Source organism: Hyphomonas beringensis (assembly GCF_000682755.1).
GTDB classification, from domain to species: domain Bacteria; phylum Pseudomonadota; class Alphaproteobacteria; order Caulobacterales; family Hyphomonadaceae; genus Hyphomonas; species Hyphomonas beringensis.
The window spans coordinates 1-42579 of the sequence record NZ_AWFF01000042.1 but is presented as its reverse complement, the minus strand read 5'-3'; the positions used below and the strand labels follow the sequence as shown (position 1 = coordinate 42579).

Annotated in this window: 48 protein-coding genes; 21 read left to right on the top strand and 27 right to left on the bottom strand. The window is 58.7% G+C overall.

Annotation, left to right across the window (positions count from 1 at the left end; translation table 11 throughout):
* Window positions 1-352 precede the first annotated feature (352 nt).
* Window positions 353-601 carry a hypothetical protein gene (locus tag HY29_RS19200; protein WP_155838284.1) on the top strand — a complete coding sequence of 83 codons (249 nt, stop codon included), beginning with the start codon at window positions 353-355 and terminating at the stop codon, window positions 599-601.
* 105 nt (window positions 602-706) lie between these two features.
* On the opposite strand, the gene HY29_RS18860 is transcribed toward HY29_RS19200, so the two are convergent.
* The gene (locus HY29_RS18860) at window positions 707-1279 is read right to left on the bottom strand and encodes an ImmA/IrrE family metallo-endopeptidase (protein ID WP_081811339.1); all 573 of its coding nucleotides are present in this window, start codon (window positions 1277-1279) and stop codon (window positions 707-709) included.
* A gap of 457 nt (window positions 1280-1736) precedes the next feature.
* Between HY29_RS18860 and HY29_RS18855 the strand changes: the two genes are divergently transcribed.
* Together HY29_RS18855 and HY29_RS19375 are read left to right on the top strand one after the other, a co-directional pair.
* Entirely contained in the window at window positions 1737-1961 is a 225-nt protein-coding gene (locus HY29_RS18855; RefSeq protein WP_081811340.1) for a DUF2188 domain-containing protein, read from the top strand.
* A 3-nt stretch (window positions 1962-1964) separates the two neighbouring features.
* Entirely contained in the window at window positions 1965-2171 is a 207-nt protein-coding gene (locus HY29_RS19375) for a hypothetical protein (RefSeq protein ID WP_081811338.1), read from the top strand.
* Window positions 2172-2175: 4 nt separating this feature from the next.
* Here HY29_RS19375 and hisA read toward each other — a convergent pair whose 3' ends face one another.
* Together hisA and hisH are read right to left on the bottom strand one after the other, a co-directional pair.
* Complete coding sequence (gene hisA / locus HY29_RS10550; protein ID WP_034796620.1) at window positions 2176-2901, bottom strand: 1-(5-phosphoribosyl)-5-[(5-phosphoribosylamino)methylideneamino]imidazole-4-carboxamide isomerase; 726 nt, start codon at window positions 2899-2901, stop codon at window positions 2176-2178.
* Window positions 2898-3551 (bottom strand): imidazole glycerol phosphate synthase subunit HisH, encoded by a 654-nt coding sequence (gene hisH / locus HY29_RS10545; protein WP_034796619.1) that lies wholly within the window; start codon window positions 3549-3551, stop codon window positions 2898-2900. The genes hisA and hisH overlap by 4 nt, the downstream gene beginning before the upstream one ends.
* A gap of 110 nt (window positions 3552-3661) precedes the next feature.
* Between hisH and HY29_RS10540 the strand changes: the two genes are divergently transcribed.
* Window positions 3662-5101 (top strand): amidohydrolase, encoded by a 1440-nt coding sequence (locus tag HY29_RS10540; protein WP_034796604.1) that lies wholly within the window; start codon window positions 3662-3664, stop codon window positions 5099-5101.
* A gap of 76 nt (window positions 5102-5177) precedes the next feature.
* On the top strand, window positions 5178-5771 hold the full coding sequence (locus HY29_RS10535) for a hypothetical protein (protein ID WP_034796602.1): 594 nt from the start codon (window positions 5178-5180) through the stop codon (window positions 5769-5771).
* 55 nt (window positions 5772-5826) lie between these two features.
* Here the strand turns inward: HY29_RS10535 and HY29_RS10530 are convergent, their stop codons facing one another.
* Window positions 5827-6282: a hypothetical protein gene (locus HY29_RS10530; RefSeq protein WP_034796600.1), complete on the bottom strand. Its 456-nt coding sequence runs from the start codon at window positions 6280-6282 to the stop codon at window positions 5827-5829.
* Window positions 6283-6354: 72 nt separating this feature from the next.
* On the opposite strand from HY29_RS10530, the gene HY29_RS10525 reads away from it, so the two are divergent.
* Complete coding sequence (locus tag HY29_RS10525; protein ID WP_034796597.1) at window positions 6355-6816, top strand: MarR family winged helix-turn-helix transcriptional regulator; 462 nt, start codon at window positions 6355-6357, stop codon at window positions 6814-6816.
* Window positions 6817-6819: 3 nt separating this feature from the next.
* Here HY29_RS10525 and hisB read toward each other — a convergent pair whose 3' ends face one another.
* Window positions 6820-7416 (bottom strand): imidazoleglycerol-phosphate dehydratase HisB, encoded by a 597-nt coding sequence (gene hisB, locus HY29_RS10520; RefSeq protein WP_034796618.1) that lies wholly within the window; start codon window positions 7414-7416, stop codon window positions 6820-6822.
* Window positions 7417-7541: 125 nt separating this feature from the next.
* Between hisB and HY29_RS10515 the strand changes: the two genes are divergently transcribed.
* Window positions 7542-9293 carry a putative bifunctional diguanylate cyclase/phosphodiesterase gene (locus tag HY29_RS10515; protein ID WP_162176712.1) on the top strand — a complete coding sequence of 584 codons (1752 nt, stop codon included), beginning with the start codon at window positions 7542-7544 and terminating at the stop codon, window positions 9291-9293.
* Here the strand turns inward: HY29_RS10515 and HY29_RS10510 are convergent.
* The 5 genes from HY29_RS10510 to HY29_RS10490 all read right to left on the bottom strand — a co-directional run bounded on the left by HY29_RS10510 (window position 9290) and on the right by HY29_RS10490 (window position 12454).
* Window positions 9290-9814: a GNAT family N-acetyltransferase gene (locus HY29_RS10510; protein ID WP_034796595.1), complete on the bottom strand. Its 525-nt coding sequence runs from the start codon at window positions 9812-9814 to the stop codon at window positions 9290-9292. The two genes, HY29_RS10515 and HY29_RS10510, sit on opposite strands and share 4 nt — an antisense overlap.
* A gap of 9 nt (window positions 9815-9823) precedes the next feature.
* Window positions 9824-10252 carry a nuclear transport factor 2 family protein gene (locus tag HY29_RS10505; RefSeq protein ID WP_241765185.1) on the bottom strand — a complete coding sequence of 143 codons (429 nt, stop codon included), beginning with the start codon at window positions 10250-10252 and terminating at the stop codon, window positions 9824-9826.
* A gap of 30 nt (window positions 10253-10282) precedes the next feature.
* Window positions 10283-10708 carry a hypothetical protein gene (locus tag HY29_RS10500; RefSeq protein WP_051601410.1) on the bottom strand — a complete coding sequence of 142 codons (426 nt, stop codon included), beginning with the start codon at window positions 10706-10708 and terminating at the stop codon, window positions 10283-10285.
* Between the two features lie 100 nt (window positions 10709-10808).
* Complete coding sequence (locus tag HY29_RS10495) at window positions 10809-11354, bottom strand: energy transducer TonB (protein ID WP_034796593.1); 546 nt, start codon at window positions 11352-11354, stop codon at window positions 10809-10811.
* A 41-nt stretch (window positions 11355-11395) separates the two neighbouring features.
* Window positions 11396-12454, bottom strand: coding sequence for an HpcH/HpaI aldolase/citrate lyase family protein (locus HY29_RS10490; RefSeq protein ID WP_034796591.1), 1059 nt, complete (start codon window positions 12452-12454; stop codon window positions 11396-11398).
* A 135-nt stretch (window positions 12455-12589) separates the two neighbouring features.
* Between HY29_RS10490 and HY29_RS18845 the strand changes: the two genes are divergently transcribed.
* Window positions 12590-12766, top strand: coding sequence for a YqaE/Pmp3 family membrane protein (locus HY29_RS18845; RefSeq protein ID WP_199285826.1), 177 nt, complete (start codon window positions 12590-12592; stop codon window positions 12764-12766).
* On the opposite strand, the gene HY29_RS10485 is transcribed toward HY29_RS18845, so the two are convergent.
* The 5 genes from HY29_RS10485 to HY29_RS19700 all read right to left on the bottom strand — a co-directional run bounded on the left by HY29_RS10485 (window position 12767) and on the right by HY29_RS19700 (window position 16348).
* Complete coding sequence (locus tag HY29_RS10485) at window positions 12767-12997, bottom strand: hypothetical protein (RefSeq protein WP_034796589.1); 231 nt, start codon at window positions 12995-12997, stop codon at window positions 12767-12769.
* Between the two features lie 92 nt (window positions 12998-13089).
* A complete protein-coding gene (locus HY29_RS10480; protein WP_034796586.1) occupies window positions 13090-14007 on the bottom strand; it encodes a tyrosine recombinase in 918 nt (305 codons plus the stop codon).
* 42 nt (window positions 14008-14049) lie between these two features.
* The gene (locus tag HY29_RS10475; RefSeq protein ID WP_034796584.1) at window positions 14050-14535 is read right to left on the bottom strand and encodes a DUF2721 domain-containing protein; all 486 of its coding nucleotides are present in this window, start codon (window positions 14533-14535) and stop codon (window positions 14050-14052) included.
* An 84-nt stretch (window positions 14536-14619) separates the two neighbouring features.
* A complete protein-coding gene (locus tag HY29_RS10470; RefSeq protein ID WP_034796582.1) occupies window positions 14620-16224 on the bottom strand; it encodes a hypothetical protein in 1605 nt (534 codons plus the stop codon).
* Window positions 16214-16348 (bottom strand): YdgA family protein, encoded by a 135-nt coding sequence (locus tag HY29_RS19700; RefSeq protein ID WP_162176711.1) that lies wholly within the window; start codon window positions 16346-16348, stop codon window positions 16214-16216. The genes HY29_RS10470 and HY29_RS19700 overlap by 11 nt, the downstream gene beginning before the upstream one ends.
* A gap of 95 nt (window positions 16349-16443) precedes the next feature.
* Here HY29_RS19700 and HY29_RS10465 point away from each other — a divergent pair, with 95 nt between their 5' ends.
* From HY29_RS10465 to HY29_RS10455, 3 genes are read left to right on the top strand one after another with little or no spacing between them, the layout of a single operon-like run.
* The gene (locus HY29_RS10465; RefSeq protein ID WP_034796580.1) at window positions 16444-17016 is read left to right on the top strand and encodes a shikimate kinase; all 573 of its coding nucleotides are present in this window, start codon (window positions 16444-16446) and stop codon (window positions 17014-17016) included.
* Window positions 17001-18143 (top strand): 3-dehydroquinate synthase, encoded by a 1143-nt coding sequence (aroB, locus tag HY29_RS10460; RefSeq protein ID WP_051601409.1) that lies wholly within the window; start codon window positions 17001-17003, stop codon window positions 18141-18143. Before HY29_RS10465 ends, aroB begins: the two co-directional genes overlap by 16 nt.
* A gap of 24 nt (window positions 18144-18167) precedes the next feature.
* Window positions 18168-19430, top strand: coding sequence for an HlyC/CorC family transporter (locus tag HY29_RS10455; protein ID WP_034796578.1), 1263 nt, complete (start codon window positions 18168-18170; stop codon window positions 19428-19430).
* Here HY29_RS10455 and HY29_RS10450 read toward each other — a convergent pair.
* Window positions 19410-19760: a hypothetical protein gene (locus HY29_RS10450; protein WP_034796577.1), complete on the bottom strand. Its 351-nt coding sequence runs from the start codon at window positions 19758-19760 to the stop codon at window positions 19410-19412. The genes HY29_RS10455 and HY29_RS10450 overlap by 21 nt on opposite strands.
* A gap of 76 nt (window positions 19761-19836) precedes the next feature.
* A complete protein-coding gene (locus HY29_RS10445) occupies window positions 19837-20109 on the bottom strand; it encodes a BolA family protein (protein WP_034796608.1) in 273 nt (90 codons plus the stop codon).
* Between the two features lie 31 nt (window positions 20110-20140).
* Between HY29_RS10445 and HY29_RS10440 the strand changes: the two genes are divergently transcribed.
* The 3 genes from HY29_RS10440 (at window position 20141) to HY29_RS10430 (ending at window position 23370) form a co-directional block, all read left to right on the top strand.
* Complete coding sequence (locus HY29_RS10440; protein ID WP_034796576.1) at window positions 20141-20764, top strand: J domain-containing protein; 624 nt, start codon at window positions 20141-20143, stop codon at window positions 20762-20764.
* 2 nt (window positions 20765-20766) lie between these two features.
* On the top strand, window positions 20767-22251 hold the full coding sequence (locus HY29_RS10435) for a glycerol-3-phosphate dehydrogenase (RefSeq protein ID WP_034796575.1): 1485 nt from the start codon (window positions 20767-20769) through the stop codon (window positions 22249-22251).
* A 114-nt stretch (window positions 22252-22365) separates the two neighbouring features.
* Complete coding sequence (locus HY29_RS10430; RefSeq protein ID WP_034796574.1) at window positions 22366-23370, top strand: complex I NDUFA9 subunit family protein; 1005 nt, start codon at window positions 22366-22368, stop codon at window positions 23368-23370.
* A 7-nt stretch (window positions 23371-23377) separates the two neighbouring features.
* On the opposite strand, the gene HY29_RS10425 is transcribed toward HY29_RS10430, so the two are convergent.
* Window positions 23378-24232 (bottom strand): undecaprenyl-diphosphate phosphatase, encoded by an 855-nt coding sequence (locus HY29_RS10425; RefSeq protein ID WP_034796573.1) that lies wholly within the window; start codon window positions 24230-24232, stop codon window positions 23378-23380.
* A 232-nt stretch (window positions 24233-24464) separates the two neighbouring features.
* Between HY29_RS10425 and HY29_RS10420 the strand changes: the two genes are divergently transcribed.
* Both HY29_RS10420 and gltB read left to right on the top strand, forming a co-directional pair.
* Window positions 24465-25910 carry an NAD(P)-dependent oxidoreductase gene (locus HY29_RS10420; RefSeq protein ID WP_034796572.1) on the top strand — a complete coding sequence of 482 codons (1446 nt, stop codon included), beginning with the start codon at window positions 24465-24467 and terminating at the stop codon, window positions 25908-25910.
* Window positions 25911-25914: 4 nt separating this feature from the next.
* Window positions 25915-30459, top strand: a complete 4545-nt coding sequence (gene gltB / locus HY29_RS10415) for a glutamate synthase large subunit (RefSeq protein WP_034796571.1) — start codon at window positions 25915-25917, stop codon at window positions 30457-30459.
* A gap of 42 nt (window positions 30460-30501) precedes the next feature.
* On the opposite strand, the gene HY29_RS10410 is transcribed toward gltB, so the two are convergent.
* From HY29_RS10410 to HY29_RS10400, 3 genes are all read right to left on the bottom strand, one after another.
* Window positions 30502-31395 carry a DUF4349 domain-containing protein gene (locus HY29_RS10410; RefSeq protein WP_034796569.1) on the bottom strand — a complete coding sequence of 298 codons (894 nt, stop codon included), beginning with the start codon at window positions 31393-31395 and terminating at the stop codon, window positions 30502-30504.
* Between the two features lie 90 nt (window positions 31396-31485).
* On the bottom strand, window positions 31486-31905 hold the full coding sequence (locus tag HY29_RS10405; RefSeq protein ID WP_034796567.1) for a DUF2267 domain-containing protein: 420 nt from the start codon (window positions 31903-31905) through the stop codon (window positions 31486-31488).
* A 10-nt stretch (window positions 31906-31915) separates the two neighbouring features.
* On the bottom strand, window positions 31916-33463 hold the full coding sequence (locus HY29_RS10400; protein ID WP_034796565.1) for an acyl-CoA carboxylase subunit beta: 1548 nt from the start codon (window positions 33461-33463) through the stop codon (window positions 31916-31918).
* Between the two features lie 178 nt (window positions 33464-33641).
* On the opposite strand from HY29_RS10400, the gene HY29_RS10395 reads away from it, so the two are divergent.
* The 4 genes from HY29_RS10395 (at window position 33642) to HY29_RS10380 (ending at window position 37543) form a co-directional block, all read left to right on the top strand.
* Window positions 33642-33944, top strand: coding sequence for an SCP2 sterol-binding domain-containing protein (locus HY29_RS10395; RefSeq protein WP_034796564.1), 303 nt, complete (start codon window positions 33642-33644; stop codon window positions 33942-33944).
* Window positions 33945-34032: 88 nt separating this feature from the next.
* The gene (locus HY29_RS10390) at window positions 34033-34986 is read left to right on the top strand and encodes an alpha/beta fold hydrolase (protein WP_034796563.1); all 954 of its coding nucleotides are present in this window, start codon (window positions 34033-34035) and stop codon (window positions 34984-34986) included.
* A gap of 23 nt (window positions 34987-35009) precedes the next feature.
* On the top strand, window positions 35010-36473 hold the full coding sequence (locus HY29_RS10385; protein WP_034796562.1) for an AMP-binding protein: 1464 nt from the start codon (window positions 35010-35012) through the stop codon (window positions 36471-36473).
* Between the two features lie 65 nt (window positions 36474-36538).
* A complete protein-coding gene (locus tag HY29_RS10380; protein ID WP_034796561.1) occupies window positions 36539-37543 on the top strand; it encodes a zinc-dependent alcohol dehydrogenase family protein in 1005 nt (334 codons plus the stop codon).
* Here the strand turns inward: HY29_RS10380 and phbB are convergent.
* The gene (gene phbB, locus HY29_RS10375; protein ID WP_034796560.1) at window positions 37540-38265 is read right to left on the bottom strand and encodes an acetoacetyl-CoA reductase; all 726 of its coding nucleotides are present in this window, start codon (window positions 38263-38265) and stop codon (window positions 37540-37542) included. The genes HY29_RS10380 and phbB overlap by 4 nt on opposite strands.
* 150 nt (window positions 38266-38415) lie before the next feature.
* On the opposite strand from phbB, the gene phaR reads away from it, so the two are divergent.
* Window positions 38416-38994: a polyhydroxyalkanoate synthesis repressor PhaR gene (gene phaR, locus HY29_RS10370; RefSeq protein ID WP_034796559.1), complete on the top strand. Its 579-nt coding sequence runs from the start codon at window positions 38416-38418 to the stop codon at window positions 38992-38994.
* Between the two features lie 64 nt (window positions 38995-39058).
* Here the strand turns inward: phaR and HY29_RS10365 are convergent, their stop codons facing one another.
* The 5 genes from HY29_RS10365 to HY29_RS10345 form a co-directional block, all read right to left on the bottom strand.
* Complete coding sequence (locus tag HY29_RS10365) at window positions 39059-39529, bottom strand: hypothetical protein (protein WP_051601412.1); 471 nt, start codon at window positions 39527-39529, stop codon at window positions 39059-39061.
* 188 nt (window positions 39530-39717) lie between these two features.
* Window positions 39718-40377: a hypothetical protein gene (locus HY29_RS10360; protein ID WP_155838283.1), complete on the bottom strand. Its 660-nt coding sequence runs from the start codon at window positions 40375-40377 to the stop codon at window positions 39718-39720.
* A gap of 738 nt (window positions 40378-41115) precedes the next feature.
* On the bottom strand, window positions 41116-41730 hold the full coding sequence (locus tag HY29_RS10355) for a hypothetical protein (protein WP_034796557.1): 615 nt from the start codon (window positions 41728-41730) through the stop codon (window positions 41116-41118).
* Window positions 41731-41749: 19 nt separating this feature from the next.
* Complete coding sequence (locus tag HY29_RS10350; RefSeq protein ID WP_155838282.1) at window positions 41750-41965, bottom strand: hypothetical protein; 216 nt, start codon at window positions 41963-41965, stop codon at window positions 41750-41752.
* 185 nt (window positions 41966-42150) lie between these two features.
* Window positions 42151-42432, bottom strand: coding sequence for a DUF6471 domain-containing protein (locus tag HY29_RS10345; protein WP_034796554.1), 282 nt, complete (start codon window positions 42430-42432; stop codon window positions 42151-42153).
* Window positions 42433-42579: the final 147 nt, after the last annotated feature.

The window sequence follows — 42579 nt, the reverse complement described above, 5'->3', positions numbered from 1 at the left end:
GCGCCCGCCGCGCACGGCTCTTGTGAAAGGGCAAGGAAGTATCGGGATACCCGGATGGTTGCGGCCAGTCCGGCTTTAGGTGCTGCCGTACAGGGAAGACCAAATTCGAAACCCGTTTCCAGATGGAGACACCGCATGACCCCCCTCTAACTCCCCCCTTTCAGGGGGGAGAATCCCCCTCAAGCAAGGCAATTGCTGTCAGCGTCCCTCCCCCTAAAAGGGGGAGGACAGGTGGGGGTCATACCGGAATTGCCGAACGTGTGGAAATAAAGACAGCAACGCATACAGAGGAGTTAGATACAGTTTGCTTAGGAAAACCGGAATCTCTGACAGCGAATATGCATTCCGATGCATGAACAAGATCAATCTGATCGAGGAGAAGACCCCGCACTGGAAAGACCTCTGGTTCGAGAGCACCGGCTGGCATCATACGCCCAGTGACGCGTCATGCCCGATGCGCGCAGCGCATCTGGGCACCCATCTCCGGAAGACGCCGCATGTGCGCCCCGTTCCTCAGCGAACCCGGTTCGCCCCCGCGCATGACGTACCCTGCCATTCCGTTCAGAGCTGGATCCCCAGACGGCTCGGCCGTCGGGGATGACGCGTGTGTAGGGACTGGTTCTGAAGCCTACCTCATGGAACCGGGCCGCCAATGGGGCGGGTTTTATGAGCGGTTGCTCAGGGGGTGAGCATTTTTGGCTTGGCTTCAGCGTCGTCTGTCGCGATTTGCTTTCCAGCGACGGGCATCAGACTTCCGGATTCGATATTCCAATAGATCGACACTCACACCATAGAATTCAGCAGCGTCCTTTAGGTTTGGAAATCTTTCAATCGCTCGAAGTGCCGCCAGTTTGGGAATTAAGATCGTCCAACCGAGGTCATTGGCCTCTCTTTCCATCTGGGCATCGAAGTGACGACAGCCGCTTTCCAAAATTGGTGGACGCGGTGGGTGCATCAACAAAATATGGGCCAATTCATGCATGACACTTGAGTGAACACGTGCCGCTGAATGCCAATCGTTGTAGAGGATTTCAGCGTAAACTCCGTCGAACAAGGCGGTCGCAGAAAATTTGTCACGACCTTCGGCGTTGAAGTGAAGCTTTACCTCTTCAGCTATTCCGGCATCGAATGATAGAGGGCGAGTCGTGATATCTAGATGGGCACAAAGCCTAAAAGGGCAAATAGGATCTGAGTTGCCAAGTTCCAACTCACGACGAAACTCACTGGCGTACTCTTCTGCCTCTTTGACGAATCCGCGCCTATGACGGGTCGTCGTCATCCTTGGACCTCATAGTTTGGTAAGCTGACCTAAGCATTGCTTCCAGCATTTCTGCGTCTCTTCCCTTCAACTTACTATCGGCTCTCAGGAGAGCGCTTATCTCGGATAGTGTTTCCCGCTCAACGGGTGTGTTGTCCAATTTAACAATGAAACTGTTGGCGTCTAGGTTGGCCCAGGCGGAGAGAGCCGCCATCCCATCTACGTCTGGTCGTTTACCTTGCCCGATGCGTGTCAGGGTCGATGCGGATACACCCGCTTTTTCAGCTACGCCCTTCCAAGACAGCTTCTCTGAGCGTCGGATTTCATCAAGTGCGGCAAAAAACTTTGCGACATCGAATCGAGAATTTGACAAGTGAGTCTCCGTTTCACTCTTGCAATCACCGGGAATCGGTCCATATAGATCCGGATTGCACATTTGCAATCTAGTGCGATTTTCGAACGAAAGGCAACGAAGACTATGGCGAAGAAGAACCAACATGTCGTGCCTCATCCAAAAGGGTGGGCGGTGAAGTCAGCCGGGGCAAGCAAAGCTGCATCGGTTCACGCGACGCAATCGAGTGCAATCTCTGCAGCGCGCAAGACTGCAATTGAGCACAAATCAGAAATGCTGATTCACGGTCAAAACGGACAAATCCGTGAGCGGAACACCTATGGTAACGATCCGCATCCACCGAAAGGATAAAAAATGAGCAGATACTATGTCAATATGAACTCGCAAAGTAACGGCGATCACGAAGTTCACAAATACGGCTGCAGTTATATGCCGCGTGAAGAAAATCGCATCTATCTTGGAAACTTCGATTCCTGCGCGCCTGCTGTACGGGAAGCGAAGAAGACTTACAGTCAGTCCAATGGCTGTTACTACTGCGCCTACGCCTGTCATACGTCGTAGTCGACTAACTGACGGCTGAAATCGCTTCGGCGGCCACAATGTCCCCATCATAAAGCGCCCGCCCCAGAATTGATCCCGCAATCGGGGCGTCGGCGGCGATCAGGGCACGGATGTCGTCTGTGCTGGCGACACCACCTGAGGCGATGATCGGGATGCTGACCGTGTTGGCGAGCTCTGCCGTGAACGGAACATTGACGCCGGTCTTCAGGCCGTCGCGGCCGATATCCGTCGCGACAATGGCGGCCACACCGCAGCCTTCGAAGGCCTTGGCGAGCTCTGTCGCCTTCATGTCGCTGGTCTCGGCCCAGCCTTCGACCGCCACCATGCCATCCTTCGCGTCGATGCCGACGACGATTCGGCCGGGCAGGGCGCGGGCGGCCTCTTTCACCAGATCCGGGTCTCGCAAGGCGGCGGTGCCCAGGATGACGCGGGAAATGCCGGCCTCCAGCCAGGCATCGATCTGCGCCCTGTTGCGAATGCCGCCGCCCAGCTGAACCGGCGCATCGGTGGCTTTCAGGATCGCCTCCACCGCGGCGCGGTTCACGGCCTTGCCCTCAAAGGCGCCGTTCAGATCCACCACATGCAGATGCGTGAAGCCCGCCTCGCGGAAGGCTGTCGCCTGCGCCGCCGGGCTGTCGGAAAAGACGGTCGCCTTGTCCATCTCGCCGCGCAGCAGGCGCACACACTGGCCGTCTTTCAGGTCGATGGCGGGGTAGAGGGTGAAGCTCATGTCGGGGTCCATGTCAGGAAATTGGCGAGCAGGCGCAGGCCCACACGCTGGGATTTTTCCGGGTGGAATTGCGTGCCGAACAGATTGTCCTGCGCCACGGCTGCGGTAATCGCCTCTGCGCCATAGCCCGCAGTCGCGGCAATCGTGGCCGGGTCTTTCGCGGTGAAGGCGTAGGAATGCGTGAAATAGACGTGCGGGTCTTCGCCCAGATCCTGCAACACAGGATGCGGGGGCTCGCCCGCAAAGCTGAGGCCGTTCCAGCCCATGTGCGGCACACGGAACCCCGCGCCCGGCTGGATGCGGGAAACCTCGCCCTTGATCCAGCCAAGGCCGGGGGTCGTGCCGTCTTCCAGGCCCGTATCGGCCAGCAGCTGCATGCCCACACAGATGCCCAGGAACGGTCTGTTGCCTTTCAGGCAGGCCTCTTCCAGCGCCTCCACAACGCCCGGCTGCGCCCGCAGGCCCGCTGCGCAATCTGCAAAATGGCCAACGCCGGGCAGCACAACGCGCTCAGCCGACAGGATGTCAGCGGGGGAATGCGTGATGCGGATTTCATGGGGTGTGCCCGCCAGATTTGCAGCGGCACGCAGGGCGCGGCCTGCGGAATGCAGGTTCCCCGATCCATAGTCGATGAGGGCAACAAGGCTCATGGCCGCGCTCATAGCCGTGCCTGCGTCATTGGGGAAGGGGTGACGTGGGTTGCGAGCAGGGGCAAGGTGCCGCAATCTCTACAGCTGAGAAGAAGTCAGGAGTCTCATTCATGCGTTTTGCCCTCCCCACCCTTGCCAGCGCGGCCATCTTGCTGGCCAGCGTTGCCCTGCCTGCCTCTGCCGATGTGGCCGAGCAGGAGCTGGTCGCGCAGGTCGATAGCCAGGCCGCGCTGACGGCTGAACTGTCCGAGAAACTCTGGGACTGGGCCGAAGTCGGCTATCAGGAAGAGAAGTCCTCAAAGCTGCTGCAGGATACGCTGGCCGCAGAAGGGTTCAGCGTAAAGGCCGATGTGGCCGGTATCCCGACGGCCTTTGTCGCGGAATACGGCACAGGCGGCCCGGTGATTGGCATCTTGGCGGAATTCGATGCCCTGCCGGGGATCAATCAGGCTGCCAGTGCGGAACGGTCTGAAGTGCCGGGCAAGAAAGCGGGCCATGCCTGTGGGCACAATCTGTTCGGGGCAGGCTCTGTCTCTGCGGCGATTGCGATCCGGCACTGGCTGGAAGACAGCGGCACGCCGGGACGTATTCGCGTTTATGGTACGCCGGCCGAAGAGGGCGGCTCCGGCAAGGTCTATATGGTCCGCGCGGGCCTGTTTGATGATGTCGACATTGCCATTCACTGGCACCCTTCTGACCGTAACTCTGCCGCCGCCAATACGACGCTGGCAAATCGGTCTGCCAAGTTCCGCTTCCACGGCATCTCTGCCCATGCGGCCGGGGCACCTGAACGGGGCCGGTCTGCGCTGGATGGGGTCGAGGCCATGGATATGATGGCCAACATGATGCACGAGCACATGCCCCAGGATGCACGCATGCACTATGTCATCACCTCCGGTGGCTCTGCGCCGAACGTGGTGCCGGACTTTGCAGAAGTCTTCTACTATGTGCGCTCGCCTTCCGCCGATGGTGTGGAAGAGATCTGGGCCCGGCTGGAAAATGCGGCCCGCGGCGCGGCGCTGGGCACTGGCACGGAAGTCGAGTGGGAAATCATCCACGGCAACAATCCGCTGCTGGTGAATGAGACACTGGCCAAGATGATGGATTCCAAACTCCGCGAAGTGGGCGGTGTAACCTATACGCCGGCCGAGGAGGAATTTGCGGAAACCATCGCCTCTACCTTCACGAACCCCGGCCTGGAGCTTGGGTCCGAAGAAGAGATCCAGCCATTCCAGGTTTCCATGGGCTATGGCTCCACAGATGTGGGTGACGTGTCCTATGCGGTGCCGACGGTAGGCCTGGGCACCGCTACCTGGGTGCCGGGCACATCGGCGCATAGCTGGCAGGCCGTTGCGGCCAGCGGTACGACGATCGGCCAGAAGGGCGCACAGGTTGCTGCGAAAACGATGACGCTGGCTGCGGTGGAATTGTTCACGAATGAGGAGCTGCGCAAACAGGCGCGGGCCGAATTCGATGAAGCGCGCGGGCCGAACTATCAATACCGCTCGCTGCTCGGCAATCGCGCCCCGCCGCTTGATTATCGCAAATAGGGGAGGGGGCTTTCGACGAAAGCCCTGACCCGCCTGCACGCGATCCTGCGCCTCTTCCTTCAGGAGGAGGTGCCCCATGTCAGATACGTCTCTTGGGCAATGCGCCAGCTGCGGTCACGCGCTGAAGAATGAACGGCAACGGTTCTGCGTCCATTGCGGTACAGCAATTCCGGGCGCGCCGCCTCTGCGGCCTCGGACGCCGGAGGAGCTGGAAAAGGCCCGTGCGCTGCCGGAGGAAGAGGTGCGGCCTGTGAGAGACACCTGGGCCTGCGGAACCTTCACGCTGGGTATTGGAATGCCACCGCCGCGCCTGCCGGAACTGGAGGCGGGCGTGTGCGTGAAATGTGACGCACCTGCCGATGCATCGGGGCAGGTAATGCTCCTTCCCGAAATTGTCTCCGATGAGCGGCAGTCCCTCTCCAGAGCGAGCGAGACCCGCATGGCATGTTCGGGGGGATTACGTATCAGCCGTGGTCCTGCGCGGGGCAGCAGGGAGGAGGAGCGGCTCTGGCGCGGCCTTGCAGGGCCTGGCCACGATGTCTTCACGGAACTGGACGACCTGCAGATTGCCGAGATCATGATCGCTCCGTGCCAATCCTGCGGGACTTCGGATGTTTACGGGATCAGAGACCTGCTGGAAGGTTGGCTGACGGTTCGGCGGGTCGTTTGACGACTGCCGGGAATCTCTCCTAGCAGCATGCTGACGCCTAGGCCGTCTGATCGCATCAGGGCTTAATTACAGGGTGCTTCCGAAACCTGCCTTTCATCCTGAACCCATCGCGCATGTTCAGGCCGAGTAGGATGATATTTCCGAGGCCTGCGATCAGCTCTAGGGCCTGAACGATATAGAAGGTCGTATCGAAGTCCCCGCCCCTGGCCTTTGCTGCGAGAAAGAATGCGGCGGGGATCAGGATGAAAAGACCGTTCGCCGCGATGAATGGCATACGTTTGAGTTTGACGCCGGGAAGGCCGCCTGTTCGTCCTTTTGACAGGACGACGCCTGTCCCACCCGCGGTGGCGATGGCAGGCACCAGCAGCAAAAATCCCCAGGGGATCGCCGTCTTCACGGTCTGAATGAATGCGGGGTCGCCCGACAGCTCGCTCACCACTGTCGATAGCCAGAAAGTACCGATCAGGATCATGGCGAGGGCGCCGGCAACAGGATGAAGGATTTTAGGCATGTCGATGTCCTTTATGACAACATACTGTCAATATGAGTATTGACAGTATGTTGTCAATTAGGATGATGATTCATGACCAATGAACATCACACTCCTGCCGGAGCGGCGCTGACCGGGCTCGTGCTTGAAATCTTCCGCCTGAACGGGCGTCTCCTTGCTGAGGGGGACAGGCTGATGGCGGGCACAGGACTGACCAGCGCACGTTGGCAGGTCATGGGCGCGATTCATTTTGCCAGCAAACCGCAGACTGTCTCCTGGCTCGCTCGCAATATGGGGCTTACACGTCAGGCCGTGCAGCGCGTTGTGAATGACCTGGAAGGGGAGGGACTGGTAGCATTCCAGGAGAACCCCGCGCACCGGCGCGCGCAGCTCGTCACGCTGACGCAGAAAGGCCAGGCGGCATATGCTGGTGCCGACCAGCGGCAGGTGCCGTGGGCCAATGACTTGGCAGAGGGGTTTGATGCAGCAGAGCTTGAACAGGCTCTTGAGCTGCTAAGGGGCATCCGTGACCGGCTGGAAGCCGTCAGGGGATAAGGTTTACAGGCTGCCCTTGGTGCTGGCCGGTTTGCCGCCGAGTTTCGGGTCTACCGCAATGGCAGCGCGCAAGGCGCGGGCCGTGGCCTTGAAGCAGGATTCGGCAATGTGGTGGCAATTCTCGCCGTAGAGATTCTCAACGTGCAGGCACATGCCGCCATTGCCAGCCAGGGCATGGAAGAACTCCTTGAAGAGCTCTGTGTCCATCTCGCCGATCTTGTCGCGGCTGAAGTGCACCTTCCAGACCAGATAAGGCCGCTTGCACAGGTCCAGCGATGTGCGGGACAGCGTTTCATCCATGGGCACATAGGCATGGCCAAAGCGCGTGATACCGGCAAAATCGCCCAGCGCTTTCATGATGGCCTGACCGATGACAATGCCCGTATCCTCGACACTATGGTGCATGTCGATATGCAGGTCGCCCTTGCAGCGCACGGTCAGATCAATAGCGGAATGCTTGGAAAAGCTTTCCAGCATGTGATCGAAAAAGCCGATGCCTGTTTCGATGTCAGACTTGCCGGTTCCATCCAGATTCACGGTCACCGAAATATCGGTTTCCTTGGTGGTGCGGCTAACAGTGGCGGTGCGTTCTTGTGTCATGGGGCCCATATAGTGCGTAGCGTCGGTTACAGCTAGCGCACTTTGTTCACTGATTCCTAAACATATTCCGGAAACATGGTTACTCGCAGATCGGATAGTCCGGTTGCGTAAGGGCGTGTGCAGGTTTGGACAAGCAGAGTTTCTTCCCCAGACTCATGGGCCGGATAACAATTCCGGCATTCATTACTGCTGTCTCAAGTGGTTTGACCGTGGTGCTGTACAGCTCTGTCTGGGTCGCTGAACAGGCTTACCGGGTTTATTTTGAAGGCGGGTCCTGGTCTGAATGGGCGCTGCCCCTTTGGGCAATTGGCATCCTGATGGTGATTGCTGCGGCCATTTCCGGGTCCATTGCCTGGTTTCTGGCGCGGCGCTTCCAGAAGATACTGATTGATTTTACAGGCTACCTGTCAGCAGCCAGCACTGACAGCAGCGACCTTTTGCCGACCGTGCCGTTCTCGGAATTGCGCCACCTGCGCGTTGTGGTCATGCGGTCGGTAGGCAAGTTGCGCCGGGATAATCAGGCCCTGCGCGAGACGGCTTATGTCGATCCGCGCACGGGCATGCCAAATCTGATCGCCATTGAACAATTGATCGGTAAGACATTGCCGAAAGCGCGCTATGAGACGCCAGCAGCGCTGATGGTTCTGGATCTCGACAATTACACCCGCGCGTCAGAGCGGCTGGGCGCGCTGGCCAGTGAAGCCCTGCTGAAGGCGGCGGGTGAGCGCATGTCGCGCGCGCTTGCCGCGATGGATGGTCCGGTCAGAAATGCGCTGAAGAACTACGAGCTTGCCGCGATGCAGGCCGACAGTTTTGCGCTATACCTGCCAACCGCCGTCAGCCGGGATCATGTTTCCAACATTGCCCGGGCCATTCGCCTGGCCTTTGCAGAACCCTTCATGATCACGGGCCAGTCTGTTTCGATTGGGATTTCCGGTGGCATTGTCATGGCTCCGGAAGATGCCGACACGGTACAGAAGATGTTCCGTCATGCCGAACTGGCGCTGAAGCAGGTGCGCAAGGACACAGGTTCAGGCTTTCGCTATTTCTCCCCGCGGCTCAACCGTGTGGCTCGCGGCAAATACATGCTGGAAGCAGAGCTGCGTGATGCTGTGGCGAACCATGAATTCAAGACACACTTCCAGCCAAAGGTCGACTTCCAGACCGGCAAGGTCGTCGGGGCCGAGGCGCTGGCGCGCTGGATTCGCCCGAACGGCAAGATCATTTCTCCGAACACTTTCATTCCGCTTGCAGAGGAAACGGGCCTCGTTACGCAGATTGGGGAACAGATCATGGAGGCGGCATGCCGCTCAGCCCGCGCCTGGATGGATGAGGGCTTTGAAGCGACTGTGGCCGTTAATGTATCGCCGCGGCAATTTCAGGCTACGGACTTAACGGAAACTGTTCTGTCCATCCTCAAGCGCTCTGGCCTTCCGCCCCATCGGCTTGAGCTGGAAATCACTGAGAGCATGGCCGTGTCGGAGCCTGAGAAAGTCGCGCGGGTGATGCGTCCGCTGCGTAGTCTTGGCACCAAGCTGGCCATTGATGATTTCGGGACGGGACATTCAAACCTGTCCATCCTGACGCAGCTGCCCTTTGATGTCTTCAAGATCGACCGCCAGTTTGTGTCTGCTCTGGAAGCTGACCAGCAGGCACCTGCCATTATCGAGATGATTCTGGCCATGGCCGAGACGCTGGGCCTGAAGACTGTCGCAGAGGGTGTTGAGACAGAACGCCAGGCAGACTTCCTTCGCCGGCGCGGCTGCACAATGGCGCAGGGCTTTCTTTATAGCGCAGGCCTGCCGCATGATTCCTTCCTGGAATTCCTGCGGAACTGGAAAGCCAAACCGTCTGTAACCAGACTACAGACAGGCTAGTTGTCTACATGGCGGCGGTATATGTTGACCGCCTCGCCTTTGTAGTTCGATGTCTGCCATAGTCCGTAGTCGCACTTTTCTGCCACGCGGACAGAGGCGATGTTCTCCGGCTCAATAATGCAAACAGTCTGTCCGGGACGGGCTTTGTCCAGCCACTCATGCGCCGCCTGAACGGCTTCAGTCGCAATGCCCTTGCCCCATGCGCTCTTTACAAGCGCCCAGCCCGCCTCTGGCCATTCGGACAGATCTGGCGTCATGCCGCGCATGAAATCCGAAAAGCCGACCTCACCGAGATATTCGCCGGTGCTGCGGTCCTCAACGATCCAGGATGAGTATCCCAGAATGTCCCACATGCCGCGCATGCGGCAGATCGTGAACCATGTGCTCTGGCGGTCGCGCGGCTGACCGCCGGTATATTTTGCCGTTGCAGGCGCGGCCCACATCGTGGCGGCGGGCTCGAAATGGCGCTTGTCCGGCGCGCAGAGAACAAGGCGTTCGGTTTCGAGAATAGGAACGCTCATCGCAGTTTTCTATGCTTTAGACTTCATCTTCTCAAGCATCGCCCCCATGGCGGCGTGGACAGCCTGCATACCCTTCAGGGGGCGGACCATGACCTTGAAGTCGATGATTTGTCCGTCACCATTCCATTCGATCATGTCCACGCCATTGACCTGGATGCCGTCCATCACGCATTCGAATTCCAGCACGGCCTTGTCAGCGCAATCGAAGACACGCGTATAGCGGAATGTGTCGCCGCCGAGAGTCTGACCGGCTGCGGTGAGGTAAGCCATTGTGATGGCCTTGCCCTCTTGCGGGGTGTGGACGACCGGGCTCTTGAACACGACATTGTCGGCCAGCTGTGTGCTGAGGCCTGCAGGGGAGTGGTCCCCGTTCATCCAGTCAAACCAGCGTTGCAGGTTTTCGCTGTGTCCCGTCATGGGGATGAGATGTTCAGCCATGTTTGGTGTCTTCCCTTTGTCTTGTCTGTCTTATTCGCTGGCCACAATTGGCTTGCCGACCAGATAGTCGGTCGGATCATTGAAACAGTTCCCGCGCAGCGCAACCCAGCCGCCCGGAAAGTCGGGCTCGGTGAAAACGATGTCTACCCGGCCCCAATTGTAATGGGAGGCGCCTGTGTCAGGATTTCTGATGGCGACATCGCACATTTCAATCTCGGGATCGTCCTGAGCGATCCACACGCCTGCATAGGCGCCGCGCCCTTCATAGACGCCAGCAAGACCCTTCAAATAGATTTTGACGGGGCCTGAATCAGCCTCATAGGACCATACGGCCCAGCCTTCAGGCGTATCACTTTCATAGACGACATCCCCGACGAGGGTGGACCAGACTTCGTCGGCCAGGGCAGGCTGGCTGACCAGGCCGAGGCAAAGACCTGCGAGAAGTGGCTTCATCATGATGTATCCCTCCGTTCACCGCAGAGTATCATGCGATCCTTGAACGGGAAGGGGAATTCCCTGCCGCACAGGCCATGCCCATGCGGCAGGAGAGAGATTATCAGGAGTCTTCTTCGTCCGGACGGCAGAAATTCACCGGCACGATGAGATTTTGGATGGCCGGGCTGTCCTGACCTTTGGCGGGCGTAAACTCCATATCGGCAAAGATGTCTGTCGCAGCTTCATCAAAGCCAGGCAGGGAGCAATTCGCCAGCACGTCTTCGCTCTCGCCGGACTCGCTGACATTGAACATGACCTCACAGGCCGCTTCGACGCCGAGCACTTCGTAGAGGGGCGGATAGGCCACTTCCAGCGGGCTTGTCGGTACGGGCATTGGCGTCTCACCGCCGGGCCGGATTGCGCTGGATGCGCGGGACGTCCAGTCGTCTGACGGGCTCATGCTCACCACCTGCTCGCCGCCGCACGGCTGGATAGAGGTCGACTGGCTCAGAACTTCCAGAACGTCATCGCTCAGCGGCGCTTCCAGCCGGGCGTTCAGCGCATCGACCGTTTCCGGGTCGAAGCCATGATAGTCTTCCTGCGCAAGTGCGGTGCCCGCGAGCGCAAGGCTGCAGGCGGCTGTGGTGAGAATGTGGGATAGTTTCATAAGGCGGCTCTCCTTGGTTGCCCTTGGATTCGCCGCCGAACCTAACCCGCTGCGTACGCTTTTGCCAAATCGGGGTCTTTTTCCGCCACCAGATCGGCCAGATCGGAGATCACTTTGGCCTGTTTCCAGGTGGCGTCATCCTGCATCTTGCCGTCGATCATGGCGACGCCGCTGCCGTCGGGCATGGCCGCCAGGATCTTGCGGGCAAAGACCACTTCTTTCGGGTCCGGGCTGAACACATTTTTCGCAATGGCGATCTGTTTCGGGTGCAGGCTCCATGTGCCGGAGCAGCCGAGCAGGAAGGCATTGCGGAATTGCTGTTCGCAGGCATCGAGATCGGCAATGTCGCCGAACGGACCGTAGAAGGCATTGATCCCGGCCATACGACAGGCGTCGACCATGCGGGCGATGGTGTAGTGCCACGGGTCCTGCTGGGCCGAGGCCCGCGGGCTGCCGTCTTCATTGGGGTCATCAATGACGCGGTAGAAGGGGTGTCCGCCGCCAACACGTGTGGTCTTCATCTTGCGGTCTGCGGCAAGATCTGCCGGGCCGAGGCTGATGCCCTGCATGCGCGGGCTGGCGAGTGCGATCTCTTCCACACGGGCCATGCCCTGTGCGGTTTCGAGAATGGCGTGGAACAGGATCGGGCGGGTGAGGCCTGCCTTGGCTTCCAGCTGGGCGACATACTGGTCGGCGAAGTGGATGTCCCATGGGCCTTCGACCTTGGGCAGCATGATCACGTCCAACTGGTGGCCGGCTTTCAGGACCAGTTCGGAAACATCTTCCTGAAACCAGGGAGAATTCAGTGGGTTCACACGGCTCCAGAAGCCTGTGCCCTTGCCCTGCCAGTCATACATGTTGGCCATTTCGATGGCGCCAGCGCGGGCGGCGTCCTTCGCATCGGCCGGAATGGCGTCTTCCAGATTGGCGAGCATCACGTCCACGCTGCCTGCCATGTCCGGCACTTTGGCGCGCACCTTGTCCAGGTGCGGCGGCACAAAATGGATCATCCGCTCCAGGCGGATAGGCAGATCGCGCATCGGCGCGGGTGCGCCAATCGCAAGGGGTTTGAAGAAATCACGCGGTGTTTTTTGAGACATCTTGGCCTTCCTCCTCCGGAATCGAGCTAGGCCTATGCCGAATGCTGCAGTGCGTCAAACCTGACTTTGGGAGAAGGAACCGGAATCCAATCCACACGTTGTCTGTGGGAACGCAAACAGAAAGGTCTGCCCACCGTGTCCCTACTCATGATCCTGCTGACAATCTTCCTTCCACCTGTCGCTGTTGCGCTGAAGGAGGGAATTGGTCTGCAATTTGTGCTGAACCTGATCCTGACGTTGATCGGCTGGCTACCCGGCGTGATTCACGCATTCTGGGTTCTGACCCGCGGTGGCTCTGATCCTGTCGCGTAATTATTCGTCAGCGTCGACCGTTGCTGCCTGACCTTCCGAACGCATCGCGCGGCGGAAGACGGCAACGGCGATGGCTGCGATACCGATACCTGTCACGACTTCACCCCCAATGATGACATTCAGGCCTGCGTGCATTTCGGAAAGAATTGCCCAGGTCGCTGTCATGAAGGTGACGGCAGCAATCTCGGAAATGAGAAATGTGGGAATGAAGGCGTTCAGAAAGCGTTTCATCGGTCGTATCCAAAAATCTGTCAGCGCCCAAGGCGCGGTCGTTGAGAATATTGTACTGCAATCTTCAGGCCGCAACATCAAAATGCTGTGCGTCAGCTTTTTCGCGCCATCGGATGGGCTGTTTCCAGCAATTCGGTCAGCTCGTCTGTCAGGACGTGCGTGTAGATCTGTGTCGTTGCGATATCCGAGTGGCCGAGAAGGGTCTGTACGGATCTGAGGTCTGCGCCGCCCATCAGAAGATGGGTTGCATAGGCGTGACGCAGGGCGTGCGGATGGACCCGATCTGTCCGAATGCCGGTCCTTATGGCCAGCTCTTCCAGCAATTGGCCGAGACGGCGGCGCGTCAGATGGCCCGCCTTGCCGCGTGAGGGGAACACGAAGGGCTCTGCCCGGCCTCTGGCGAGAGAGCCTTCGGGCAGATGCTCCTCACGCACTTCCAGCCAGTCAGACAGCGCCCGTAGAGCCGGTTTTCCCAACGGGCAGAGACGTTCCTTGCCGCCCTTGCCGCAGATGATGATATCCGTGGTGACCCAGCGCGCACCCTTGCGACGCGGGAGGCTGCCCAGTTTCAGGGAAACAAGCTCTGACGCGCGCAGGCCCGCCCCATAGAGCAGTTCAACGAGACAGCGCAGGCGCGGATCCTTCTCGCACATCTCCAGCAGCCGGGTCATTTCCTCACGTGACAGCACATCCGGCACGTCCCGGCCGGGCTTTGGCCCGTCCAGCTTTGCGGTCGGGTCATCGCGGCGGTCGCCTTCCTCGAACAGGAAACGATAGAAGCGGCGGATGGCGGACAGCTTGCGGGCCTGCGTGGAGGGGGCAAGGCCGCGGCTTGCCAGATCGGCCAGCCAGGCGGAAAGCTCATGGCCCTGTGCGTCGCACAGATTTCCAGCGCAGTATTCAGACGCGTCCAGCAGGTCCCGCCCATAGGCATCCAGCGTATTGGCGGAGGCCCCGCGTTCGGCGGACATCATTTCCAGAAAGGCTTCTATGCGGCGGCGGTCTGACATCCGGGCAGTATGCCCACGATGTGTTCAAAAGGCGTGAAGGCCTCAGGATTTGCGATGGCCATGGCGCGGTGGCGAACCCTGGCGCAATACAGCCCGACCAACGCGGAGCATGCGGCTGGCAATGCGGATTTCCAGAAGAAAGGAGAGCAGGCTGGCGACGAGAACGCTCATCGAGGCGATGAACAGGATGGACACCATGCTTGCGACTGGAAATCTCAGCAACTGACCGGTGAAAAGCAGGATGATGACGATACAAATCAGAAGGGCAGACATTGTCGACAGTGCGATGGCTCGGTTGATGTGGGCCATGCGTCTGTCCAGCACGGCAAGATGGGCAATGCGCTCCTTGCTGGGCGCGCCTTCCTGAGCCTCCAATTCCTTTTCCATCTTGCGCCAGCGATCGACAACCCGGCCAAGCCGGTTGGTCATCACATTCAGAAGCGCGCCGATGCCGGCCAGCATGAAGACAGGCGCGATGGCGATCTGAATGACATGGGCAATATCGGTCGGGACGAGGAAGTCTGGCATCTGAATCCTTGAAACAGGTGACTGAGTGAGGAACAGCCCTCATAGCGCAGGAACGCGTATCTGTCGTGCCGGTTGCGGCGCTGATTACTGCGCAATCTTCCAGTATCCAGAGGCTTCCAGCGCCAATTGCCGGGCGGCATCCTCCGCATCGATCCGTTGTATGGCTTCCAGCAACAAGACCATTCCGACCGGTTGAAGAATGGTCGGGTCGCCATTGGTATAGCCGACCGTCGACAGAATCACTTCGCCTGCTGCGCCGGCTTCGGCGGCGGCCAGCGTGGCAAGGACCGGCGGCGTATAGGCCGGCTCGGAATCTGCTTCGGCAATGTCCTTCATCAATTGGCGCCCGCTGGCAGGAGCGGGAATATCGAAGGCTGACCAGAGTGCGAACAGGCGATTCGCGGCCAGTTTCTGGTGATCCGTGCTGGCCTGCTCCACAAGGCGGTCGCCTGTATAGGCGATCGTGCTGTCGGATGTCTCCTCGCCTGCCAGAATGGTGAGGGCTTTCAGGAAAGTGGAGTCAAAGCCGCCATCCTCCTGTGCCCCTTCCATTGTGTCGGCAGTGGTCCAGTCATGTGCCATGTCGAAGTCGCCGGCCGCTATGGCCGCGCGCGCGAAGACCAGAGCGTAGGGCGCGGTGTCTTCATCCAGCGGCAGGGCGGCGATATCCTTCAGAAGAAGGTTTGAGACAGAGACAAAATGCGCCGGAGAGTCAGCCGCATTTTCCAGGGCTGCGACGAGGCTGGCGGCGCGGTCAGCCATGGGCAGGAAGGGATCGCGCATATTGTAGAGCGCAGTTTCCAGCGGGCTTGAGGGGGTAAAGTCCGGATCGGCCAGAAGGTCTTCAAACAGGGCGCGGTAGTCTGCCGTGCTAATGAGTCCGGCTTCAGCGGCCATTCCGGCTGCCTTGACGCGCAGGTCCTGCGGCAGGCTTTCGCGGTCTGCCATGGCGGCGGCAAGGTCCGGACGATTTTCCGGCAGCGGGTCTTCCGGTGGTTGCAGCCCGGCCTCAGTGGAAATCGCGAGCGCCAGGCCGGACCGGTAATTGGCTTCCGGCGGATCTGGCAGTTCACCCGACGCCGCGAATACGGCATTCAGCAACCATGTGTCTTCCACGCCCTGCGACAGGGCCATTTCGATGGCGAGCTCGGCGCCAGCAGTGTTTCCTGACAAGGCGGCGCAAACGGCGCGCAGCTTGGCCCAATAGTCGCCTTGGTGGTCTGGATCAGACAGCATGCCACAGGCGCTGGCCTCATTGCCGAGCGCGAGGGTCAGGTCCGCTGTAATTTCATCGGCATCGAGGCCGGGAGGCGGCTCATCCAGCCGGGCCATCAGTGCAGCGGCGGCGCGGGCCTCGCCCAGCTCGAACATGATTCGCGCGCGTTCAGCGCGGAGCAGCGGTTCCTGCGCGCCGGACGGGCGACGGGCCGGTGACAAGGCCATGCGCCGCATCAGAGTGCGCTCAGCCGGGGTCAGGGCCCGCGTGCGCACGTCCCGCATCAGGGGCAGCAGGTCATCTGCATTGGAGGCAGCCCACATATCTGTCGGCAGGGAGGGCTCTCCGGCTTCCAGAAAGCTCATCCCCCATGGATTCACCAGCTCCAGGCCGGAATCCTCAATCTGCGCCGCAGCAGGCAAGGCGGCAAGCATCAGGCAGCTCGCCGCAGCAAGACCCTGTTTAAAGGACATTCTCCACCTCAATCCGTACTTCGCCCGGTGCCGGTTTGCCTTTTTCGGCCTTCCCGCCCAGCCACCAGAGCACGCCCAGCACAAGTATTACCACAATGGCTAAAAGGATCAGAAACTTGCGCATGCCTATATACCCCTTGATACAGTTCTACAGCGTTCGATTGCGAACGCGTCGTTGCGACTATAGGACAAGAGCTGAACATAGTACGAAAGTCCAGAATGCCATCTGATACCGATAGTCCTGCACGATCTTCCGGCGCGACATTGCCCTATATGTCGCGGACCATCGCGCTTGTCGGTTTGATGGGGGCTGGAAAGTCCACTGTAGGACGCCGTCTGGCGGAAAAGCTGGGCCGGAATTTCTATGACAGCGACACGGAGATCGAGAAGGCCGCGGGCCTTTCCATCTCTGACATCTTTGCCATGCATGGCGAGGAAGACTTTCGCCGCGGCGAGCATCAGGTGCTGAAACGTCTGCTGACGCTGCCGCCCCATGTGCTGGCCACGGGCGGCGGGGCATATCTAAACGACGAGACGCGCGCCCTGATGCGTGAGAATGCCGTGACCGTCTGGCTGAATGCAGACCTTGAGACGCTTTGGCGCCGCGTGCAGAAACGTGATACGCGCCCCCTGCTGAAGCGGCCGGATGCCAAGGCCGTACTGACAAATCTGCTTGCCGAGCGCGAGCCCATCTATTCCCAGGCAGACCTGGTTGTGCGGTCCAAGGACGGCCCGCACACCAATACGGTCAACGCCATCTACAAGGCCTTACAAACATGGAAACCGGACTGACTGTGACACGCCCCGCGACAGAGACAGTTACCGTAGAACTCGCAGACCGCAGCTATGACATTCTGGTGGGCCATGGCGCACTGGACCAGCTGGGTGCACGCCTGTCGGCCATGCTGAAGCGTCCACGCGTCTTTGTGCTGACGGATGAAACGGTAGAGCGCCTGCATCGCCATCGGCTGGATGAGGCCCTGCGCCCCGTTGGAATCTCCACGAACTGGAAGGCGCTGCCGCCCGGTGAGAAGACGAAATCCTTCAGCAATCTGGAAGGCATTCTCGACTGGCTGTTGGAGAACAGCGCAGACCGCAGCGACATCCTGATCGCGCTGGGCGGCGGTGTGATTGGCGACATCACAGGCCTGGCGGCCAGCCTGATGAAGCGCGGCATGGGCTTTGTGCAGGTGCCGACGACATTGTTGGCGCAGGTCGATTCCTCCGTGGGCGGCAAGACCGCCGTGAATACGCCGCGCGGCAAGAACATGATCGGGGCCTTCTATCAGCCGCGCCTGGTGATTGCGGACACGGAGCTTCTGGAAACCCTGCCAGCGCGAGAGCTGCGGGCCGGCTATGCCGAGATCGTGAAGTATGGCCTGATCAATGATGCGGACTTTTTCACCTGGCTGGAAACGCATGGTGAGGAGGTGTTGGCGCTGGAACCTGACGCCATTGCGCAGGCTGTTGCGACCAGTTGCCGGGCCAAGGCCGCTATCGTGGCAGAGGATGAACGCGAGACCGGTGTGCGGGCCCTGCTGAATCTGGGCCATACATTCGGACACGCGCTGGAAGCGGCGAATGGCTATGCACCGGATCTGCTGCACGGAGAGGCGGTCGCCATCGGCATGGCGTTGGCCTTCCGCTATGGCGCGGCCGAGGGCATCACACCTGCGGAAGATGCGAACCGGGTTCGTGCGCATCTTGAGGCAACCGGGCTGCAATCTGTCATTCCTGGCAAGCAGGGCGGGCCTTATACGGCGGAGAATCTGGTCAGCCTGATGCAGCAGGACAAGAAGGCCACAGCTGGCCGCGTGCCGCTGATTCTCGCGCGCGGCATCGGCAAATCCTATATCCATCAGGATGCGGATCTCGCATCTGTTGAAACATTCCTTCAGGCAGAACTGCTTGAGGGTTAAGGCACCGGGCTTGGATTAAACGACATGATTGCTGGCTATATCATCGCCATTTTTGTGCTTCTCGGCATGTCCGCCTTCTTTTCGGGGTCGGAAACCGCGCTGACTGCGGCCTCACGGGCGCGGATGCACCAATTGGAGAAGGAAGGCGACAAGCGCGCAGAGGCGGTCAACAAGCTGATCGCCAAGCGGGAAAACCTGATTGGTGCGATCCTGCTGGGTAACAATCTGGTCAATATTCTGGCCTCTGTTCTGGCAACGTCCCTGTTTACAGCCCTGTTCGGCCAAGGCGGTCTGGCCCTGGCCCTGGCGACGGCCGTGATGACGGTGCTGGTTCTGGTTTTTGCGGAAGTCCTGCCGAAGACCTATGCGATCACGCGCACGGACACGATGGCGATGAGTGTGGCCCGCCCGATCGGGTCGTTTGTCTTTGTCGCTTCCTGGATCGTGAACATCATCCAGTTCATCGTCAGCACAACGCTGAAGATACTGGGTCTGGGCGATCCGGATGCAACGCCGACCGCAGAGGAGGAAATCCGCGGCGCGATTGATCTGCATGCGTCAGAGGGTGGTGTGGGCGCCGAAGACCGGCTGCGCCTTGTCGGCGCGTTGGACCTGAAGGAACTGACCGTCGAAGACGTCATGATCCACCGCAAGAACATCAAGATGCTGAACGCTGATCTCGATCCGCGCCAGCTGGTGATGAAGGCGCTGGCCAGCCCCCATACGCGCCTGCCGCTCTATCGCGGCGAAAAGGAAGAGATTGTCGGCATCCTGCACGCCAAGGATCTGCTTCGCGCAGCGATGGCGCAGGGCGGGGATCTGTCTGCACTGGATGTCGATTCCATCCTGCGCAAACCCTGGTTCGTGCCCGAAACCACGCCTGTGCAAGACCAGTTGGATGCCTTCCTGCAAAAGCGCAGCCACTTTGCCCTGGTGGTTGATGAGTATGGCGAACTTCAGGGCCTGATTACACTGGAAGATATTCTGGAAGAGATTGTCGGCCACATCCATGACGAGCATGATGTCGCCGTGCAGGGTGTGCGCCCGCAGGAGGATGGGTCTGTCAATGTCGATGGATGGGTGCCGATTCGGGATCTCAACCGGGCGACAGGCTGGAATCTACCCGATGAGGAGGCCGTGACGGTTGCAGGCCTGGTGATTCATGAGGCCCAGACCATTCCGGAGCCGGGCCAGAGCTTTGTGTTCCATGGATACAGGTTCAACATCCTGCGCCGTCAGCGTAATCAGGTGACGGGTCTCAATATCTCAGAGATCGAGACCGCCTGATTTTTTCTCATGGCTGGCCATGTGGATCTGCGGAGACGGATCTGCATCGCAGCCATTGGCTTTCAGCCAGGATTTTTCCTGAGTCGTCACGATATGTGCGGAATCCGGATCTGGATTGTCCATTGCTATGACGGCCCATGTCTTGTGCCGCGTTTTCACGTCCGTTGAGACAGGCACAAAGACAATTTCGCTTCCGGATGTGCACACAGTGTCACGAATCCAGTGAAGCATGCCCTCCTGCTCTCCGGCTGAGGGGCCTTCAGCGGTGGCAAATCCTGCGGTCATTGCGCCAATCGCGGCGGCAATCATCATATTCCGTACCATCATCATCCGTTCTCCTCGACGGCTGAGGAGGAAACGACCGATTCGCTGGCCGGTTCCCCATTTGGTAAGGAATTTTAAAGATTCACGCCGCTTTCGCGTGTAAGGCGAGTGCGTGTAGTCCTGTATTGAATTCTGGTTCGAGCGCTTTCAGCACTGCGCGTTGCATCTGAACGCGGTTCAGCCCCTGAAAGGCGGTAGAGCTGATTCTGACCGTGTAATGGGTCTCACCTTCCGGGCGCGCACCTGCATGACCGGCATGTTTGCTGCTGTCATCTGTGATTTCCAGGTCAACGGGGTCAAAAGCCCCGGTCAGAATGTCACGAATTCGCGATAACCTGTCGTTTGGTTGTGGCATCTTTAACTGGGTCTCCTTATGATGTTGGGTCATGTCAGATAGCGATCCATTTTCCTACCGCGTAAAATTCAAGGATATGCGCATCAAGCCTCCGAAAGATGAGGCGTCCCGGGCGCGTGCGCAGAAGACTCGCGTATGTGACCATAAGGACTGCGACCTTGAAGGTACTCACCCTGCCCCGAAGCCTGGCGGCAAGGGGCGCCACCATTTCTGCCAGCAACATGCGGCCGAGTATAATCGGCGCTTCAATTTCTTTGAAGGTATGTCGCAGGCCGAAGCCGCTGCGTTCACTCGCGCCGAGCGGTTTGGCCACAAGCGCACCTGGCGCTTTGGCACCGGCCCGATGGCCGGGCAGAAAGGCGCAGAAAAGCTGGATCCGCGCCGCTGGGCCGGCCGTCGCTTCTTCGATGTTGACGATGTTGCCGGCGGTGAAGCGGCCAGTTCCAGTCGGCGCAGCGGATTGCAGCTGCGGGCGCTGAAGGAGCTGGACCTGGAGGGCGATGCAAGCCCGACAGAAATCCGCGCGCGCTATGCCGAATATGTCCGCCGTTTCCACCCGGACTCCAACAAGGGTGACCGCTCTTCCGAGCACAAGCTGCAGCGTGTGCTGCGGGCCGGGAAACTTCTCAAGGCAGCTGGCCTGATGAAGGGCTGATAATGCAAGACATTCTGGTGATCGGCGGCGGTATCAACGGGACGGGAATCGCCCGGGATGCTGCAGGCCGTGGTCTGGATGTTGTCCTGTGCGAGAAGGATGATCTGGCGCAGCACACATCTTCAGCCAGTACAAAGCTGATCCATGGCGGCCTCAGATATCTCGAGCAGTATGATTTCGCGCTTGTCCGCAAGGCGCTGATTGAGCGGGAAGTGCTGCTGCGCGCGGCGCCGCATATCATCTGGCCGATGCGCTTTGTCTTGCCGCATCACAAGGAATTGCGTCCGGCCTGGCTGATCCGGTTGGGCCTGTTCCTGTATGACCATCTGGGCGGGCGCAAATTGTTGCCGCCGACCAAGGTGCTGCGGCGCAAATCAACAGACAAGCTGAACGCACTGAAAGACCAGTACAGGCTGGCCTTTGAGTATTCAGATTGCTGGGTCGAGGATTCACGGCTGGTCGTTCTGAATGCCGTGGATGCCAGAAATCGCGGCGCGGAGGTTTTGACGCGCACGGTCTGCACATCTCTGGTGCGTCATGCCGATCATTGGGAGGCCGTGCTGAAAGGCCCGAAGGGTCAGGAGACGCGCAAATTCCGAACGGTTGTGAACGCGGCCGGGGCCTGGGTGGACGACGTTCTGGGCCTTGATGGTGACGCGCCAGAAAAGCCGCATCTGCGCCTTGTGAAGGGCAGCCACATCATCGTGCCGCGCTGGCATCAGGGCGATTATGCCTATTTCTTCCAGAATGGCGATGGCCGCATCATGTTCGCGATCCCCTATGAGCGCGGCGAGTTCACGCTGATCGGCACGACCGATGTGCCCTATGAGGCGAACCGTGACAGGGTTGAGATCACGCCTGAGGAGATCACCTATCTCTGCGAAGGGGCGAGCGAGTATTACAAGACAGCGATTACGCCCGCCGACGTCGTCGGCACCTATTCCGGCGTGCGTCCGCTCTATGATGACCACGCCAAAAATGCCTCAAAAGTGACCCGCGATTATGTGCTGAAGCGTGAAGCAGAGGGCGGCGCGCCGATCCTGTCTGTCTTTGGCGGCAAGATCACGACCTATCGCGAACTGTCCGAACATGCGCTGGCGGAGCTGAAAGACGATTTGCCCTCCATGAAGCGGCCCTGGACGCGCGATGCGCACCTGCCGGGCGGGGATATACCGGGCGGCAATTTTCAGGATTATGTCGACGGGCTGGTTCTGCGGTATCAGGGTCTGGACCCTGCCTTTCTGTCACGTCTCGCCCGGGCTTATGGCACACGGGTGGAAGACTTGCTTGGCGATGCGCAGATCGAGGCCGATCTTGGCCGTGCGTTCGGGGCGGGTCTCACAGAGGCGGAAGTGCGCTATTTGCAACGCGAAGAGTTCGCCGCGTCCGCAGACGACATTTTGTGGCGGCGCTCAAAACTGGGCATCCACATGACTGAGGCCGAACGGGAGGCATTTCACGACTGGTTTGCCTCTCAGGCAGGATAATTTGCAGGCTGCGATGATTGGCCCGCACAGCCCGTGTAGACAGGCCGGGGCGTGTATGGTCAAAGGCGGCAATCGGTTTATTGCGGCTGCGGCCGCCATGAGAGAACGCTCAAGATGACCCAAGGCTTGGTAACAGTTTTCGGCGGATCGGGCTTTATCGGGCGCTATGCTGCGCGCGAGCTTGTGAAAAAGGGATGGCGCGTCCGCGTTGCCTGTCGCCATGTGAACACGGCTCAAGACGTTCGTCTCGCCGGCACACCGGGATGGGTAGACATCGTTCAGGCGAACATCCGCAATCGCGCGTCCATTGAGCGCGCCCTGGATGGCGCAGACGCCGTGGTCAATCTGGTTGGTATCCTGTTCGAAAAGGGTGCGCAGAGCTTTGAGGCAGCCCAGCGCGATGGCGCGGCGCTGCTGGCGGAAGTGGCTGCCGAGAAAGGCATCACGCGTTTCGTGCAGATGTCCGCAATTGGCGCCAATGCCGAGTCCAAGTCAGACTATGCCCGTACCAAGGCGGAAGCCGAAGAGGCTGTGCGCAATACCGTGCCAACCGCGACAATCCTGCGTCCTTCCGTTGTGTTCGGACCGGAAGATGAATTCTTCAACCGCTTTGCCGCGCTGGCCAGTTCCATGCCGATGAGCTTCCTGCCGATCCTGCCGTCCATTGGCGGCGGCAAGTCATGCTTCCAGCCGGTTTATGCGGGCGATGTGGCCGAGGCGATTGCAATTGCCGTGGATGATGCGTCGACCGCCGGCAAGACTTATGAGCTGGGTGGGCCGAGCAAGTATACGCTCAACGAGATCTATGACGTCGTCACCAAGACGATTGACCGTCGTCGCTTCAAAATTGGCCTGCCTTTCTTCCTCGCCAAGCCGATCGGCTATATGACGGCCGCCATCTGGCGCTACATTCCGCCTTTCAGCTGGGGGTTCCTGGGTGATCCTCCACTGACGGGTGATCAGGTCGAGCTGATGAAGACAGATAATGTCGTGGCTGAAGACGCCCTGACGCTAAAGGATCTCGGCGTTACGGAACTGGAAACAGTCGAAGCGATCGTTCCGTCTTATCTGTGGCGCTTCCGCCCCTATGGCGAGTTCCACAAGCCGTCTGAAGCCTAGGCTTTTTCTAGAACAATCCGACCAGTGGGGAGCCGAGCAATAGCACGGCCCCAAGGGCGAATCTGTACAGAACAAATGGCAGGAAGCTCATCCGCTTCAGAATCGCCATGAGCGCCCAGATCGAGGCGAGCCCTGTGATAAAGGAAATGCCGGTCACGATCAGGCCGTCCTGCAGGGTGAGCGCGGAGGTGGAGCCGTCTGCCTGCATCAGGCCTAAAGCGCCATAGAGGCCGGCCGCGGCCAGAATGGGTGCACCAATCAGCATGGAAAACCGCGCCGCTTCCGTCCGCTCATAGCCCAGGGCGCGCGCCGCCGTCATGGTAATGCCGGATCGGCTGGTGCCGGGAAGGAGGGCGGCAATGGCCTGTGTCGCCCCGATGAGGAAGGCGTGCCAAAGCGTCATGTCTTCTTCCTTGCGGTTGCGCGGCCCGGCGACATCGGCCCACCACAGCAGAATGCCGAAGAAGATGGTCGTGCCCGCCACCACATAGATGCTGCGCATGTCCTTCAGCAGGCTTTCCGGCAGGAAGTGCTCATAGACCGCAGCGATGAGTACGGCGAGCGGCGTTGCGACCAGGATGCACGCCGCAAGACGGGCGCCATGTGAGAGCGTTTTGTCTTCGGTGAAAGGCTTGGCCACCAGCTCAAATCCGCCGCCAATTGCAAGCATCACATCCTTTCGGAAATAGATCAGCATGGCGAGCAGAGTGCCGAGATTGGAGACGGCATTGATCAGCAATTCGTCACGCGGACTGGCCTGGAACAGGTCTGCTGCCAACAGGATGTGGCCGGAAGAGGAAATGGGCAGCCATTCGGTCGTCCCTTGCAGGAGCGCGATAATGGCGAGTTGCAGCAATGACATGGGCAAACTCTAAGATAGCGGGATGCCAAAGGGGTAGCCGAGTTTGGATCGAGTGCCACGGATTATAATCATATCATTATGATACTAGTGTGGCCTGGCGCTCATGACTGGCATATCTTGTGCAATAAATTTGCATATATTAAATATCATAACGATACTATATCGCCTGAATCTGCTTGCAGCTGTTGCTGCTAGGCCGTAAGTCCAACTCTCCGCAATAAGGAGTGCCCCTATGGCAGAGAGAATGCTGCAATTTACGCACGTTGAACGCAAGATGCCTGAGAAGCGCGAAGCAAAAGCGCGCGCAGACGATTTTGCGGAAATCTATGCTGAATTCAGCAAGGAAGCTGCCGGTGCCCAGGCGGCCCGCTGTTCACAGTGCGGTGTGCCGTTCTGCCAGCAAGGCTGCCCGCTCTCCAACAACATTCCGGATTGGCTGAAACTGGCAGCGGAAAACCGCCTGGAAGAAGCCTGGCGGGTCTCGTCTGCCACGAACAATATGCCGGAGATCTGCGGCCGCATCTGCCCTCAGGACCGCCTGTGCGAGGGCATTTGTACGATCCAGCAATCCGGCCATGGCACGGTTACGATTGGCTCAATCGAGAAATACATTACGGATACAGCCTGGGAAGAAGGCTGGGTGACGCCCATCAAGCCGCCGCGAGAACGCTCCCAGTCCGCCGGTATCATTGGCGCGGGTCCGGGTGGGCTGGCGGCAGCGGAACAGCTGCGCCGCAAAGGCTATCAAGTGACGGTTTATGACGCTTATGATCGCGGGGGCGGCCTGCTGGTCTATGGCATTCCGGGCTTCAAGCTCGAGAAGCATGTCGTCGAGCGCCGTATCCAGCGTCTGGAAGAGTCCGGCATTGTCTTCAAATTCAACACGCGCGTTGGTGAGCAGGTCAGCCTGTCCACGCTGCGCGCAGAGCATGACACCGTGCTGATCGCAACCGGCGTCTATGCTGCGAAAGACCTGAAATGTCCGGGCAGCGGGGCGCAAGGCGTCTATCCAGCACTTGAATATCTGACCGCGTCCAACCGCAAGGGGTTTGGCGACGCTGTGCCAGCCTATGATGAGGGTGACCTCAATGCCGAGGGCAAGCGCGTTGTGGTGATCGGCGGCGGTGATACCGCGATGGACTGTGTGAGGACCGCGATCCGTCAGGGCGCGAAGCAGGTGAGCTGTGTCTATCGCCGTGACCGCACCAATATGCCGGGCAGCCAGCGTGAAGTTCAGAATGCAGAAGAGGAGGGCGTCGTCTTTGAATGGCTTGCCTCCCCTGAAGCCATTCTGGATACGAAGGCTGGCAAGGTGAAAGCTGTCCGCGCCAACCGCATGAAGCTGGGTGAGCCGGATGCTTCTGGCCGTCAGAGCCCTGTGAAGACCGGTGAAAGCTTTGATATCAAGGCAGACATGGTGATCAAGGCTCTGGGCTTTGACCCGGAAGACCTGCCGGAGCTGTTCGGGGAAGAAGCGCTGACCGTGAACCGCTGGGGCGCTGTGCGGGTCGATTATGCGACTATGGAAACCAGCCTGCCGGGCGTCTATGCGGCGGGCGATATCGTCAGAGGTGCCTCCCTCGTGGTGTGGGCAATCAAGGATGGGCGTGACGCGGCTGAGGCCATGCACAAGGCCATGAAGGCCGCCGCCCGTGCAGAAACTGTGGCTGCGGAGTAGTCAGATGTCAGATTATGTAAAGAAGTACGAAGAAAACCGTCAGCGCCTGATGGATGCGCATGCCTATGACCCGTCATTCGAGCATGATGCGTGCGGGGTGGGGCTGGTCGCCTCTCTTGATGGCAAGCCGAAGCGCGAAATCGTCGAGATGGGCATCGCCGCCCTGAAGAATGTGTGGCACCGCGGCGCGGTCGATGCAGACGGCAAGACCGGTGATGGCGCCGGCATTCGTGTGGAAGTCCCGCAGGATTTCTTCCGTGAGCACGTCACCCGCACAGGCCATAATCCGACGGATGACCCGATCTGTGTTGGTCAGATCTTCCTGCCGCGTACGGATTTCGGTGCGCAGGAAGCTGCACGAACTCTGGTTGAAACGGAAGTTCTGCACTTCGGATTCTATATTTATGGCTGGCGCCAGCCACCGGTCGATGTTTCCGTCATCGGACAAAAAGCGAAAGACACGCGCCCTGCAATTGAGCAGATCATGTTTCGTGATGCGAAGGGCCGCAGCCCTGAAGATCTGGAGCGGGCGCTCTACATCTGCCGGCGGCGGATTGAACGCCGCGCGCGGGAAGCCGCGATCCCGTCTTTCTATGTCTGCTCGCTCAGCCATGCATCCCTGATCTACAAAGGTATGTTCCTGGCGCAGGACATCGACAATTTCTATCTCGACCTGCGGGATGAGCGTTTTGTTTCCGCGTTCGCGATTTATCACCAGCGCTATTCAACGAACACATTCCCGCAATGGTCACTGGCCCAGCCCTTCCGCATGATCGCGCATAATGGCGAGATCAATACAGTGCGCGGCAACAAGAACTGGATGAAGAGCCACGAGATCCGCATGGTCTCGGAAGCCTTTGGCGAGCATGTTGATGACGTGAAGCCGGTCATCCCGGATGGTACGTCTGATTCCGGCGCGCTTGATTCCGTGTTCGAACTTCTTTGCAAGTCTGGCCGCCCCGCGCCGATGGCCAAGGCAATGCTGATTCCAGAAGCCTGGTCGAAGCGTGATTCCGTCATGCCGACGGCGCACCGTGCACTGTATGACTATTGCAACTCTGTGATGGAGCCATGGGATGGCCCTGCCGGGATCGCGGCCTATGATGGCCGTTGGGCAATTGCTGGCCTTGACCGCAATGGTTTGCGCCCGCTGCGTTATGCGCTGACTACGGACGGTATACTTGCGGTCGGTTCCGAAACAGGCATGTGCCCGCTGGGCGATCACGAAGTCGCCAAGCGTGGCTTGATCCCGGCTGGCGGTATCATCGCGGCTGACCTGAAGACAGGTAAGTTCTACGAACACCGCGAAATTGTGGACTTCCTGTCCGAGCAGGCCCCTTATGAGGAATGGCTGCAGGCTGTGACGGAATTGGAGCCGGAAATCGGCCCGGGCCCGGAGCCGCTGATGTTCAACAAGGAAGACCTGCTGCGTCGTCAGACGGCCGCAGGCTACACGCTGGAAACCCTGGAAATGATCCTGTCGCCCATGGCGGAGACAGGCAAGGAGGCCATCGGGTCCATGGGGGATGACACGGCGACGGCTGTGCTGTCTTTCTCCTATCGCCCGATGAGCCACTTCTTCCGGCAGAATTTCAGTCAGGTGACCAACCCGCCGGTTGACCCGCTGCGCGAAGAACGGGTGATGAGCCTGAAAACCCGGTTCAAGAATCTGGGGAACGTGCTGGACACGGACAAGTCCCAGCAGGAAGTCTTTGTGCTGGAAAGCCCTGTGCTGACGAATGGTATGTATGAACGCCTGATTGACCGTCTGGGTGTTGGCACAGCCGAAATCGACTGCACATTTGACCAAGCCGATGCGCAAGGCGACGGGACGGCCCTGAAAGATGCGTTGAGCCGCATTCGCCGCGAAGCCGAGGACGCTGTTCGTGAGGGCCGCGAGCATATTATCCTGACGGACCATTTGCAGTCGGCTGACCGCATCGCCATTCCGATGATTCTGGCAACCGGCGCGGTACACTCTCACCTTGTCGCCCAGGGCCTGCGGACATTCTGTTCCATTACGGTGCGCTCGGCCGAGTGTCTGGACACGCACTATTTTGCCGTTCTGGTCGGTGTCGGCGCAACATGCGTCAATGCATATCTGGCGCAGGACATTATCGCAGACCGTCATTCGCGCGGCCTGTTCGGCGACATGTCGCTGAATGAATGCGTGAAGAACTTCAAGGTCGCGATTGAAGCAGGCCTGCTGAAGATCATGTCCAAGATGGGCATCTCTGTCGTCTCCTCCTATCGCGGGGGCTATAATTTCGAGGCGCTGGGTCTTTCGCGTGCTCTGGTGGCGGACTATTTCCCGGGCATGAACAGCCGGATTTCCGGGCTCGGCCTGGCCGGCTTGGAAGAGAACGCCCTTATGCGGCACGAAGCGGCGTTTGATGAGGACGTGGTCTCTCTGCCGGTCGGTGGCTTCTACCGCCTGCGCGCCTCTGAAGAGGCGCATGCGCTCGATGGGAATCTGATCCATACGCTTCAGGCGGCCTGTAATCGTGGCGACTATTCCATCTATCGCAAATATGTCGAGGCCGTGCATTCGCGCGATCCGATCCAGCTGCGTGACCTGCTGGACTTCAAACCCGCTGGCGCGCCAGTGCCGGTGTCCAGCGTTCAGTCGATCAATGAGATCCGCAAGCGCTTTGTCACACCGGGCATGTCTCTAGGTGCGCTGAGCCCGGAGGCCCATGGCACGCTGAACGTTGCGATGAACCGGATCGGGGCAAAGTCCGTGTCCGGTGAGGGCGGGGAAGATCGCGCGCGGTATCGTCCACTGCCGAATGGCGACAATATGAACTCTGCGGTCAAGCAAGTGGCCTCTGGCCGTTTTGGTGTGACGGCGGAATATCTGAATCAGTGTCGCGAGATCGAGATCAAGATTGCCCAGGGCGCCAAGCCAGGTGAGGGTGGTCAGTTGCCTGGCTTCAAGGTGACGGAGCTGATTGCGAAGCTTCGTCATGCGACGCCGGGCGTGACGCTGATCTCGCCTCCGCCGCATCATGATATCTATTCTATCGAGGATCTGGCGCAGCTGATCTACGATCTGAAACAGATCAACCCGCAAGCGCGCGTCTGCGTGAAGCTGGTCGCGCAATCCGGCGTCGGAACGGTTGCGGCAGGTGTGGCGAAAGCCAAGGCGGACTTGATCCTGATCGCTGCCGGTGTCGGCGGCACGGGCGCCAGTCCGCAAACCTCCATCAAATATGCCGGCCTTCCTTGGGAGCTGGGTCTGGCGGAGGCACACCAGATCCTGTCACTGAACAATCTGCGCGGTAAAGTCACCCTGCGGACGGATGGCGGGCTGCGTACCGGACGTGACATCGTTATCGCGGCCATGCTGGGCGCAGAAGAGTACGGTATCGGCACAGCATCACTTGTTGCCATGGGCTGTATCATGGTGCGCCAGTGCCACTCCAACACATGCCCGGTTGGTGTGTGTGTGCAGGACGAAGCACTGCGGGCACACTTTACCGGGTCTCCGGAGAAGGTCGTGAATTTGATGAGCTTCATTGCCGAGGATGTACGCGAAATTCTCGCTTCCCTTGGTTTGAAATCTCTCGACGAAGCGATTGGCCGTACGGATTTGCTGACACAGGTCAGCCGTGGGTCAACGCATCTGGACGATCTGGACCTTAACCCGCTGCTGGTTCAGGTCGATAGCGAAACGCCGGTCATATACCGGCCAGACCACCGTGAAGAAGTTCCGGATACGTTGGATGCTCAGATTTTGCGCGACGCCGAACCGTTCTTTGAGCGCGGCGAGAAGATGCAGCTGGAATATGGCGTCGCCAACACGATGCGCGCCATCGGGGCACGGTCCAGCTCTGCCATTACGCAGAAATTTGGCATGCACGCTTTGCCGGAAGGCCGTCTGCATATTCGCCTTGAAGGTTCAGCAGGCCAGTCGCTGGGCGCATTCTCCGTTCAGGGACTTCTTCTGGAGGTGATTGGCGATGCAAACGACTATGTCGGCAAGGGCCTCTCGGGCGCGAGCATCGTTGTGGCGCCTCCGCTAAAAGAGCGCCACCGCGCTGGCAGCGATGCCATAATTGGTAATACCTGCCTCTATGGCGCAACGGCGGGCAAATTGTTTGCCTCCGGCGCAGCAGGTGTACGTTTCGCGGTCAGGAACTCCGGCGCGAAAACGGTCATTGAAGGCTGTGGCGCGAATGGCTGCGAATACATGACCGGCGGACGCGCTGTGATCCTGGGCCCGGTGGGAGATAATTTCGGCGCAGGCATGACCGGCGGCGCGGCCTATATCTGGGATCCGGAGCAGCGCTTTGAGCGCGTCGCCAACCCTGATGCGATCGACTGGTATCCGCTGGCCGACATGCCCGCCGAGCATATTGCCGAGGCGCGCGCCCTCATTGAGGAGCACGTCAAGCGGACCAAATCCCTGCGGGCGAAAGACATTCTGGAAGAGTGGGATAATTCCCTGCAGGAAATGCTGATGATTGTGCCGAAGGAAATTGCACACCTTCTGTTGCCGGAAGAAAAACCAAAGGCTGGCAAGAAGAAAGTGGCTGTCAAAGCCTGAGATTGAGAAAAAGCCCCCGGATCATTCCGGGGGCTTTTTTGATTAGTTTGCTTTAGGCGCTTTCTTTTTGCGCAGGCGTGGCCAGATCAGCTTCAGCCAGATCCACAGGAAGGCACCTATCAGGATCAGCCATGGCAAGCCGACTGCGAAGGCGGTAATGACGGCGGCGAGTGCGCCTGCGAGATTGTAGAAGAAGCTTCCGAAGGCATCTCCAATCGGCGAAAGGGCGCTCTGTGATACCGGATTGCGCTTGGTTTCGTAATTGACGTCCAGCTTGCTCATCTCAACTCGCAGCATCAACGCCTTGAGGGAAGATTTGAGCGAGTCGATCTCACCATTCACGCGCGCAAGTTCACGCTCTGTGGCCAGAATATCCCCCAGCTCTCCATCCCGATTTGCCAGCAGGTCTTCCAGGCGGCGTTGCAGGGTCTGCTGCGCGTTCAGGCGGGCATCGGTATCTATGATGGAAACGGTCAGGTCTTCCGCAGTCGTCTGACGGTTGGTCACTTCGCCATTTGCGGCCTCGGCTTCTTCATCGACGCCTTTCAGGAATGTGTCGATCCAGTCTGGTGTTGCGCGCAACTGAAGCGAGCCGGAGGCCTCATCATCGGAATACGAATTATACCAGGAATTCGTCACGATGCATTTGCTTGGGCCCGCCGCATTGCACGCTTCCACATGGCCATTCATTACGGGTTCGATCGATTTGACTGGCAGACGAAGCCCCAGAGAATGGGAATAGGCAATATATTGCTGCGCGGCGTCCTCAACCGGAGCGCCGCCTGCAGAGGGGCTCGGCTCAAAGATCATGTCCTGTTCTGCCATGGGCGCAGCAGACGGCGCAGACCTCGAACGCTCGGCCCCGTCCTTATTAGAACCACCGCAGGCGGCAAGCGCCAGCATGGCGCAGGCTATGACAGGTATCTTGTGTTTCATTTTGTCCCTCCACATGGATGCTTGATACCACATGAAAGCTTACATCATGGCAAGATAAGGCTGGAAATCGGGCAGGAGTCGGCAGGCCGTCTAGATTCGCCAATAGGCCTGAGCGTCAGGGCTGAGGTCTGAGAGGAAGGTGTCGAGCACCTCATCTCCAATCGTGCCGCGAATAGCTCTGGCGACGTCGGTGATCGTCGAGCCAGTGGAAAGATTGTGATCGTGCCGGAAGCGGCGCACCTCTGCTGTCAGGTCTTCACGGCTGCCCCATTTGGTCGTGAACTCCTCCGGGCTCCATCCATCCACTAGGATTGTCCCGACAACGGGCGGCAGGATCTGCACAAAGCGGATCACTTGCTCCGGGGTCAGTCGGCGGCGGAACACCGTGATCACCGCCTGCATGCAGGTATAGGCCTGATGCCGACTGGTCAGCATACATTCGGCTTTTACGCGGAGCAGGAAGTCCGTGAAAAATTCGCCGACACGCAGATATTCCGGGGGGACTGGCATGAGTGTCGTCTCAGGGTCTGTACCCGATTTTGCGCTCACCGGGCTCCAGCGTCCGCCAGGCATGATGGATGAAATCGACGAGCAGGGGGCGGGTGTCTCTTGGGTCTATGATCTCTTCTGCATAGAAAGATTCGGCTGTTCGGAAAGGCGACCGAATGGCATCAAATTTCTTGTAGAGCTGGGCTTTCAGCGCGTCCGGGTCTTCGGCCTCTGCCAGTTCCTTGCGGAAAGCGGCCTCGATGCCGCCGGCCATGGGCAGGCTGCCCCAATCCCCGCTCGGCCAGCAATAGCGCCATTTGGTACGGCTCTGGTTCATCATGGCAGACCCTGCCAGCCCATAAGCCTTGCGGATGACGACGGAGCAGACGGGCACGTCTGCCTGATAGACAGCGGTCATGGCGCGCACCCCGGCACGGGTAACGCCAGCTGTTTCGGCTTTCACGCCCACGGCAAAGCCCGGGCAGTCGACAAAGTGGATGACCGGCAAGTGGAATTGCGAGCAGAGGTCCATATGGCGGGTGACCTTGTCACAGACATCAGCTGTCCAGGCGCCATCCAGGAAGAACGGATTGCCCGCCATGATGCCGACCGGGTAGCCATCGATCCGGGCGAGCCCGGTAACGATGCCCCGGCCCCAGGCCTGACCGATTTCAAAAAAGCTGCCGCGATCAACACTGGCTTCGATGATCTTGTGCGGCTTGTAAGGCGTCTTCCCGTCCGTCGGAACGACAGACATCAGGCTGTCTTCGCGGCGTTTGGGATCGTCTGCCGGGGTGGTCCGCTCCGGCAGTTCATGGACGGAACCAGGCAGGTAGGACAGGAAGCGCCGCGCGGTCTCGAAGGCCTCCGCTTCGCTGTCGACGACATTGTCCACAGTGCCATTCTGCGCCTGGATCTTCCAGCCGCCCAGCTCTTCCTTGGTCACGTTCTCGCCAAGCGCGATCGCGACGGGCGGGCCAGCCACGAACACCTGGCTGAGCTCTTTGACCATGACTGAGAAATGGCTGGCTGCGACCCGTCCGGCGCCCATCCCGGCGCAAGGGCCGAGCGCCAGCGAGACAAACGGCACTTGTGTCAGGCCATGCACGATCTCGTCCCAGCCCGGGGTTTCGGGGATGTAGGTGCGCGGGTCTTTTTCAAGTGATTTCACGGATCCGCCACCGCCCGTGCCATCAATCATCTGAACAAGCGGCATCCGGTATTCGGCGGCCATTTTGATCATCTGGACCATTTTCTGCCAGATCGAAGCATCGGATGCGCCGCCGCGCACCGTAAAGTCATCCGCGAGGATAACGGCGCTGCGGCCATTCAGGGTCGCCCGGCCGGTGACCGATGTGGAGGGCGTGAAGCTCTCCAGTTCGTCATCCGCGCCATAGGTGGCGAGGCCGGCAATCTTGCCGATTTCATGGAAGCTGCCGGGATCGGCCAGAAAGGCGACCCGTTCACGAACCGTCAGTTTCCCCCGGCCACGCTGGCGGGAGACAGGCTCTTCGCCCCCCATTTTCTCCGCCAGTCTTTCGCGACGGCGAAGCTCCTCAATCGACTTTTCCCAACTCATGGTCCGCAGGTTCCATGCTTCCCTAGCGCTAGGTCAAGAAGGTGTTTTTGAGGAGAGGCTGAGTTTTGGCATGAAAGTGACGGGAGAGTCATTTTTGCGTTATATTCTCAATAAGGCTCTTGCTTTCCGTACTGCGGGTCTGCTTTATCAAGGCCAAATCCATTCAAGGAGGAATTCAATGGATCTCGCAGAACTCACAGCCAAAGCAGATTCTGCCGTAGAGCCGGGCGGCGACTTCACCAAGAAGGTGAAGTTTGACTTTGGTGATCAAGGCAAGCTCTTCATCGACGGCGCAGCTGGCAAAGCGGACAATTCCGACGGCGACGCAGACGCCACGATCAAGGTTGCATGGGATGATTTCAAGAAAATCTCTCAGGGTGAAATGGACCCGACCATGGCCTTCATGCAGGGCAAGCTGAAAGTTGAAGGCGACATGTCTGTTGCCATGCAACTGCAGAGCCTGATGAAGAAGTTTTCCTGATCCGCACAGGACTCAGTGACTTGATATAAAGGGCCGTCCGGGGGAAAGCTTCGGACGGCCTTTATTTTTGGACAGCACAGGCGCCGGAATGCCCTCAGAGAGTTTCAGTCAAAGCGAAGTCTTTGTGGAGGTGCCGGGTAATCCGCCCCCGCAAGGCGCAGAGATTATCTGGTTCAAGGGCAGTGCGGGCCGAAACCTGCGGGCTTGTATCGCGCCTGCCTTGTCCAAATCCGATCCGCGGGGCACGGCCATTGTCTGTCCGGGGCGGACGGAGTTTATCGAAAAGTATTTTGAGGTCGGCCGCGAGCTCCAGGCCATGGGCTTTGCCGTGGTGATCCTGGACTGGCCAGGCCAGGGTCTGTCGGAACGTTTGCTGGAGGATACCCGCAAGGGCCATATTGACCGGTTCGAGACTTTCATGGGCGCGCTGCAAGGTGGGCTGGAACAGCTGCAGGAGCATCTGCCCCGGCCTTACGTGTCTGTCGCGCATTCCATGGGCGGTGCGATTGCCCTTGCGGCGATTTCACAAAAGCTGGTGAAAGTGGATGCCGCAGCTTTTTGTTCACCGATGTGGGGTCTCAAGTCTCATTTCCTGGGCATGCGCTATCTGGTCTGGGCTATGCGGGCGACCGGTCGCTCTGGCGACTATGCCATTCAGCCGGGACCGGCCGAAACCTTTGAGACAAACATCGTCACGCACGACAAAAGGCGCTGGCAATTGCAACGTGCCCTGATTGATGCCCATCCGGATCTGGAACTGGGCCCGGTGACATGGGGCTGGCTCGGCGCATCGCTGGATATTCTGACAACTTTCTCCAAGCCAAAAATTCTGAAGGAAGTCACCATACCGGTCTTCGTGGCATCGGCGGCCGAAGAGCAGCTGGTAGACAATGCCTCCCATGAAAAAATCTGCGCGCGCCTGCCCGATTGCGAGCATGTCACCATCGACGGCGCAATGCATGAAATCCTTATGGAGACGGATGATCGCAGACAGGAATTCTGGGAAGGCTTTCAACGCCTCCTGAAACGGGCAGATATATAAAATAACAAAAGGGAACAGACGACGTGGCCATTATCTCTCTCTCCAGAATCGTTGCCCATTGGGCCGACCAGCAGGCTGATCGGGCCGCAATTGACCATGAAGGTCAGTCAATAAGCTGGGGGGATCTTGAGAAACGGACCAACCGGCTGGCGCGCGCCTATCAGAAACTTGGTGTGCAGGCGGATGATTTTGTCACAATTGCGTTGCCGAATGGCATCGAGTTTTTTGAGGCGTGCCTTGCCACCTGGAAACTCGGCGCAACACCGCAACCAGTTTCGGCGCGTCTTCCGAAACTGGAACGTGACCAGATCATTGACCTTGGAAAACCACGCATTGTCGTCGGGGTTCAGGCGGGCGAGTACGATCCCATTCCTTCCATCCCGGAAGGGTTTGAGCCTGATGCGAGTCTCTCTGACGAGGCGCTGCCCGAGGCGGTCGCTAGCTCGATCAAGGCGATGACCAGTGGTGGTTCGACGGGCCGGCCCAAACTGATTGTTTCCAAACTTCCGGCGGTCTGGGACCCGGAGGTGCCATATCTTGAAATCCCGCTACAGGGCACAATGCTGATCCCTGGACCGCTTTACCATAATGGCCCCTTCCTGTGGGCCATGATTGCTCTGTTCAAGGGCTGTACTATCGCCGTCACGACGCGCTTTGATCCCGAGAAGACGCTGGCAGTGATTGAGCGCCTGAAGGTCAATGTTGCGTATATGGTGCCAACCATGATGCGCCGCATCTGGGGTCTGCCGGAAGAAATCCGTACAAAGTATGATCTCTCCAGCCTGACCGCGCTTTGGCACTTGGCGGCGCCATGCCCGGCCTGGCTGAAAGAGGCCTATATCGAGTGGCTTGGCGCTGAAGTGATCTGGGAACTATATGGCGGCACGGAAGGGCAGGGCTCCACCACGATCCAGGGCACGGAATGGCTGCAGCACAAGGGGTCTGTCGGCCGACCGGTCGAGTCATGCGAAATGAAGATCGTCAATGAGGCCGGAGAGATCGTGCCGCCCGGCGAGATTGGAGAAGTGTTCCTGCGGCCTCTGGATGGCGCCGGCACGACCTATCGCTATATCGGCGCTGAAGCGCGCGCCATTGAAGGCGGCTGGGAAAGCCTTGGTGATATGGGCTGGATGGATGAAGACGGTTATCTTTATCTGACGGACCGTTTGTCCGACATGATCCTTGTCGGCGGCGCGAATATCTATCCGGCAGAAGTTGAGGCGGCGGTTGAGGCATATCCCGGTGTGCGCTCCTCAGCCGTGATCGGACTGCCGGATGAGGATATGGGCGCGCGCCTGCATGCCATCATTGATCGCCCTGAGGGCCCGGTGGACGAAGCTGCCATGCAGGCGCATCTGTCTGATCGTCTTGTGCGCTACAAGATTCCGAAGAGTTTCGAATATGTTGCGGACGCCGTGCGGGATGATGCCGGCAAAGTGCGCCGCAAGGCCCTGCGGGAGGCTCGCCTTACGTCACCCGCAGACTGACCTCTCTTCCGCTTGACTTCCGTAGGGACGGGATACCTCCCTTAGGGAAAAATCAGGAGGAAGAGATGAAAGTTGCAGCCGTCAAAAAGCCCGGGGGTCCGGGCAATCTCGTCATTGAAGAACGGGAAAAACCCACGCCAGGACCGGGAGAAATCCTCGTTCGCATCAAGGCGAGCAGTCTGAACTATCATGATTTTGTCGTCGTGATGGGGGGGATTCCCACCGATGACGGGCGTATTCCGATGTCGGACGGTGCCGGCGACGTTGTCGCTGTTGGCGAAGGGGTCACGCGCTTCAAGGAGGGGGACAAGGTTGTGTCCTTGTTCTTCCCGAACTGGCAATCCGGTGAGATTGAAGCGGCGGGCTTTGGCGCTGTGCCGGGCGATGGGGCCGATGGCTATGCCGCCGAATATGTTGCTGCCGCAGAGACGGCGTTCACGCGCATGCCGGAAGGCTACTCCTATGAGCAAGCTGCAACCTTGCCCTGCGCTGCGCTGACCGCCTGGCGGGCGGTCATGGTCGAGGCGAAAGTCAAACCTGGCGACTGGGTGCTGACCCAGGGGACAGGCGGGGTCTCTATCTTTGCGCTTCAGTTTGCGAAGGCCGCTGGCTGCCGCGTAATTTCAACATCTTCGTCAAATGAGAAGCTGGAACGCCTGAAGGCGCTCGGCGCGGATCATGTCATCAATTACAAGGAAACGCCCGAATGGGGCAAAAAGGCCAAAGCGCTGACTGGCGGACGCGGCGTGGACGAGGTCGTCGAGATTGGCGGCCCTGAAACGCTCGCTCAGTCGATCGCCGCTTGCCGCCCAGCCGGGCATATTTCGCTGATTGGTGTTCTGACCGGCGTATCAGGTGAGGTTCCGACGGCGGCCCTGTTCTCAATGAACATCACGCTGTCCGGAATTACGGTCGGATCGCGGCGCCATCAGGAAGACATGATCGCCGCGATCGAAGCCAATGACATCCAGCCCGTCATGGACAAGACGTTCTCGCTTGACGAAATTGCTGCTGCCTTTGCCCATCAGGCCAGCCAGCAGCATTTCGGCAAGATCATCCTGAGTGTCTAGCCCGCAATATATTGCGCGCCATTCACGGTCATTGTTGCGCCGGTGATGAAGGCAGCTTCATCGCTGGCGAGATAGGCGCACATCGAAGCGATCTCTTCGGCTTTGCCTAGGCGGCCGACAGGGATCGACGCGATGATGCCTTCCAGAACCTTTTCCGGCACAGCCTGCACCATTTCCGTATCGATATAGCCGGGGGCGACCACATTCACGGTGATGCCTTTCTTTGCGCCTTCCTGGGCGAGGGCCTTGGTCATGCCGATCAGGCCAGCCTTGGCGGCGGAGTAATTTGCCTGTCCGAATTGGCCTTTCTGCCCATTGATGGACGAGATGTTGATAACGCGTCCAAAGCCGCGCTCGCGCATGCCTTCCCATACCTGACGGGTACAGTTGAAGGCTGAGGTAAGGTCGATATCGATCACCTGCTGCCACTGTTCCCGGCTCATCTTGTGGAAAGGCGCATCCCGCGTAACGCCAGCATTGTTGATCAGGATATCCACCGGACCGAGATCCTTCTCGATGGCGGCCAGTCCCTCTGTTACGGCATCATAGTCTGCGACATCAAACTTGTAGCATTTTATGCCAAGTTCCTTGGCACAGGCCTCGGCGGCCTCCTGATTGCCGGCATAGTTTGCGGCAACTTGATAGCCTTTGTTTTTCATCATCTCACTGATCGCCCGGCCAATGCCGCGCGTGCCACCAGTGACCAGAACTGTTCTAGTCATTGCGTCTCCTCCCGCTATGTGTGCAGGAAAAAGGCTAGCCGTTCTGATGCGTTATTAGCAATAGCGCATTGGTCGAAGGCCGAAATTGTGCAAGATTATGTTGCATAGCACAAATATTGCTTCTCCTGTAGCGAGAGCAGAGGGTAGGATATGGCCAAGGGTAACGGATCTGATGATGTCATCATCATCAAGAAATATGCGAATAGACGTCTCTACGACACGTCGACATCTTCTTATGTAACGCTCGACCACTTGTCGGACCTTGTAAGCGAGGGTCGCGACTTTGAGGTTCGCGACGCGAAATCTGGCGAAGACTTGACCCGCCAGGTACTGACCCAGATCATTTTCGAGCATGAGACCAAGGGCGAAGGGGCTCTGCCGCTGAATTTCCTGCGCCAGCTGATCGGCTTTTATGGCGGCGGCGCGCAGACGTTTCTGCCGTCCTTCCTGGAAATGTCGATGAACAGCTTTGCGGATTCCCAGAAGGAATGGCGCAAGGCGGCCAATCCGATGCATGTTTTTGAACAGCAGGCCAAGCGCAATATGGCGATGTTCGAACAGGCCATGAAGATGTTCATGCCGACCCTGTCTGCCTCCACCTTTCAGCAGAAGGATGAGCGCACCTCCATGAACCCGATGATGGAATACCAGGCAGAGGCGCTGGCCAATATGCAGGCCCAGATGGTGGCCATTCAGAAACAGCTGGCAGATCTGTACAGCAAGGACTGATCCTGAAACCTCAAAAGGCCTGCCGCGCGGCAGGCCTTTCGCACATCTATTGGCGGTGTGAGACCTAAATGTCTCCCGCGACCCCAAAGTCACGGCGCGCCGACACGATCGTGACGACAACGCCTGCCAGCACATCCAGCAAGGTCATCGACATCAGGATGAAGAAGGTGGACGTCGCAAAGTTCGGCAACAACAGAAACTCGATCAGGCAGACGATGAACAGGATCATCGAAACCGCGTGATTCATGATGGTAGACGTGCCGGTCGAGGTGGATTTCAGGATTTCCAGAAACAGGAAGACCACTGCAAGCAACAGGATTGCGTCGCCCTTGGTGAGGATCCAGTCGACCCCGGAAATCATCGGTAGCCCCACGAATTTCCCGTTCAGCAATTCCAGGATCGGCGCGGTTTCCAATCGCGTAAACTCGCCCAGTTCGTTGACGGTCTCGACTGAGCCCCCAAAGCCCAGGGCCAAGAGATTGTAGAGTGCTACCGGTATGACCAGTAGCGGGAAGATACCGAACAACATGCGCATGAGATTCCCCTTCTCGGTTCTGCCACCAGATGCGGCACGTTCTTGCCGCTTCCGTTCGCGTTTGGCGATGGCTGCCCCTGCGAGGGCAATTTTAGTGTCCCGTTCCATCGCGGACTTACCCGTCCTTCTTCTCGCTTAACATCAGGTTTACCGTAATGCCGCGCAAGAGGCGAGGGGCTTGTGACGCCTTAGAAATCTTGTGTCAGGAACAGGCGGAATGTGACATCCGGGGAGGCTTCCGTCAGCCCCAGCAATGCGCTTGTGCGCAGCTTCAGCGTGTCGGTAATGGGCACGGAAACGAATGGACCGGCGAGATGGCTCTGGCTGTCCAGGGGCAGGATATCATCTGCGGCGCCATAGGAATTGTATAGCTCGCCGCCAAAATCGACACCGCCTGACAGACGCCAGCTGAGATCGCCGCGAGTTTGCAGGAAGACCCCATCGCGGGCATCATTTCCAACATCGCCGCTGACAATGGCGGCAAAGCGGGCGCGGACCGTGTCTGTCAGCTGAACCTGGTGCATCCAGTGAACACCGAGCAGGCCGGGGCGATCATCATCCCGAATGCGCACGTCAAAGCGTAGGCCTTGCTGCCAGTCGGCTGAATCCGGGGTCAGCTGCCAGCGCAGTTCGGCCTGGAAGTAATCAAAGTCGACATCCGAGTCGCTGGTCTTGCGGGCCTGCGCGACGCCGCGCAAAAGAAGCTTGCCATTCAGGGCATGGTCGTAATGAACCCGCTGGGCGAGGCCATTTGCATCGGGATCATAGGCCGCGCGGTATCCGATGGCGCGTTTGCCTTCATTGACCACGGGTCCAGAAATTCCACTGGTCAGCTGGGCATTTGCCATTCCGAAACAAACGCTACAGGCGGTGGTGAGACATAGAAAAAGGCGAATAAGCATCGGCATCATATGCCCGTCTTCTAAATGTCTTTAAAGCTACAAATTAATGTAATTTGAGTGTTTCTGCTCCTCACCTCCCACCGCCTTTGGGGGCCGGCGGTGAGGGGTTCCTGCACCTAAAGCCGGACTGGCCGCAACCATCCGGGTATCCCGATACTTCCGCTCTTCGCTCGAAGAGCCGTGCGCGGCGGGCGCCGTGGCGCTCCGCCTGAAGTAAATAAAGGCTACGGAGTGGAGCGTTACCGCCCGCCGCGCCGGTCAGGAGTTTTGGCGAGATATGCTCAACATACCCCAAGGTCCCGGGTCTTCTGAGCGAGCATACAGCAAACGGAGCATCCGGGCTTTTTACCCATGACATCCATCTGGAGGGCAAGCCCCCGTACGCCCGACGAGGTGGAAATGCCCAACCGGCTTTCACCGGCTCACCCTGGCCTGACCTGCCTAGGCACTGGCGAGACCGTCTCTCCCCCCAACACCATCCTGACCCTGCCCCCACGACCAGAACGGTACCTGATCCGGCCCCCGTGTGAGCAGACCTGAAGTATGGCTTGGGGCGGTATCAGACGGATTGGGGGGGCGGAGGGTTTGGGGACAGTGCCCTCTCATCTGCCTGCGCAGGCATTGGCGGGGGAGAGGGGGGAGCTGTACCGCGGCATTATGGAGCAGTCTCACCATATTTGGTGATCACCCAAACACGAGAGTGCGGAGAGGGTAGAGGAAAAACCCTAGCATAGCTGCCCCAATCGTCCACGCTAGCTTGCCAAGCCACGCCCTAGATGCCTTGCGAGCCAGCTTGCTTAGCTCTGGCTCGCAACGGCGAAATTTTTTGTGGAGTTCAATAATGCGTTCAAAATCGGTTTTCGCCAACGTCTCATAAATGTGTTGGCGGTCTTCTCGATTTTCGCGTGATTGCGCAACTCGCTCCTCAATACTGATCAGAGCATCCAGCAATTCATTGTATTCGGGAAATATAGCGACTTTGTCTGCTGGCGTCACGCCATTTACGCAGGTTCCGAGATCTAGTGATATTTTGGCTGTTGCCGCATCAATTGCATCATGCTGGGCGCGGCAGCAGAAAAAATAAGCATCGCTAAGAAGCCGCTTCGCCTCTTCGTCCTCCCCTTTTTGTTCGTGCGCATCCGCCTCCACAAAACGGCGCCCGGCGTATCGTAGTTCCTGAATCGCAGGAACCACAACTTCTGCAGAGACCTGCTCTGCTTGCTTGATAGTCTTTTCGGCTAGGTTCCAGGCAGTGTGAATTTCGGCACGGCTAAAGCCTGCTGGCGCTCCATCTACCATAGAATGTCTCTCGATACCGTTACGCTTTAGCTGGGCGTTTCTTGTTCAGCCTTATAAGAACTCTGGCGGCTTTTTCCCGGGTCTTATCAAGATCGGCTTGAGACATATAAGCGCCATTTTGAATGCGCACGTTTCCGCGCGCAAAACGGCGGACAACCTTTGCGGTATTCTCTTCAAGTGCGCGTTCGTACTCGCGCGGATTTATCCAGTCACAGACCATCATTAGGAATTTCATTACATCATCACCAGCATCGAAGCGCGGGGTCGTACACAAGCAAACTCTCTACGTCAACTAGAGATGGCTAGTTTGGTTCCAGTTTAATGACCGTGGCGTTAAGAGCAATTGGAAAAATTAGCCCAATAAATCAGCGCTCTATGGTTTTTGCGCTGCGTAGAAGACTTAGTGTTCTGCCATTGTTCCTAAAGTGATTCGTCTTGCGGAACGCAGAAATCACTCACATCAAGCGCCCCCATACACTGGAGCAAAAATGCAGCCGAGAACCCACCACGACTGATTTTGTTCTCCAGCCCCCGCACGCTTATTTCTATACCCATCGCATTCAGCTTTTCAGCGAGCATGGCGTAGTCCCCGCCAATCATGTCGCGAAGCAAGACCTTTGCCTTCTCCTGGTACTCTGCATTTATTGGGGCGTCCTTACGCGGTTGCGCCTTGGGTGGCGGGCTTGATTTTACCAGTGTCATGGGGCCTCCAAACAAATCACCATTATTGGTGAATAATGCCGCTTGACGGCCTTTTCGTAAATGGCCATATTCAAGTCACCAAATATGGTGATTATATTCCATCATACGGCACAAATATCCGGACTGGCCGCAACCATCCGGGTATCC

Bases quoted from the DNA above. Each gene is read 5' to 3' on its own strand.
- HY29_RS10350 (WP_155838282.1), bottom strand. From the start codon at position 41,965: ATGAAATTCCTAATGATGGTCTGTGACTGGATAAATCCGCGCGAGTAC.
- HY29_RS10505 (WP_241765185.1), bottom strand. From the start codon at position 10,252: ATGGCTGAACATCTCATCCCCATGACGGGACACAGCGAAAACCTGCAA.
- HY29_RS10390 (WP_034796563.1), top strand. From the start codon at position 34,033: ATGCCCTCAGAGAGTTTCAGTCAAAGCGAAGTCTTTGTGGAGGTGCCG.
- HY29_RS19375 (WP_081811338.1), top strand. From the start codon at position 1,965: ATGAGCAGATACTATGTCAATATGAACTCGCAAAGTAACGGCGATCAC.
- HY29_RS10485 (WP_034796589.1), bottom strand. From the start codon at position 12,997: ATGAAACGCTTTCTGAACGCCTTCATTCCCACATTTCTCATTTCCGAG.
- HY29_RS18860 (WP_081811339.1), bottom strand. From the start codon at position 1,279: ATGACGACGACCCGTCATAGGCGCGGATTCGTCAAAGAGGCAGAAGAG.
- HY29_RS10410 (WP_034796569.1), bottom strand. From the start codon at position 31,395: ATGAAACACAAGATACCTGTCATAGCCTGCGCCATGCTGGCGCTTGCC.
- HY29_RS10530 (WP_034796600.1), bottom strand. From the start codon at position 6,282: ATGCCTAAAATCCTTCATCCTGTTGCCGGCGCCCTCGCCATGATCCTG.
- HY29_RS10440 (WP_034796576.1), top strand. From the start codon at position 20,141: ATGTCAGATAGCGATCCATTTTCCTACCGCGTAAAATTCAAGGATATG.
- phbB (WP_034796560.1), bottom strand. From the start codon at position 38,265: ATGACTAGAACAGTTCTGGTCACTGGTGGCACGCGCGGCATTGGCCGG.
- HY29_RS10345 (WP_034796554.1), bottom strand. From the start codon at position 42,432: ATGACACTGGTAAAATCAAGCCCGCCACCCAAGGCGCAACCGCGTAAG.
- HY29_RS19200 (WP_155838284.1), top strand. From the start codon at position 353: ATGAACAAGATCAATCTGATCGAGGAGAAGACCCCGCACTGGAAAGAC.
- HY29_RS10360 (WP_155838283.1), bottom strand. From the start codon at position 40,377: ATGGCAAATGCCCAGCTGACCAGTGGAATTTCTGGACCCGTGGTCAAT.
- HY29_RS10465 (WP_034796580.1), top strand. From the start codon at position 16,444: ATGCCATCTGATACCGATAGTCCTGCACGATCTTCCGGCGCGACATTG.
- HY29_RS10425 (WP_034796573.1), bottom strand. From the start codon at position 24,232: ATGTCATTGCTGCAACTCGCCATTATCGCGCTCCTGCAAGGGACGACC.
- HY29_RS10500 (WP_051601410.1), bottom strand. From the start codon at position 10,708: ATGATGAAGCCACTTCTCGCAGGTCTTTGCCTCGGCCTGGTCAGCCAG.
- HY29_RS10380 (WP_034796561.1), top strand. From the start codon at position 36,539: ATGAAAGTTGCAGCCGTCAAAAAGCCCGGGGGTCCGGGCAATCTCGTC.
- HY29_RS10475 (WP_034796584.1), bottom strand. From the start codon at position 14,535: ATGCCAGACTTCCTCGTCCCGACCGATATTGCCCATGTCATTCAGATC.
- HY29_RS10355 (WP_034796557.1), bottom strand. From the start codon at position 41,730: ATGGTAGATGGAGCGCCAGCAGGCTTTAGCCGTGCCGAAATTCACACT.
- HY29_RS10490 (WP_034796591.1), bottom strand. From the start codon at position 12,454: ATGTCTCAAAAAACACCGCGTGATTTCTTCAAACCCCTTGCGATTGGC.
- HY29_RS10495 (WP_034796593.1), bottom strand. From the start codon at position 11,354: ATGAAACTATCCCACATTCTCACCACAGCCGCCTGCAGCCTTGCGCTC.
- phaR (WP_034796559.1), top strand. From the start codon at position 38,416: ATGGCCAAGGGTAACGGATCTGATGATGTCATCATCATCAAGAAATAT.
- HY29_RS10420 (WP_034796572.1), top strand. From the start codon at position 24,465: ATGGCAGAGAGAATGCTGCAATTTACGCACGTTGAACGCAAGATGCCT.
- hisA (WP_034796620.1), bottom strand. From the start codon at position 2,901: ATGAGCTTCACCCTCTACCCCGCCATCGACCTGAAAGACGGCCAGTGT.
- HY29_RS19700 (WP_162176711.1), bottom strand. From the start codon at position 16,348: ATGCGCAAGTTTCTGATCCTTTTAGCCATTGTGGTAATACTTGTGCTG.
- HY29_RS10510 (WP_034796595.1), bottom strand. From the start codon at position 9,814: ATGAGCGTTCCTATTCTCGAAACCGAACGCCTTGTTCTCTGCGCGCCG.
- HY29_RS10395 (WP_034796564.1), top strand. From the start codon at position 33,642: ATGGATCTCGCAGAACTCACAGCCAAAGCAGATTCTGCCGTAGAGCCG.
- HY29_RS10525 (WP_034796597.1), top strand. From the start codon at position 6,355: ATGACCAATGAACATCACACTCCTGCCGGAGCGGCGCTGACCGGGCTC.
- hisB (WP_034796618.1), bottom strand. From the start codon at position 7,416: ATGACACAAGAACGCACCGCCACTGTTAGCCGCACCACCAAGGAAACC.
- HY29_RS10430 (WP_034796574.1), top strand. From the start codon at position 22,366: ATGACCCAAGGCTTGGTAACAGTTTTCGGCGGATCGGGCTTTATCGGG.
- HY29_RS10470 (WP_034796582.1), bottom strand. From the start codon at position 16,224: ATGTCCTTTAAACAGGGTCTTGCTGCGGCGAGCTGCCTGATGCTTGCC.
- HY29_RS18855 (WP_081811340.1), top strand. From the start codon at position 1,737: ATGGCGAAGAAGAACCAACATGTCGTGCCTCATCCAAAAGGGTGGGCG.
- gltB (WP_034796571.1), top strand. From the start codon at position 25,915: ATGTCAGATTATGTAAAGAAGTACGAAGAAAACCGTCAGCGCCTGATG.
- HY29_RS10450 (WP_034796577.1), bottom strand. From the start codon at position 19,760: ATGATGATGGTACGGAATATGATGATTGCCGCCGCGATTGGCGCAATG.
- HY29_RS10540 (WP_034796604.1), top strand. From the start codon at position 3,662: ATGCGTTTTGCCCTCCCCACCCTTGCCAGCGCGGCCATCTTGCTGGCC.
- HY29_RS10535 (WP_034796602.1), top strand. From the start codon at position 5,178: ATGTCAGATACGTCTCTTGGGCAATGCGCCAGCTGCGGTCACGCGCTG.
- HY29_RS10445 (WP_034796608.1), bottom strand. From the start codon at position 20,109: ATGCCACAACCAAACGACAGGTTATCGCGAATTCGTGACATTCTGACC.
- HY29_RS10400 (WP_034796565.1), bottom strand. From the start codon at position 33,463: ATGAGTTGGGAAAAGTCGATTGAGGAGCTTCGCCGTCGCGAAAGACTG.
- aroB (WP_051601409.1), top strand. From the start codon at position 17,001: ATGGAAACCGGACTGACTGTGACACGCCCCGCGACAGAGACAGTTACC.
- HY29_RS10405 (WP_034796567.1), bottom strand. From the start codon at position 31,905: ATGCCAGTCCCCCCGGAATATCTGCGTGTCGGCGAATTTTTCACGGAC.
- HY29_RS10365 (WP_051601412.1), bottom strand. From the start codon at position 39,529: ATGCGCATGTTGTTCGGTATCTTCCCGCTACTGGTCATACCGGTAGCA.
- hisH (WP_034796619.1), bottom strand. From the start codon at position 3,551: ATGAGCCTTGTTGCCCTCATCGACTATGGATCGGGGAACCTGCATTCC.
- HY29_RS10435 (WP_034796575.1), top strand. From the start codon at position 20,767: ATGCAAGACATTCTGGTGATCGGCGGCGGTATCAACGGGACGGGAATC.
- HY29_RS10480 (WP_034796586.1), bottom strand. From the start codon at position 14,007: ATGTCAGACCGCCGCCGCATAGAAGCCTTTCTGGAAATGATGTCCGCC.
- HY29_RS10455 (WP_034796578.1), top strand. From the start codon at position 18,168: ATGATTGCTGGCTATATCATCGCCATTTTTGTGCTTCTCGGCATGTCC.